A 56,437-nucleotide genomic window follows, 5' to 3' on the forward strand; every position below is an offset into this window, starting at 1 on the left:
GGCGCGGTCGGCCTCACCGCCTATTTTGGCCTGATTGATGTGGCCAAGCCCAAGCCCGGTGAAACGCTGCTGGTTTCAGGCGCCGCAGGGGCGGTTGGCTCGGCAGTCGGCCAGATCGGCAAGATTCTCGGCTGCCGGGTCATCGGCATCGCCGGCGGCGCGGAGAAGTGCCGCCGCCTGATCGAGGACTACGGCTTCGATGTCGCCATCGACTACAAGAACAAGTCGGTCGACCAGCTCGCCGCCGAGATCCGCGCTGCCGCGCCGAACGGGGCGGATGTCGTGTTCGAGAACGTCGGCGGCGACGTGTTCGATGCCGAACTGCTCAACCTCGCCAAGCATGCCCGCATCGTGCTGTGCGGCTTGATCAGCGAATACAATTCCCCCGCCAAGGTCGGCGCGCGCAACCTCTGGTCGATCCTCACCAACCAGGCCACGCTCTACGGCTACCTGATCATGGACTACGCCCCCCGCTTTGCCGAAGGCGGCGCGGTCATGGCGGAATGGATGGCGCAAGGCCGCCTGCGCATCGACGAGGACGTGCAGCACGGCCTCGAAAATGCCTACGATGCCTTCATGCGCCTGTTCAGCGGGGCCAACACCGGCAAGCTCGTGCTGAAGATTGCCGATGGCCTCTGATCGCCCCACCTCTGATCGCCTGGCGGGCCGCAAGGCCATCGTCACCGGTGCAGGCTCGGGCATCGGCGCGGCCACGGCGGCACGCCTGCGCGCCGACGGGGCGCAAGTCTTCACCGCAGATGTGCAGGGTGATATCGATTTCACGGCCGACCTCACCGCCCCCGACGCCAATGCCCGGCTTGTCGAACAGGCCGTGGCGGCGATGGGCGGGCTCGATACGCTGGTCCCCTGCGCCGGGATCAGCGCGTTCCACCCCCTCGAAGGCCATGACGACGCCTATTTCCTGCGCGTGATCGAGGTGAACCTCGTCGCCGTGTTCCGCCTCGTGCGCGATGCCGTGCCGCACCTCAAGGCCGCGGGCAATGGCCGCATCGTCACCATCGGCTCCACCACGTCGAGCCACGGCGACGAGGGCCTCAGCGCCTATTCCGCCTCCAAGCACGCCGTGCTCGGCTTTACCAAGTCGGTTGCGGCGGAACTCGGGCCGTTCGGGGTGACGGTGAACTGCGTGCAGCCCGGCGCCATCGCCACGGCAATGACCGCGCCCGCCTTTGCGCAGATGCCCGAATTCCGCACCTTCTGGGAAAACAAGGCCCCCTTGCGCCGCCTCGGCCAGCCCAAGGACATCGCCGACGTCATCGCCTTCCTGTGCAGCGACGATGCCCGCTTCATGTCCGGCCATGGCGTGTGGGTCGATGGCGGCGCCATGGTCCGGCACTAAAACCCGTTCAGGCCGTTCCTTTTCCAAAGCCGGTCAAGGGCTTGGGCCAGGGGCAGGAACGCAGTTGATGAAGGTCGCGGCATTCGATGAAGGCAGCGCGCGGGCCGATCCGCCGGCGGCCATGCGCATGGATTACTGGAAGCCCTCCCCCAGGCTCGAAGGGCTGGTGAGCGGCTACCACCTTTACGCCGTCGCGCCGCCGCAAGGGCAGGTCCACAGCGATGTGTTCCAGCCGGCTTGGTTCAACTTGCGCATTCTGCTTGATCCCCAGACCCGCTGGCATGTGCGTTACGGTGGGGGCGAAGCCGTGCGCGTGCCCGATGTCGCGCTGTTCGGCCCTTCGTCCACGGCCTGCTGGTCGCAAAGCGATGCCGGCACCGTCGTCGGCGCAGGGATCACCCCGCTGGGATGGGCGCGCCTCGGCAGCTGCTCCGCTGCCAAGATCGCCAATCGCGTCGTCCCTGCGCGCGACATGCTGGGCGAAGATGTCGAAGCTCTGGCCCGGCACCTGCGCAACGCGGCGCCCGGCGCGGTCCCTGCAATCTTCGATGCCTGGCTGATCGGCCGGATGGGCATGTCCCACCGCGACGAGGACACGATTGCCCGGATCTTTTCGGCCCTGCTCGATCCCAATCTGCGCACGGTCGGCCAGCTCTCGCACAGTCTCGGCATTGCCTCGCGCCAGCTGGAGCGCCTTTGCCTGCGGGCGTTCGGTTTTGCGCCCAAGCTGCTGCTGCGCCGCGCCCGCTTCCTGCGCTCGCTCCATGCGCTGATCCGCGGTGGGCCGGGCCGACGCGCGCTCGCCATCGACGCCGGCTACACCGATTACTCGCACTTCATCCGCGAGGCGCACGAATTTCTGGGCATGAAGCCCACGCAGTTCCTTGAAGCCTGCGGACCGATGTTCACCCGCTCGCTCCAGTTGCGCCAGGCCGTGCTCGGCGCACCGGCCCAGGCGCTCACCCGCCCGGCCGCCTAGGCCTTCATCACCGGCATCGGCGTGCTGCCGCTTTCGTCGAGGTAATAGGCGATCCACTTGTGGAAGAACTGGTTGCCCGGCTCGTTCCGGCCAAAGGTCTGGTGCGTCATCGCCCCGGATTCCAGCCCGTTCTGCACTTTCAGGCCAAGGAAGTAGTCCTCCTCCTCCACCACGTCGAAGAAAAAATCGCACATCTGGTCCAGCGCGGCGAGGCCTTCCTCCGTCTCGGGCTTCACCGGGAAGATGTAGTTCATCACCGTGGTATTCTGGTTCGCCTTCGGCCCCGGGAACAGCTGCGCCAGCTGGCCCATTTCGGGCGCAAGGAAGAAGCTCATGTTGGGGAACAGCATGCGGATGAAATCATAGCCGTTGTTCTCCTGCCGCCCCCACTCCTCGCGCGGCAGCTCGGCCAATCGGGTGATTGAATTCTGCGGAAAGCCCAGCCGGATGTGCGGCCCGAAGCCTTCGTAATTCGCCCGGTTCGAAGGGCTGCGCGTTGCCACCGTGTTGGTGTGCGCGGCCTGGAAGTGGTAGCCTTCAAGATAGCCGTCATAGGCCACCTTCCAGTTCGCGCCCTGCATCGCGCGCGCCTTGTGGAAGTACCACGTCTCCAGCTTCAATGCGGCAAAGTCCTCGTACATCCCGCCCATCCACTCGACCGCGTTGATCGGCAGGCCGCCAGAGTCCTTGGGTGTCAGGATCACGAAGATCAGCCCCGCCGCCTCGTCGCAAGGCAGCTCGGTCATGTTCAGCGTCGAGCGGTCGACATCGCCGAACGTGCTTGCCTCGGCAATGCCGATCAGCTTGCCTTCGTTGGAATAGGTCCAGCCGTGGTACTGGCAAGCAAAGGCCTTGCAATTGCCCTTGCCCTCCTGGGCCAGATGCATCGCGCGGTGCTTGCACACATTGAGGAACGCGCGCGCCTTGCCGTCACGCCCGCGCGTGATCAGCACCGGCAGGCCCATCACCTCCATCGCCTTGTAATCGTTCACGTTGGGCAGTTCGATACTCAGCGCCAGCATCAGCGGCAACCGCTTGAAGATCCGCGCGATCTCCGCCTCGAAGCGCTCCTCGCTGAGATAGTCGGCCACCGGCACGCGCATCGTCCCGCTCGCCATGTCGGTCGTCCTGGTCTCGACGAAGTGGAGCATGCGCTCCGCCGCGCGGGCGTACTTGTCGTAAAGTTCGGTCATCTGGGGCAGCCTTTCTTTATCCAATTCCGGCTCGGCTGAATGCCCACCCCGCTGCGACCAGGTTCGCTACGCTCTCCAAGTCTCGCGGCCCTCCCGCTTGCGGGAGGGCAGGAGCAGGTCTTTCATCTCCCCTCCCGCAGGCGGGAGGGGTCGGGGGTGGGCAAATCGCTCAAGCGTTCAGGTAAGTGTCGAGCGTCTGGTGGATGTGGCGGATGCGCACTTCTTGATAGTCGGCGAGTTCGACGGCCTGGTTCTTCGAAACCTTCAGCCCTTCGTGGCACAGCGCCATGTTCTCGCTGTCCTGATCGAGCACCGCGCCCAGCACGCCGAGTTCGGGCGCATCGGCCCAGATCTGGTCGTCACCCAGCATGTGCATCGGCACGCCCGCCGGCCGTTCTTGACCTTCCGGCACCCGCGCAATCACGCGCACTTCCATCAGGCACTTGTCCTGATCGGGCCACGGCCGCCAGCGATAGACGATGTTCGGCATGAACCCGCCCCACGGCGCGAAGTTGGGGAACACGTTGTAGACCAGCGCATCCAGCAGCTCGCTTTCCGAAACGCCCGAATAGTCCCCGCCGAACTGCTTTTCCGAAACCTCGCGCATCTTCGCGCCCAGCGCGGCGCGGGCGCTGCGCCCTTCCGGCACCGTGATCGCATAATTGTCCTTGTCCGCATCGTAGTTGTCGGCGCTGCGGCCGTTGTACTTGCGGAATTCATCGATGATCCGCTGCTGCGGCCAGTGCTCGGCCTGCGCCTGTGCCTCGATATGCGGGCTGACCACGCCGAACGGGGTGTAGTTCACGTTCACGTGGTCGCCCAGCACATGGTAGGCGGCATTGGCATCGCCGGTGAACGGCATCAGCTGCGGGTGCGTGACATAGGCGTGGTAGCTTTCCATGAAAGCCTCCATCGCGATCTTCCAGTTGGCGGGGATGACCTTGGCCACCCAGGCCACAGTCACGCACTCCTCGTGTTTCCAGCGCTTGAAGAACTCGGGCAGCGGGGCGAGATATTCCTCGATCGTCGGCCCTTCGGCATTGTCGCGCACGAAGATGTAGCCGCCCCACTGCGCCAGGCTCGCCTCGGGCAACTGCATCTTCGCGTCGGTCAGGTGGGCAAAGTCCCAGCGGCAGGGAATGTTGCGCAAGGACCCGTCAGGGTTCCACGAAAAGCCGTGGAACGGGCAGAGGAACTGCTCGGCACTGCCGCTATCGGTCTTGAGCTTGCGGCCGCGATGCAGGCAGACGTTGTGAAACGCCTTCACGCTGCCATCCTCCTGCCGCACGATCAGGTAGGATCGCCCGGCATTGTCGTAGGTCACATAGTCGCCGGGCTCGGGCAGGTCCTCCTCGCGCGCGGCAAACTGCCACACCGCCGGCCACATCTTCTCGCACTCGGCGCGGAAGAATTCCGGGCTGTGGTAACGCGCAGCATCGATCGGCGCAGAGCCGAGATACTGCGAACGGTCCTCGGCCATGAAGGCAGGCGGCTGCACCTCGTCCGCCGCCAAAATGTCCTCCCAGCTGGTGCCGGGGCATCGTGCGCGGTCGAAGGCGCCGGGATCGCGGTCGGCCATCGTGTTCCTCTCTCCTCTTTGGGTGAGAGAACGATGTCACGACAGCGGCCCGGCGGGTTTGACCAAGGTCAAGAAAAAGCGCCCCGAACCCCTGCGCTTTTGGCTAGTTCGCGCATGTTTCCCCGGGGAAACGAAGCTAAACATGCAGACTTGCCGGTTTTCAGTCCGGCACAATCACGCCCACGCCTTCGCGCCACACCGGGCGAATCTGCGGGTCGTCGTAGATCTCCATGATCTCGAACACGTTGCCGAAGAAATCGCGGCAATAGGTCGCGGCATAACCGCTCTTGCGCCCCTGCTCGTCCATGGTCACGCCCGCCATCGAAGGCGGCGCATGGACGCGGATGCCTGCGTCGAGCAGGCGCTGGTAGCAGGCCTGGATATCATCCACCTGCACCGCGAAGTGCGTGTAACCATGGTGGTTAACCCCGCGATTCGGGTCCTGTTGCTCCGGCGGAGGCGCTGTGTACTCGAACACCTCGATATGGGCATTGCCAAGCCGGCACATGAACTGCCGCGCCGCGCTGCCCTTCAGCCCGATCACCTCGTCGATGAAGGGATTGTCCCGCCATTCCAGTGGCGGCCCCACCTCGACCGCGCCCAGCAAGCCGAGGTAGAAATCACGCGCCTTGTCGAGATCGGGGACCGAGACCCCGATATGCTGGATCCCCTTGGCCCCGATGCTCATGGCAGGTTCCTCAGAATTGAACGCGCTTGGTAAAGCCGCCATCGACAACCAGATTGGTTCCGGTCGTATAGGACGATGCCGGGCTGGCAAGGAACACCACCGCCTTGGCCACTTCCTCCGGCCCGCCGAAACGGCCCAGCGCGAAACCGGCTTCGACCGACTTGTACAGCTCGGGCGCGGCACCTTCGATCACGTCCCAGCTGCCGCCGGTGAACTTGATCGGGCCGGGCGAGACGGTGTTGACGCGAATGCCCTTCGGCCCCAGCGCCTGGCTGAGCTGCCCCGCATAGACGATCAGCGCACCCTTCAGCGCATTGTAGCCCTGCGGCACGATGAAGGTTTCGAGCCCTGCGGTCGACGACAGGATCACCACCGAAGGCGCAGACGACTTTTCCAGGTACTGCTCCAGCACCTCGATGCCGATCACCGAACCCATGATGTCGTGGTCGAGGCCCTTCTGCCAGTCGCCGGTCTGCCCCGAACCCGAAGTCGAGATCATCGGGATGAAGATGTCGCAACCGCCCAGCTTTTCAGCGGCATCGGTCAGCCAGGCGCGATAGGCATCGTGACCCTGATCCATGTCGAAGGCCGAACCGAAGACCTTGCCGCCATGCTTGCCAAGGCTTTCCGCCGCTTCGGCGACCTGTTCGGGATTGCGCGAGCAGAACGCGATGTCCGCACCTTCGGCGGCGAGCAGTTCCGCAGTCGCCCGCCCGATGCCGCGGCTGCCGCCGGTCAGGATCACCTTCTTGCCCTTGAGTCCGAGATCCATCAGTCAGCTCCTCTATCCCGTGCAGAATCTGTTGCAGCGTTCTTGAAGGCCGTGGCAATGCCAAGCCACTCCCCTTTTGAACAGGAAATGCCGCGCGCCGTGCGGTGGTAGCCAGTCGCCAAAGCAATTGGGAGCAGTGGAAATGAAGCGTCTCGAAGGCAAGACCGCCGTGGTGCTGGGCGCCAGCAGCGAAGGCAACATGGGGCAGGTCATCGCCCGGCGCCTGCTTGACGAAGGCGCGCATGTGCTGGTTTCGGGCCGCAAGGAGGCCGTGCTGGCTGACTTCGCCGCGCAGACCGGCTGCGCATGGGCGCCGTGCGACATCACCGACGAGGCCAGCGTCAACGCCCTTGCCGATACGGCTTCGGAAAAGCTCGGCGGCATCGACATCGCGATCAATTCCACCGGCTGGGGCTTGCTCAAGCCCTTCCTTGAAGTCACCCGCGCCGAACTTGACGCGATGAGCGCGCTGCAGCTGGTTGGCCCGCACCAGTTCTTCCAGGCGATGATCCGCAAGATGGCCCGTTCCATGGGCGGGCGCGGCGGCTCGCTGATGACGATCAGCTCGGCCACGGCCACGATCATGCTCAACGATCACGCCATCTACATGGGCACCAAGGCCGGCACCGATCATATCGTGCGCTGCATCGCCCACGAATTCGGGGCGGAAGGCATCCGCGCCAACTCGATCTCGCCGGGCCTCACCGATACGCCGATGAATGCCGAGGCAAAACAGGTCCCGGGCCTGTTCGAAAGCTTCCGCAATGCCTATCCGCTCGGCCGCTGGGGCACCTCGGAAGACGTCGCCGCCGCCGCCGTGTTCCTCGCCAGCGACGAATGCTTCATGACCGGGGAAAACCTGCAGGTGAACGGCGGCCTGACCTTGCGCCGCAACCCCACGCGCGAGGAAATCAACGCCGCAGTCGCCAAGGCGATGGGCGAAGGTTGAGCGCTTTCGCCCCGTTCTTGAGATGTTTCGCTTGGCCGTTGCACGATTGAAGGAAATCGGTTAACCCATCGCCCAAACAGCTTCAAACAGGCGGGCGATGTCTGATCAGAATTCAATAGTCAGCCAGATCGGCGATCTTGCCTCAGCGGGCGAGAAGATGATCGAGCGCCTGCGCCGCAAGGCTTTCCTGCCAGACAGCCGCAAGGGACTCAACGTCCGTGTCGGCATTGCCGAGGCGGCGCAACTGCTCGGCTGCTCGACGAATCGCATCCGCATGGCCGAGGATGACGGCCGCCTCCCCCCGCCGCCTTCGGGCGAAAACGGGCGGCGGCTGGGCTATTCGATGGAAGAGCTGATGCACATGCGCGAAGTGCTGGGCGCCTCCCCTGCCCGCGCACCGCTCGACGTGCCGGCGATCATCGCGGTGCAGAACTTCAAGGGCGGTGTCGGCAAGTCGACCGTCACCACCCACCTCGCCCACTATTTCGCGGTGCAGGGTTACCGCGTGCTGGTGGTGGACTGCGACAGCCAGGCCACGACGACGACGCTGTTCGGCTTCAACCCGCACTTCAACATCACCCGCGACGAAACCCTTTATCCTTATCTTTCAATCGACCCGACCCAGACCGACCTGCTCTACGCGGTCAAGCGCACGCCCTGGCCCAATGTCGACCTGATCCCCTCGAACCTCGAACTGTTCGACGTGGAGTACGAACTTGCCGCTTCGGGGTCTGATGGCCAGTCGGTCCTCGCCGCGCGCTTCCGCAAGCTGAAGGCCGGGCTGCTGGACATGGCCCGCGATTACGACGTGGTGATCCTCGATCCGCCTCCGGCGCTGGGCACGATCTCGCTGGCGGTGATGCAGGCCGCCAATGCGCTGCTGGTGCCGCTGGCCGCGACCACGCCCGATTTCTGCTCGACCGTGCAGTTCCTCTCGATGATGGACCAGGTCATCGCCCAGCTGATCGAGGCGGGGATTGCCGTGGACTACAGCTTCGTCCGCCTGATCTGTTCCAAGTTCGATGGCGGCGATCCTTCCCACGAAATGGTCCGCACCATCATGGAGCAGACCTTCGGCCCCGCCCTGCTGCCCGTGCCGATCCTCGAAAGCGCCGAGATCAGCCACGCGGCGCTGCGCATGATGACGGTCTATGAGCTGGAAAAGCCGATCGGCACGCCGCGCACGCACAAGCGCTGCCGCGCCAATCTCGATGAAGCGATGGGCCAGATCGAACAGCTCGTCCGCGCCGGCTGGGGCCGCGTCGCTCCGGCCCGAGAGGAGGACGTGATCCATGCCTGACCGTCTTGGACCCAAGTTGGAAACACCTTTCCTACAAGCCGCCGTTCACTTTATGTTCCGCGCTTTTCGCAACGAGGTGACTTATGGCGCGTAAGCAGTCGGACTATCTCGCAAGCCTTCTGGCCGACGAGGAAGTGCTTGAAACAAAATCGGAAACTGCCGAAACTGTGCCTTCAGAGGCAGTGGCCGAATCGGCAGCCCCCTCCCCTGCCCCGGCTCGAAATGAACGTCTGCGCGGCACCACCTTGCTCGGCCGCGAAAGCGCGCTGGCGCGTGTGGCGAGCGGCGAAGTCCGCCAGGTCACGCAGCTCCTGCTCGATCCGGCGCGGGTGCGGGTGTGGAAGGGCAATGCCCGCTCCTACGAACACCTCTCGGTCGATTCCTGCCGCGAGCTGATCGATTCGATCATTGCCGAGGGTGGCCAGAAGGTCCCTGCCGTGGTCCGCCGCATCGATGGCGATCCGGACCATGACTTCGAAGTCATCGCCGGCACCCGGCGGCACTGGTCGATCTCGTGGCTGCGTTCGCACTCGTATCCCGAGATGCAGTTCGTGGCGCAAGTCGCCCAGCTTGATGACGAAGCCGCGTTTCGCCTTGCCGACCTGGAAAACCGCGCCCGCAAGGACGTTTCGGACCTTGAACGCGCCCGCAACTATGCGCAGGCGCTTTACGATCATTACGGCGCGCACCTGACGCGCATGGCCGATCGGCTCAACCTGTCAAAGGGTTGGCTGTCGAAGATGCTCAAGGTCGCCTCGCTGCCTGACGCCGTGGTCGCCGCCTTTGCCAGCCCGGCCGACGTGCAGCTGAAGCCCGCCTACCCCCTCGCCCAGCTGCTCGACAATCGCGAGCTGGCGCCGGCGATCCTGCGCGAGGCCAAGGTCCTTGCCCGCCTGCAGGAAGAGCGGCGCAAGGCTGGCGATCCGGCGATTGCCGCCAATGATGTCGTCGCCCGCCTGATGGCCGCAGGCACCGTCAAGGCCGATGGCCCACCACGCGAGATCGTGCTCGAAGGCCGGGGCGGCAGGCCCGCCATCACGGTACGTTCGATCAACCGCCAGGGCGTGACCCTGCGCTTCCACGCCGGATCGGGCATGCACCTCGACGCCCTTCTCGAACTGGCGCGCGACGCGCTCGAACAGCTCGAGGACGAGGGGCGGAGCATCCTGCTCTGATGGAAAACGGGGGGAGGACAGCGGCGACCGAAAAGTGTTTCCCCGGGGAAACACTTTTCGCACACGCGCCTTCCCTCTCGATCCGGACCAATGTTTCCCCGGGGAAACGAGGCGGAGCCGAGTTCAGCGCAGCTAAACATTTTTTGCAGAGGGTCCTTCGTCAGGCTCAGGCTGCGCGGAATTCAGGGTGGTGGCTGCAGGAACGGGCTCTTCCCACACCCGCACCGCCCCCCCTCACCGCTCATCCTGAACTGGTTGAAGGATGCCCAACGCGACCTTGCGTTCACGGTGTTTCCCCGGGGAAACATCTCAAGCACGCACCGATAGATCCCACACCACAAAAATGTTTCCCCGGGGAAACACCCGCGAAAGCCCCCTCCCCTTGAACCGCGCCAAGCCCACCCGGGCCACACCTTCGGGCGACCAGTTCGACCTGTTCCTGCCCTATGTGGCGGACATGCCGATGCGCGATCAGCGCGAGATGATGGAGCGGCCGTTCTTCAGCCTTGCCAAATCGAAGCGCGTCAAGCCGATCGACTACACCTCCCCCGATGGCAAGCTATGGGTCCACGTTTCGGCCAGCCCCGACTATGGCATGGCGACGATCTGGGACGCCGACATCCTGATCTATTGCGCCAGCGTTCTGGCCGACATGGCGCGGCGCGGCGTGAACGATGTGCCGCGCAAGCTGAACCTCATGCCCTACGACCTGCTGCGCGCCATCGGCAGGCCGACGACCGGGCGCGCTTACGAACTGCTGGGGCAAGCGCTTGACCGTCTGGTGGCGACCACGATCAAGACCAATATCCGCGCCGAAAACAGACGCGAGGCGACCTTCTCCTGGCTCGATGGCTGGACGCAGCTGGTCGATGAAAAGACCGAACGCTCGCGCGGGATGACGATCGAACTGTCCAACTGGTTCTGGGAAGGCGTGATGATGAAGGGCGGCGTGCTGTCCATCGACCGCGCCTATTTCGACATCACCGGCGGGCGCGAGCGCTGGCTCTACAAGGTGGCGCGCAAGCACGCGGGCGGGGCAGGGGAGGAGGGCTTTGCCATCTCCATGCCGACCCTGTTCGAGAAGTCCGGCGCCGAGGGCGAATACCGCCGCTTCAAGTTCGAGATCCTCAAGCTGGCCGAGAAGGACGCGCTGCCGGGCTATGGCCTCAGCGTCGAGACCGCCAAGGGCGGCGAGCCGATGCTGCGCATGCGCCGGATCGACGGGAAGGACGGCGCGGGCGAGGTGGGGCAGGGGACTGGCGGCGTGGTACGACAGCCCGAGGCAGAGCGCGCTTCGGCACCGTCCACCAGCAGCAAGTCCGCAGAACCCGCACCTGTCGGCGGTACCTCGCCCTCGGGTGTTTCCCCGGGGAAACATTCTTCTCCGACCGAAACCTTCGATGCCTCGTCCCTGATCCGCAAGGCCGTGAAGGGCCTGAGCGACAACGCCAACCGCGGGTTCATGACGGACGACACCATCGCCCACTTGCGCGAAACGTGCCCGGGCTGGGACCTTCACGCGCTCCACGCCGAGTTCGAAGGCTGGGTCAATGCCGACGCCGCGCGGCTTCCGGCCAACTGGCAGAAGGCCTTCATCGGCTTCGTCAAGCGCCACCACGAGAAGCACGGCCACACCCTGCGCCGCTGATGGCCCGCCTGTGACCACGCCGGTCACCGCGCATGCCGTTCCGAAAATGTCGTGTTCGTCAGGTGCGTCCGTTCCCGAAGTGTCGGGCATGGTAGCAGGGTGTTTCTCGCGGATTTTGCGCAAGGTCGCTTATCCACCGAATTTGAACCTCCTTGTTTGAGTTCTGTTGGAAAGTGATTCAATCCCACCACCCCACCGCACCCCTGATCCGGTCCATCGATCCATCGGGAACGCGCCTGTCCGGACTTTCGACCTATCGGGAACGCCCTTTCGATCCATCAGGAACGCAGCGCCGATCCATCGGGAACAGTTCGCCGACACTCCGGGAACGCGGGAGAGGGCGCGAATCGCGGCGAAATGGCGAGTCGGGGCAGGGCGCGGGGCGCTTAACCTGTCTAACCCAATCTAAAAGCCTCTAACCCTTGGGGAAGCTTCGCTTTGTTTGGAAGACAATGGGATGGGGTCCTGAGGCGCTGGCCTTAGTAGAGATCGGCAGCGAAGGGGGCGGCGGCGATCGGGGTGCAGGCGTAGGGCTCGAACATCCCGTTGGAGCGGGCGAGGCCGCCGCTTTCGAGCTGACGCAACAGCTTGCCCGCGCCGGCCTTGGTCATGCCGAGGGCCCGGCCGAGCTGGGCCGGGGTCAGTTCGCCCAGACTGACGAGCAATGCCCAGGCGCTGCCGAGCCGGGAGTGGGAGCGCAGCTGCGGGAACAGGCCCGCAAAACGGCGCGTGGCCTGCCAGATGCGGTCAAGATCGCGGGCGGCCTCGAGCATGGCCTTGAGCAGGCCGTCGCTGGCGGCATCGCGCCGCTTGGCTGCGGAGAGATCGGCCCGGAACAGGCGGCGGCGGGCCAGGGCGGGCAGGGGAATTGGCGGGACGCAAAGCGCGAGGGCTTCGGGACGGGTCAGGGCGAGGAGGTTGATCGCCCAGCACGGGCTGAGCGCGGTGGCGCCGAGCGCATCTTCGCCCGCGCCCAGCGAGTAGCGGTGGTGCTCGATCAACGCGAGCAGACGCTCCAGCGGGTCTGTGGGGAGGCGATCACTTGCGAGGGTGGCGATGACCGCTTCGAGCTGGGGGAGGCTCTGTGCCTCGATCGTGGCGGCCTGGCGGGCCTCTGCAGCCAATGGGGCGACGGCGATGCGCCGGACGGTGCGCACGGCCTCTGCCAGCGGCGAGGCGGGCGAGGGGAGGATGCGCGCGACGAGGCCGAGGAAAGCATCGCGCTCTGCCGCGCATTCCGCGCCGACGAGCCGGGCGCCAAGCGTGATGCCGCGATCTTCGCGATAGGCGGCCCAGGCTTGCGAGAGCTGCCGAAGCGCCAGCGATTGCTGCATTTCCGGGGTGTAAAGCCCTGCCGGGCCGAGGTGCGTGCGGACCAGCGCGTCAAGCTGTCCGCGGCGGAAGGCGAGGGTGAGGCGGGAGGGATCGTATGCCACGGCAGGGGCAAGGGTTAGCGCGGCAAATCGCAGGCGTCAACGAAAGGGATACCAAACCTGGACTTTGGTATCCTATCATGATGACCGGATTTGCCGGAAAATCAGGGGCTGACGCGCCACCCCTTGCGCTGCGCGGCCAGCTCCTCTTCGGCGCTCAACGCGGGGCCGTTCGCCATGGCCTGCGCGGCGGCAAGGACCTCGCCCGCGCTGCTGGCCTGACGGTACTGCCCGGAGGGCGCGCCGGAGCCGGCGCCGGAGTTGGTGCCGGAGTCGGTGACTGGGCTGCGGTTGCGCAATTGCCAGCCTTGTGCATCGCGGCAGGCGATGGCGGCGCCGGCGGCGCGTTCGAAGGCCCGGCAATAGGCGCCGCCTGCATCGCGGAAGCTGAGCAGGACGCGCACCGGGGCATCGGCCTGTTGCCCGGCGACGAGCTGGCTATCGAGCGCGCTGGCGAGCTGGGCGTCGGCATAGCCTGCCCGGTCTGCATCGGCAGGCGGACGCAGGGTGAGGGCAAGGACCAGCGAGGCGGCAAGCGCGGGGCCGGCGAGCCATGCCCAGCGTGGCGGGCCCTTGCGGCGGGCGCGGGCCTCGGCAAAGTTGACGACGGTGTCCTGCGGGGCCTTCAGCAGCGCGGCGAGGTGATCTGGCACCGGTTCTGCGGCAATGGGCGCGAAATGCGCGCCAAGGCGATTGGCGAGAGCGCGGTGCGCGGAAACTTGCCGTTCCAGCGCCGGGTCAGCGGCGATGGCGGCGGACACGCGGGCGTGATCGGCTCCTTCGAGTTGGCCATCGGCAAAGGCGGCGATTTCTTCGGGGGTGGGGTTCATGCCGCTTCTCCCAGCAGGGTCATCAGGGCATCGCGCCCGCGCACCAGGCGCGAATTGAGTGTGCCGACCGGGCAGCCGACGATTTCCGCCGCTTCCTTGTAGGACCAGCCTTCGACCATCACCAGCAGCACCGCCTCGCGCTGTTCATCGGGCAGGCGGGCAAGCGCGCGATCCATGTCGGCCAGTTCAACGCGGGCTTCCTGCCCGCCCGAGGCGCCGACGCCAAGGCCGGCGTCCTCGACCACGAAGGTTTCGCTGCGACGCGTGCGGGCGCGGATTTCGTCAATCCAGATATTGCGCATCATCCTGTACATCCAGCTGTCGAGCCGCGTGCCCTGCTGCCACTTGCTGCGCGAGCGCAGGGCGCGTTCGATGGTCATCTGGCAAAGATCGTCGGCCTCGCCCGTATCGCGCGACAGCCCGGCGGCAAAGCGCCGCAGACGCGGAAGCAGTGCAAGGATGCCATCGGCGAAGGGATCGGCCAGTGTCGTTACCTTTCTGATGGATAGAACGGGTGGCGTCGTTCGTTTAATCCGTGTGACAGCGATAATATGGCAATAATTCCATGAACATGAAACGCCTGACCCTTTCCCTGATCGCACTGGGTGCCGTGGCGACGCCGCTGGGCGCGCAATTGGCGCTTCCCGACATGGGGCAGGGGGCGGCGGGGCGCACGCTGGGCGGAGTTGGCGGCACGCTGGGCGATACGGTTGGCGATCTGGGGGTCCAGACAGTCGGCCAGACCGTGGGCAGCGTCACCCGGACTGTGCGGGGCTTGGCCGAGGCTCGGCTGGACCGGCTCGACAGGCTGGCGCGCGCCAACCGCAAGCTGATCGAGAAGGACGCGGCGGGCGATCTGGCCCGGCGGGGGGAACTGCTGCTGCTGGACGGCGGTGCAGATGCCATTGCCACGGCACAACGCGCAGGCTTTGTCGTGCTTTCGCGCGAGCGGCTGGACGATCTTGGGGTTGAAGTGGTGCGGCTGGCGGTGCCTTCGGGCATGGGGCTGGCACGCGCGCAGGGCGTGCTGGCGCAGGCGCTGCCGGGGGCGACGATCTCCGCCGATACGCTGCACTTTCCGGGCGGCACTGCGTCGGGCAGGGCAGGGGACGCGGCGGGGGGCGTAACAAGGGCCATGCCGCCGATTGCCACGCCCGTTGGCGTGATCGACGGGGGCGCGACCCCGGCGCTGAAACCTGCCGAAATGCGCGGCTTTGCCCGTGGTGCGCCCAAGGCCAGCGATCATGGCAGCGCGGTGACCTCGCTGCTGCAGTTCGCCGGGGTGCAGCGCGTGCTGGTGGCCGATGTCTATGGCAGTGACCCGGCGGGCGGCAACGCGCTGGCCGTGGCCAAGGGGCTGGACTGGCTGGTGGGCAAGGGCGTGAAGGTGGTATCGGTCAGCCTCGTCGGCCCGCCCAATCCGCTGCTGGCGCGGGCGGTGAAGGCGGCGCAGGGCAAGGGCGCGGTGATCGTGGCGGCGGTGGGCAACGATGGCCCGGCGGCGCCGCCTTCCTATCCCGCATCCTACCCCGGCGTGATCGCGGTGACGGCAGTGGACGGGCGCAACCGGGCGCTGATCGAGGCGGGGCGGGCGCTGCACCTCGACTATGCCGCGCCGGGGGCCGACATCGCGGCAACCAATGCAGCGGGGCGGCGGGTGAAAGTGCGCGGCACGTCGTTTGCAACGCCGCTGGTGGCATCGCGCGTGGCGCTGAAATGGGGCGCAGGCATGGGGCCGAAGCTCGATGCCGAGGCGATCGATCTGGGCGCGCGCGGCCCGGATGGCACTTATGGGCGCGGGCTGCTGTGCACGATCTGCCGGCCTGCGCGATAAAAAATCGAAAAAATGCGGGGGGCGTGAATTAAAGCGGCGAGCCCATCCGTTTTCCTCGTGAAGGGCCGTGCGAGAGGCGGCCCTGCAGAGATTGAGGAAAGGAAATCACGATGCGCAAGTTCCTGATCGCTTCGACCGCCATGCTGATCGCGCTGGCTCCTGCCGCACAGGCCCAGATCCTTGGGGGCGGGGGCATCGGCGGTGGATTGGGTGGATCGCTGGGCGGCACGCTTGGCGGCTCGATCGGTGGCAGCACCATTGGCCGGACCATGGACAGCGTCGACAGCACGACGCGCAGCACTGTCCGCAGCACCACGCGCGGCTCGGCCGATGCCACGGGACGCGCTTCGGCCAGCAAGTCGGTCGACCGCAAGAGCGGCAAGGTTGGCGCGCAGGGCAGCGCCGACGGTTCGCTGACCGGCAGCCTTGGCCAGACGCTTGGCAGCCCGGCCGGAATGACCGGCACCCGCGCTTCCGGCTCGGCAACGGGCGGGGCTTCGGGCGGGGCGAATGCGCAACTGATCGGCACCGATGCCGTGCGTTCGACCGCTGGCGACGTGGCGGGGACGGCCCGCAGCACGGCGCGCGGGGCAGTTGACGGCACCCGCAGCACAGCGGGTGCGCTGGCGACGACGGGGCGCAGCGCCGCGGGCTCTGCCGCCGGCCTGGCGAGCGGTTCGGCGAGTGGCGCGGCCAATGGCGCGCTTTCGGGCGGGGCCGGATCGCTGGCGCTGGCCGGCAGCGCGGCCTCTTCGGCGCAAGGCGCGTTCTCGCTCAGCAAGGGGATGAGCGTGCTTGGCCCCGATGGCGAAAAGATCGGCAAGATCCGCGAGGTGATCGCCGACAGCCGCGGTCAGGTCCAGTCGCTGCTGGTCAAGGTCGATGGGCAAAAGGCCCTGCTGCCCGCCGCCAACTTCAGCGGCAGCGGGAACGCCGTCGTCTCGGCCATGGGCGAGGGCCAGATCAAGCGCGTGGCGCAGCAGCAGGACGCCGCCGCGCAGGATTGATGTAAAGGCAGGCAAAACACGCTGAAGGCGCGGTCCCGGGGAAGGGCCGCGCCTTTTTTGCGTGGGGGGCGTGGCCGGATCGGTGCAAGCTGCGTTTGCTCTGGCCGGAAGGGCATGGCATCGTGGCAATCCGATGGTGGTGAGGGGGACGGCGCTTGTTGGCAATGATTTCAAGGGTTTGGCGCAAGTCAGGCGAGTGCGGCGGGCGGGTGTTCCTGCCGTTGCTGCCGTTGCTTGCGGCGGCTGGGGCGGCTCCTGCGCAGGCCAGCACTTTTACCGAGGAAGAAGTTGTCTGTCCGGTCGGCGGCGAAAAGTTCACGCGGATGGCGCTGATGTCGATCTCGACCTGGGGTGCGCTGCCGGATGGAATGCCGTTGGGTTCGGGCCGGTTTCCGGTGGAATTGCCGCAGTGCCCATCGAACGGGCTGGTGATGTATCGCGACTTCACGCCTGAGGAAGTCGCGCGGCTTGCGCCGTTCATCGCGAGCGAGGGTTACAAGGCGCTGCGCAGCGCAGGCGAGACGCCGCGCTATCTGGCCTATCGCACCGCGCAGTTTCTGGGCGACAAGGATCTGCACTGGTGGTTGCTGGAAGCAAGCTGGGAGGCGAAGAACGACGATCCGGCAGGCGAGCGGGCGCGGCGCTATAACGCGGAATTCGTCGAGGCGGCGCGGCTGGTGAAGCCGGATGCGGGGAACCTCGAAGCCATTGCTGCGCGATTCCGGCTTGCGAACGGTTTGCGCGAACTCGGCAGCTTTGATGAGGCCGAGGCGGTCCGGGCGAGCATCGTCGTTTCGCCCAAGGCTGGCGGGAAGGGCAAGGAGGCTCGGGAAAACCGGACCGCGTGGGCCGGGATGATTGCCGATCTGGCAGGACCGATCGCGCGAAAGGAGACGAGCCGCATCCCCATCGACATGCTGGGTGTGCGCGAGGCGGCGGGGTTCTGCCTGCGCAAGGAAATCGCCGCGAAGTTCGAGGAACCGTCGCCGCCACCTCTGACCGCGTTCGAGCAGGAGTATTGCGCGGGGCCGAAGCTCAGCGAGACGATCAAGGAGCGGCGCAAGTGGCTGCTTGAGGAGGAGTAGCGGGCAGGGCACGGTTTCGTATTGCCCCTCCGTCAGCGCTGCGCGCTGCCACCTCCCCGTTTGTGCTGCGCAAAAACAGGGAGGATCGAAAAGGCACTTGTCCTCCCTGTTTTCACGAAGTGCAAACGGGGAGGTGGCAGCCGTTTTAGCGGCTGACGGAGGGGTTCTTACCGCGCATCCTCGAGGATCAGTTCCGCCGCGCGTTCGGCCACGGCCATGGCGGGACCGTTGGTGTTGCCGGAGACGGGGGTGGGCATGATCGAGCAGTCGACGACGCGCAGGGAGCCGATGCCGTGGACGCGGGCGCGGGCGTCGGTGACGGAACTGGCCTCATTGGTGCCCATGGCGCATGTGCCGGTGCCGTGGAGGCCGACTTCGACCATCTTGGCCAGCTCGGCGAGGATCGCGGCCTCGTCCTGCACGTCGGGGCCGGGCATGCGCTCCTTGCCGATGTAGGGCTTGAGCGGTTCCGATGCGGCGATGGCGCGGAACAGGCGGAAGAGTTCGAGGCTCTTGGCCTTGTCTGACGGATCGGACCAGATCGCCGCATCGGCCACCGGCGCATCGCGGAAGTTGGGCGAGGTGAGGCGGATCGAGCCGCGGCTCTTGGGGCGCAGGTGGTAGCCCGAGAAGGTGAGGCCGGGATTGGGGGTGAGCGGGCTGCCGGGGCGGGCGGCCATCTCGTTCACCGTGCGCATGGCGAAGGGCGCGGCGCCGACCTGCAGATCGGGCCAGTCCTCGGGCGTGCCTTCGCTGGCGACCAGGCCGGTGATCGGCATGCCGACGCGGGCGAGGTGGCCGGTGCCGGTGAGGAAATACTGGAGGGCATTGCGATAGAGCCGCCAACCGAAGAATTCGCGGTTGGTGCCGGGGTGGTTCGCAAGGTCGAACGAGACGCCGAACTTGGTGTGATCGGACAGGTTCTGGCCGACGCGGGCCAGGTCCTTGATCACCGGGATGCCCAGGGACTGCAGCGTGGCGCCGGGGCCGACGCCCGACAGTTGGAGCAGCTGCGGCGAGCCATAGACGCCGGCGGAAAGGATCACTTCGCGCGTCGCGGTGTGGATGCGCTCTTCGCCATGGGCTTCGGTGACGACGCCGGTGGCGCGGCCGCCTTCGATGGTGATGCGCTTTACCGCCGTGTGCTGCGCAATCGTCAGGTTGTGGCGGCCGAGGATCGGCATGACGAAAGCCTTGTACGAGCTTTCGCGCACGCCCTTGCGATCGACGGTGTACTGGCTGCGGCCGACGCCCTGCTTGCCGGGCGTGGTGATATCGTCAAGCCAGGGCATGCCCTGCGTGCCGAAGCCGGCCACCAGCGCATCGAGCACCGGGGACTGGTAGGTCGACGCAGTGACCTGCAGTTCACCACCCTGGCCTCGGCCGGGATGCGCGCCGGGATCGCGATAGTCCTCAAACTTCCTGTAGCAGCGGGCGATCTCGTCCCAGCCCCAGCCCGACAGGCCGTGGTCGGTCCAGCTGTCGAAGTCCTTGGGCATGCCGGTGAGATACCAGGTGCCGTTGATGGCCGACGAGCCACCCATGCCGCGCCCGTAAGTGTGGATGCCGCCGCGCATGCCGGGGCGCGGTTCGGTCTGATAGACGCGGAAATAATCGGGGTTGCCCATCATCTTGATGAAGCCGCCGGCCATTTTGATGAAGGGGTGCTGGTTGTCGCCACCGTCCTCGATCAGCAGGACGCGGGTTTGCGGATTGGCGCTGAGGCGGTTGGCCAGAACGCAGCCTGCCGAGCCCGCGCCCACGATGATGTAATCGAATTCCGCCATGACCCTCTGGCACCTGTCCCTGAATTAGAATAGAACTGAAGTTCTCTTTTTATCTGCACAGGCCTTGACCCGCTGTCAAGCGACGATTAGAAGAACCATTCTAATTATCGGGAGAGCAATCGTGCTGCCAGTCGAACGGGTGATCGGAGAAGAAGGACTTGCCGCTACGGCAAGCGGGCTGAAGCTGGCGATGCGCCTGCCTTGGTATCGCTCGCTGCCGTTTTCGGTGGTGGAAGTGGGGCCGCTGTCGGTCGATGGCGAAGCTGTGGACCTGGCTGACGCGCTGATCGAATACAATGGCCAGCAATGGCCGCTGGCGGAGAATGGCGAGAAGGTGGACACCTTCTGGTTCATCCGCGATTCGGCGTTTCTGGTGCTGCCTTCGTTGAGCGCGGAGGTGGGTGAAACCCGCGAGGTTTCGCTGAACCTGTTCATCAGCCCGCCCTACATTCCGGGCATGCGGCGCACCAATCCGCAGACCTCCACGCTCACTGTCGAAGCTGCCTGAGAGAGGACCGGCATTATGACCACGACCGCAACCGGCCCCCAGACCGGCGTCACGCTCTATTCCTTCACCAACGAGTATCTGACCCGTCAGTTCGAACTCGATACGCTGCTGGCCGAAGTGGCCAAGCGCAACCTGGGTCCGAACATCGAGATCATCGGCTTCCAGAACTTCCGCGAGTTTCCGGATGTTTCGGACAAGTTCGCCGAAGAGTTCAAGCAGATGATTGCCGACACGGGCCTGAACCCGGTGTCCTGCGCGATCAATTCCGACCGCTTCCTCAAGCCCGGCGCGCAGCCGATCGAGGATGCCGCGCTGGTGGAATACCACAAGCGCCAGCTGCGTTCGGCCAAGAAGATGGGCTTCTCCCTTGTGCGCTATCAGTTCGCGCTGCCGGTGCACCTGCTGCCGGAAATCGCGCCCTATGCCGAAGAGCTGGACATCCGCATGGGCGTGGAAGTTCACGCGCCGATGTGGGCCGGGCACCCGGCCGTGCAGGCCTATGGCGAGATGTACGACAAGCTGGACACGCCCTACCTTGGCTGGATTCCCGACTTCGGCGGCACGGCAAGCCGCATTCCGGAATCGATGCTCGATGCCGCGCGCGCCAAGGGCGCCAAGGAAGACCTGCTCGACAAGCTGAAGGAAGTCTGGCTCGAGGACGGCATGAGCCACGAGAAGGCCGGCCGCCTGCGTGAATGGGCGCTGCCCAAGGGGCATGGCCCGCTCGAAGTTCAGGCGGCGTGCCTGGCGTTCTTCATCCTTTCGAACCACGATCCCAAGAGCTGGGCTGCGCTGGTCGACCGCACCATCCACATCCACGGCAAGTTCTATGGCGTGAGCGAGGATCTGGTCGAGGAAGCGATCGATTACGACACCATCCTGCCGCTGTTCAAGGATGGCGGGTTTACCGGCACGATGGTCTCCGAATGGGAAGGCCATGCCTATGACATGCGCGATGCCTTCGAACAGGTCCGCCGCCACCAGGCGATGGCCCGCCGCATCTGGGGGAACTGAGCCATGGCATTCGAACTCTCGGTAAACCTTGAATACGGCTTCACCGAAGCGGGTGAGAAGATCGAGGACCGCATTGCCGCAGCAGCGGCGGCGGGCTTCCGCAAGGTGGAACTGTTCCTGCTCAAGGGCCGCGATCTCGATGCGATCAAGGCGGCGCTCGATGCCCATGGCGTGCAGTTGATCAGCACGGTTGCGGACTATGTGACGCAGCTGGTCGATCCCGCCACGCACGAGGGTTTCCTCGAAGTGTTCCGCGAGGCGGCAGCGGCGGCGAAGTTCCTCGGCTGCTCGAACGTGGTGGTCACCTCCGGGCGCGGCGTGCCATGGTTGAAGCGGCCGGTGCAGCTTTCGATCTTTGCCGATGCCCTGCGCAAGATCCTGCCGATCGCCGAGGAGCTGGACGTGACGATCCTGCTCGAATCCGCCAACACCCGGCATGACCATCCCGGCGTGCTGTGTTCGACCACGCAGGACAGCGTGGTGGTGGCCGACATGGTCGACAGCCCTCGCGTCAAGGTGCTCTACGACCTCTACCATTCGGTGGTCGAGGGTGAGGACCCGGAAGCCGCGCTTTCGGCCGCGATGCATCAGGTGGTGCACGTGCAGGTGGCCGATGCGCCGGGGCGCGGCGAGCCGGGCAGCGGCAAGATCGACTGGCCGGAGGCACTCGCCCGCTTCGAGCGTCTGGGCTACAAGGGCACGATCGGGCTGGAACTGCAGCCGACCAAGCCTTCGGTCGAGGCGTTTGGCTATATCCGCGGGCTTTGCGGCTGATTTACCCCTCCGTCAGTCCTTCGGACTGCCACCTCCCCATTTGCACTTCGTGAAAATGGGGAGGATCTGGTCAGATTGGCAGCGTTCTTCCTTGATCCTCCCTGTTTTTGCGCAGCACAAACGGGGAGGTGGCATTTGCGCCAGCAAATGACGGAGGGGCGGTTTGCCGAGGCCCAGGCAGGAGCGGAACGTGGCGCTTGCTCGCACGCTGCGCTCCACGATGTCCTTGCCGGAAATCCTTCTGTGGCAAAGGCTGCAACATAGCGACGTAAAGTTTCGGCGGCAGCATCCGGTGGGCCGCTACGTGCTCGACTTCTACTGTGCCGCGGCGCGGATCTGCGTCGAGGTTGACGGGATTTCCCACGACATGGGCAACAACCCTTCACGCGATGCCGACCGCGACGCCTGGCTCAACGCGCAGGGCGTGTCGGTGCTACGGATTTGCGCCGCCGATGTGCTGCGCGATCCCGATGGTGTGGCGGATGGAATTGTGCGGGCTGTTGCGGGGGGCTGATTTACCCCTCCGTCAGCGCTTCGCGCTGCCACCTCCCCATGCGCACCTCGTGAAAATAGGGAGGATTGCCTCAGATTCTGGCCCATTTGCGCTTCGTGAAAATGGGGAGGATCAAAGGGGAAGATGCGCCCACAGATGCGGGTTGCATGCGCGAGCGATAGCGCCCAGACCTTTATCCCATGCAACCTCATGTCATCGCTGCCGTTTTGTGGGCTGTCATTCTGGGCGGGGCGGGTGGGATCCTGACCGAGATCGGGCCGTGGTATCGCAACCTCAGGAAGCCTTCGTGGCAGCCGCCCGACTGGCTGTTCGGCCCGGCGTGGACGGTGATCCTGGGGCTGGCGGCGTGGGCCGCGGTGCTGAGCTGGGATGCCGCCGCCAACGAGGCCGGGCGGATGACAGTGATCGCGCTGTTTGCGGTGAATTTCGTGTGTCACTTCCTGTGGTCGCCGCTGTTCTTTGCGCGCAAGCGGCCGGATTGGGCGCTGGTCGAGGTGGTGCCGCTGTGGCTTTCGGTGCTGGCGCTGTGCGTGATGCTGCGCGAGTTCTCGGTGCTGGCGAGCTGGCTGATCGTGCCCTACCTTGCCTGGGTGAGCTTTGCCGCCTGTCTGAACCTTGCGATCGTGCGGCTGAACCGGCCTTTCGGGGACGTGAGGGAAATCTCGTAGACTTGTGAACTGCCTCACATTTTTCTGCGACGAAGCGAGCTAATCAGCTCTTGCGACCCGAAGGGCTCTGCCAGTCAGAGTTCCTGAACTTCAAGGGGACGGCGCGAGCGATCGGGCCGTCCCCCTTTTTTTGCTGGATGCCCACCCCCAACCCCTCCCGCCTGCGGGAGGGGGGGGCAGCAAGCGTTAGTCGTAGCGGGGTGGGTTTCGCCCCCTGCACCAGTCCCGTTCTGGTCAGTACGATCCCTGCTTGCGGATCAGGGCGATCTCGGCCTCGCCAAGATCGCGGATCATCACGTTGCGCATGAACACTTCGGCGGCTTCGAATTCGAGCGCGATGCGCCCGTGGGTGAGGGGCTGGCCGTTGCGGTCTATCATGCGGAACAGGGTGTTGACGATGCGGCCGTTGACCATGTGCGCGGCCTGATCGCCGAAGACGACGAGGTCGACCGTGTTCCAGCCATCCATGCGTTCGTAAGTGCCGGCGTGGCGGTGCCACTGGCGGGCAATGCCGCCGGCCTTGACCTGTTCGGCGTATTCGGTGGGCAGGCCGGGAAAGTAGGTCGGCCATAGCGGCGTGCCGCCGAGCAGCGGGCCTTGCAGCGCGCGGGTGTTGACCATGATCGCATCGCCGATGTCGCCTTCCTCGAACTGGAATTCGACGCAATCGGGGAACAGGCGGTCAAGCTCTGGGGCCATGTGGTAAAGCAGGCCGGAATTGCGGCGCTGCCAGACGCGGGGGGCAAAGCGGCGCTCGCCGAAGCGGAAGTCCATGCGCAAGTGGTAGTTGGCGTGGAGCGAGGTGGTGGCGATGTGGCCGAAGCTGGCCTTGTCGGGTCCGGTGAAGCTGGGGCCGAGCATGTGCAGCACGCCCTTTTCGATGCGGATGGCATCGTGAGCGTCGCGGTTGCCTTCACCGTCCTGATAGATCGTCCAGCCATCGAGATTGCGGCCGTTGAACAGCGGGCGCCATGGTGATGGGGCAGGGGCGGCGCGGGCCGATGCAGGGAGGGCGCAGGTGGCGGCAGCGGCAGCGAGGCCCTGCAGCAGGGTGCGGCGGCTGGGCATGGGCGCTTCCTTCGTTTGATGAAGACCTTGCGCCCCCGCTTTCACGAGGGCGCAGGGCTTGGGATCAGGCGGCCAGCGCGAGGTCCTTGGTGTCCTTGGTGGTGGGCACGAAGGGCAGGTAGGAGACGCGGTAGCGCACGGCGAAGGTGATCTGGTGATCGCCTGCGGAAAGGCCGCCGTTCAGCACGATGATCCGGGCCTTCTCGCCGAAGTTCCAGCGATCCTCGTAGACGGTTTCCATCTCGTCGAGCGTGTAGGTGTTGCCGTGGGCCGAGAAGCGCACGGTTTCACGCGGCTGCACTGCGCCGTCGACGGTGACCTGGATGTCCTCGATCATCGAGAGGCCGAGGCCGCGGTAGTAGGGCAGGCGTCCAAGGAAGGAGAAGCCGCCGTTCTCGCTGCGGAGGCTGCCCTCGACGATCATCTTGTTGTCCATCATGGGTAGAGTCTCCTTATTCTGCGGCTTCGGCCATGGCTTCCGCATCGGCGCAAGCGGTGGGCGAGGTCTTGATCGCGGGGTCCTGCGCTTCGCCGAGAAGGCGGGCGAGCATGACCTGCTGGCGGCGGACCTGTTCGACCGAATCCGGTTCGACCGCGTCCTCGATCCAGCGGTTGCCTTCGTATTCCGAGCAGATGTAGCCGTCGTAACCGCCCTGGTTCAGCACTTCGACGATCTTGTCGTAGGGGATCGAGGGTTCCACGTAGTCCTCGGTCATCTGGTAGAACTTGCCGTGGATGTTGTGGATGCGCGGCATGAAGTCGAGCATGCGCTTGGGCTCGTAGGCGGCGTTGTGGCGCATGGTTTCGGCCATGGCGATGGCAGGGCCGGTGCCGCCCATATCCTGCACGCCAAGGATCACGTATTCCGACAGCACGCGGTCCTCGTAGGACTTGACGATGTAGTCGGCGATGTTCTGCGGCACGCCCATGCGCAGGAACTTCTCGGTCCACACCGGCGGGAAGGCGTGGAGGAACATGCCCATGTCGGGCAGGAAGCCGAGCGCATCCGAACCGGACTTCTCGAAGGCTTCGGCGTGGCGGATGATCCACGGGTGATCGAAGTGCAGCGGGGCGTGGACCTCGATCAGGATCTTGATGCCCTTTTCCTCGGCGTAAGGCGCGGCAGCAACCAGCACTTCGGGCGCGATCGAGACGAGGGCGCGGATGTACTTCGCGCCAAGGCGGGCGCCGAAGTCGATGTCCTTCTTCACGCTGGCGACCTGCTCTTCCAAGGGCATCAGGCGGCCCTTGTAGCGCTTGTAATCCAGCATGAAGTCATGACAGACGGCGGTGCAATCGTACTGCGCGATCATGCGGTGCCAATTGTCGATCTCGGCATCGGCCACGCCATATTCGGGCCAGCCCCAGAACGACTGTTCGCCGATGACCTCGATGCCCTTGGCGCCGAGTTCGGCACTGGTGCGGATGCAGTCCTCGAGGGTCATCTTACCCTGGAAGGTCTCGTTCTGGTAGGAATAGAGGCTCACGCCCCTCTTGATCTTGGACACACGTCACCTCTTGGCGGGGTTGTTGCGGATAGCGGGGCGCGCACTGACACACGCGGCCTGAGTTTGAGGCGGGAAGGGGCGCGCAAGCGTGCTGGCCTTTCGCTCTCTCCAAAGGGTCTGTCGCCCTCTATTGGAATGCACATTCTACTATTTTGTGCAGGCGGTCAAGTCTCGCTTGACGGCAGTTTTAGAATCACCATACTTATTCTGAATTCACGATGCCGCGCATGAAACGGTGCTGCGCCGAAAAGACTGCAAAGGGAGATGGAGATGAACGCAAAGACGTTGCGCCGGGCCGTGATCGGCCTTCTGGCAAGTGCCGCACTGGCAGGTCCGATGATGGCAGGTCCGGCGGCTGCAAAGGACGATCTGGCCGCGATCAAGGCCGAGATGCAGGTGCTGAAGGCGCAGGTCGAAGGCGCGCGCGACCGGGCCGCGGTGGAAAACCTGTTCTCGCGCTACATGTACCTGCACAACGCTTTCCGCGATACCGACATCATCCCGCTGTGGGCGAAGAAGGGCACGCCGGGCGTGCGCTCGCAGTACAGCAACCTTGGCGTCTACACCGATTGGGACAAGATCGTGTCCTACCACCAGGGCCGTCCCGCGCCGGTCAGCAAGCTGGTGTTCCACTATGTCACGACGCCGGTGATCGAGGTGGCTGGTGATGGCCAGACCGCCAAGGGCCTGTGGATCGTCAACGGGCTGGAATCGGGCCTGGTCGATATCGAGAAGTCGAAGAACATGCCGGCGTGGATGTTCGAGAAGGACCTTGTGCAGGGCAAGAAGGTGTGGATGCACAACGTCTACCTCAAGTACGGGGTCGACTTCATCAAGCAGGACGGCCAGTGGAAGATCTGGCACTTCCACTGCTTCGAGGTGGCCCGCGCGCCCTATGGCATGGGCTGGATTCCCTTCGCCGCCGCGGCACAGGACGATGCCTTCAACGTTGACCTGATGTACGTGGGCGAGGACGGCAAGCCGGTGTTCATGCCCAAGGTCGATGGGCCCGCCACGGTGCTTTCCAACACCTACCGCACCGATACCTCGCAGAAGCTCGAGGCACGTCCGCCCGAGCCCTATCGCACCTTCAGCGAAACCTTCGAGTACTGACCGGCATGATGCGGACCGTGGGCCTGCTTGGCGCTCTGGCCCTCGGGCTGGCCGGGCAGGGAGCCTTGGCGCAGGCACTGGTGTCCACCAGTGGCGGCGATGTGCGTGGGACGGTGAAGGGGGGAGCGGAGGCTTTCCTCGGCATCCCCTATGCCGCGCCGCCGGTGGGGCCGCTGCGCTGGCGCGAGCCGCAGGGGGCGGCTGCGTGGCAAGGCGTGCGCGAGGCATCTGCGTTCGGGCCGGTGTGCCAGCAGGGCGTACCAGCGCCGTGGGGACCGTATACCGCCGAGTTCCTTGCCGCGCCGCCGATGAGCGAGGATTGCCTGACGCTCAATGTCTGGCGTCCGCAGCATGCGGTGAAGAAGCTGCCGGTGCTGGTGTTCATCCACGGCGGCGGCTTTGGCGGCGGGGCGGGCAGCCTGCCGATCTATGACGGAGCGAAGCTGGCCGCCAGGGGCGCGGTGGTCGTGACGATCAACTACCGCGTCGGCGTGTTCGGCTTCATGGCCCACCCGCAGCTGACGGCGGAATCGCCGCTGGGCTCCTCGGGCAATTATGGCCTGCTCGACCAGATTGCCGCGCTGAAATGGGTGCGGGCCAATGCGGCGGCGTTCGGCGGAGATGCCGGCAACGTGACCGTTTCGGGCGAGAGCGCAGGCGCAGCTTCGGTGGCGGACCTGATGGTATCACCCATGGCAAAGGGCCTGTTCGACAAGGCCATTGCCTTCAGCGGGGCGAGCATGGCGGTGGAAGTGCCGCCGCTGGCCAAGGCCGAGGCAGTGGGCAGCGAAATTGCGGCAAAGCTCGGCAAGGCTGCCATTGCCGACATGCGCAGCGTCCCGGCCGAGGCGCTGGTCGAGGCGACGCGCTATGTTCCGGGCGCCACGAGCGGGCCACCGCCCTTGCGGTTCGTGCCCAATGTCGATGGCAGGGTGGTGCCGTTCGATCCGGTGCGCGCCAGCGGGCCGGTCGTCAGCCCGGTGCCGCTGATCACGGGGTACAACAGCGCCGAGATGATCGACATGGCGGTGCGCACCCCGGCGCAGTTCGAGGCAGCGGTGCGGGCGCGCTATGGCGATTTTGCCGAGCGGCTGCTGGCGCTCTACCCTCATGCGACCGAGGCCGAGGCAATGGCTTCCAACACGCTTATCGCGCGCGACCGCTACATGGCCGGCCTGCTGCTGTGGTCAAAGGAGCGCACGCGCAGCGCGCAGCAGCCGGTCTATGCCTATCTTTATGACCATGCCTATCCGGTGGTGAAAGGCGGGCAATCCTGGGGGGCCTTCCACTCCTCGCAGCTGCCCTATGTCTTCGGCAACATTGGCATCGGTGATCGCGCCTGGACGGCAGCCGACGGGCGTGTGGTCAGGCAATGGCAGGACCGCCTGCTGGCCTTCATGCGGACCGGCAGGCCGGGTGCCGGCTGGACGGCGGTAGGCCGGGCCAGTGCCACGGTCATGCGGCTGGGTAACAGTGAAGCGATGCGGCCGGCCGTGTCCTCGCCCGAAAGGTTCGAGGCGTTCAAGGCCTATGCTGAAAGTGGCGGGAAGCTGGGCTTGATTTAGAGAAAGTGCTCTAGGTAACAATACGTTAGGCGGGCGACGATAGATTAGGCTCCGGGTTGTAGGAAGAACCTGAGATTTTGGTCTTGGGTTTCTTTTCAAACCACGGAGCACGCCTTGCCTACAGGACGATCCTCGCCGGGACGCTATGCGCAGATGCTTGCGCGGTCCGCTACTGCCGCGATTTGCGCAGGGCCTGACAACCTGATCCTTTCGTGGAATTCCGCGGCCGAGCAACTGTTCGGCTTCAGCGCCGCGCAGGCCATCGGCAAGCCGCTGACGATCATCATGCCCGAACGTTATCACGCCGCGCACGAGGCCGGGCTGGCCCGCGCCGTCAAGAGCGGCAAGGCGCGGCTGGCGGGCAAGGCGGTCGAGATGCTGGTGCGCCATGCCGACGGGCACGAGATCCCGGTCGACCTGTCGCTGTCGATGTGGGAGGAGAACGGTCGGCCAATGTTCGGCGCGCTGGTCCGCGACATCACCGACCGGCAGGCGGCCAAACGCCGGCTCGAGCATCTCGCCCATTGCGACACGCTGACATCCTTGCCCAACCGCAATGCCTTGAACGTGCGGCTGGAAGAAGCGATTGCCCGCGGCCCCTGTGCGCTGATGCTGCTCGACCTCGACGGGTTCAAGGACATCAACGACACGCTGGGACACAGCGTGGGCGACCTGCTGCTGGCCGATGTGGCGCGGCGGATCGAAGGCTGCGTGGGCGATGCCGACATGGTGGCGCGGTTCGGTGGCGACGAGTTTGCCATCGTCCTGTCCGATTGCAGCAATCCGCTGCGGATCGATTCGCTGTGCCGCGCGATCTTTGACAGCCTTGCCACCCCGTTCCAGATCAACGGCAAGAGCGTGTTCGTCGGCACCAGCATCGGCATTGCCTTGGCACCCCAGGATGCCTCGACGCTGGACCAGCTGCTGTCGCGCGCCGACCTTGCGCTTTATAGCGCCAAGGCCGAGCATGGCGCGCAGCGCAAGTATTACCTGCCGGCGATGCACAACCAGTCGGAACAGCGCCAGAGGCTGGGTGCGGAACTGCGCGAGGCCTTGCCGCAAGGGCAGTTCGTGCTGCACTTCCAGCCGCAGGTCTCGCTCGAGGACAAGGCGTTGCTGGGCGTGGAGGCGCTGCTGCGGTGGAAGCACCCGCAGTTCGGATTGCTGCACCCCGATGCGTTTCTTTCGGTGCTCGATGACAGCGTTGTAGCCGAGGACGTGGGCGACTGGGTGATCGACGAGGCCTGCCGCGTGGCCAGTGCCTGGCGCAGCGCAGGGCTGGGCGAAGTGCGCATGGCGGTGAACCTGTTTGCGGCGCAGCTGCGTTCGCCCCGGCTCTATGGCGTGATCGGCGAGGCCTGCCGCAAGCACCGCATCGCGCCGACGCAGCTGGAAATCGAGATCACCGAGAACATCGTGATCAAGCACAACGACGAAATTGCGACGATGCTCAAGCGCCTGAAGACGCTGGGCGTGGACATTGCCTTCGATGATTTCGGCACCGGTTATGCTTCGCTCAGCCTGCTGCAGCGCTATCCGCTCGATCGGCTCAAGATTGACCGCTGCTTCGTTGAAGCCATCCACCGTTCCGATGCCGATGCGGCGATCGTCGACGCGGTGCTGCAGATGGCGCACACGCTGGGCCTCGAAGTGATCGCAGAAGGGGTGGAAACGCGCGAGCAGGAACGCGTGCTGCGCGAACTCGGCTGCAAGGAAGCGCAAGGGTTCCTTTATGGACGGGCGGTTGCGGCGGACGAAATCGTGCGCCTGTTCGCACCCGTTCCGCAAGCGCGGGTGGCGGCTGCAAGATAGAGGGGCGGGCGCCGTTCGCACCCGCCCGCCAAGGTACAGCACCCTGCCTTGGCGTCAGGGCCTGGTGGGATAGTCCTTTGCCTCTTCCAGCACGGGCAGGGTGACCTTGCCGGTGGCGGCCCATTCGGTGCCGCGCAGGATCAGGGTCTGCAACGGCTGGAAGTGGAGCGAGACTTCATCGTGGCCCAAGGTGATCGAGAAGACGCGGCCCTTGCCATAGTCGGCAGTCCAGACTTGCGGGTGATCGGCGTCGATGCCCTTCATGGCCTTGAGCTTTTCGGGGGTGTAGGCGGCGGCGGGGTACTTGGGGCCGGTGAGCTTCGGGTCATAGGCGGCGGCGGAATCGTGGGCGGTGGCGAGGACGTGGATCTTCGCATCCGGGTCCATGCCCATGTTGGTGTACATGTCGTCGTTGTAGGTCCAGATGAATTCGCGCATGCCCGCAGTGATCGGGTGGGTGCGGTCAACCAGATGGACCGGGAAGGCACCCGGAGGGGCACGGCGGCTGGTGCCCGGTTCCATCGCGCCGCCGATCAGCTTCTTGTATTCGGGTATGTCCCGCCCCCAGGTGAAGCTGGAGTGATAGGCGACGAGACCACCGCCTTCGCGCACGTACTGGTAGAGCGCCTTGAACGCGCCGTCCGACCAGACCTTCTGCACTGGATCGGCATAGTTCCAGCGGCTGGAATAGTTGAGCAGGACGACGTCGTACTGCTTTAGCGTTTCCAGCGTGCCGTTGTCGAAATCCTCGGTCACCCGCACGTCGAAGCGCTTGCTGTCCTGCATCATGGTGCGCAGCATGTTGTTCACGCCGGTCCAGTCATGCTCGTAGGAATTGCGGCCCGAGATGATCAGCACCTTCACGCGGTTCTCGGCCGGGTTCACCGGGATGGCGACGCGCTGCACGGTTTCGGGCGGGCGGTAATCGATGGTGACGATGACCTGCGCGGCGGCAGGCACGGTGATGCAGGCCGCGAGGGTTGCGGCAAGGAGCTTTTTCATGAGGTTCTCCCTTATTCCGCCGCTGCGGCTGGCTGACGCGCGGCGATGTCGTTGCGGATGGTTTCCTGCATGCCGTCCATCGGCCACATCAGGACCACCACGGTCTGCAATGCGAGGAGGACCACGGCGCTGCCGTAGTAGGTCCAGCGGATCGCCTCGCGCGCGGTGTCGGTCACGGCATCGGGGGCATAGCCGGCTGCGCCGAGCATGAAGGCGAAGCCTGCGGTGCCGATGGCCATGCCGACCTTGGTCGAGAGGCTGATGCCGGCCGAGAGCAGGCCCTCGCGCCGGGTGCCGAACTTCCATTCGTGGTAGTCCACCGTCTCGGCGATCATGGCGAAGGCGGCGGTGATGGTGATGGACGTGGCAAGGCAGGCGGCGATGTAGAGCGCGAGGAACAGGCCCGTGTTGCCTTGCGCCAATGGCAGCACCGCGAAGATCACCGCAGCCAGTGCAAGGACGAAGGCGCTGCCCTTGCGGATGCCGGTGCGGGCAAGGATCGGCGGGGCGACGAACGAGGAGAGCAGCAGCATGCCCGAAACGGCGGGCAGCATGACCGAGATCAGCCAGGGCTGCCGCATCACGTCGATGGCGAAATAGGCGGTCGCGCTCATCATCAGGCCGAAGCGGATGAAGTAGAGCAGGCACGAGGCGAAGACGACGAGCCAGGCCTTGTTGCGCAGCATTTCCTTGACGGCGGGGCCAATGGCGAAGTCGGGCGAGGAGCCGTCCTCGAAGCGCTCCTTGCAGTTGGCGAAGAGCGCGAGCGTTGCGGCAAAGCCGATCGCGGCAAAGAGCATCGCGACGTACTGGAAGCCCTTGTTCTGGTCATCGCCGCCGAACACGCCGACCAGCGGCATGACAGCCGCCGTGCCAAGCACCACCGAGATCGATGTGCCGACGCCGCGCATGCCGGACAGCTTGAGGCGCTGCTTGGGGTCGAGCGTCATCATCGGCATCAGCGCGGTGTAGGGGATCGCCTGGACCGACATCAGGATGCCGAGGCCCTTGAAGGTGACGAAGGCATAGACGAGCTGCGCGCCGTCGCTCCAGTCAGGCACGTGGAACAGCGCCACGGTGAGCAGGGCATAGGGCAGGGCGGTGAACAGGAAATAGCCGCGCGTGCGGCCCCAGCGGCTGCGGGTCTTGTCGACCATGATGCCGACCACCGGATCGATCACCGCATCGAGCAGGCGCGCGATCAGGAACACCGTGCCCACCCCTGCCGCCGGCATGCCGACGACATTGGTGTAGTAGAACAGCAGGAACCCGCTTGCCATGTTGTAGGCAAGGCTGGTGCCCATGTCGCCCATGCCGTAGCTGAGGCGTTCGGCGAAGCTCAACTTGTTGTCTGCCACATTCCTCTCCCGGACCGCAGCGTTATGTCTTGATCAGAGCGCCAGCGTCTTGCGGGTCAGCTCGAGCGACTGGTCCATCGGCAGGGTGGGGAAATACTCCATGCCGATGCTGCCCTTGTAGCCAAGGCTTTCGAGCGTTCCCATCACATGGCCCCAGTCAACCGTGCCGGTGCCGGGTTCGTTGCGGTCGTCCATGTCGGCCACCTGGACGTGGGCGACGAGGTGGATGCGGCCTTCGAGGACTTGCGCAATGTCCTCGCCCATCACGGCGCTGTGCCACACGTCGTAGAGCAGACGGAGGTTGGGGCTGCCGACGGCTTCGACCAGATCGAGGCCGAGCGTGGTGCTGACCAGGTACATCGCCGAGAACAGGCGGGTGTTCAAAGGTTCGAGCAGCAGGGTGACGCCGGCCTGTTCGGCAAGGGCGGCGGCTTCCTTGAGCGCGGCGACGGCGTTGGCGAAGTGGTCTTCCTCGCTCATCCCTTCGACCTTGAAGCCCGAGGCGACGATCAGCGGCGGCTTGCCGAGCGGGGCTGTGGCTTCGATCGTCTCGCGTACGGCGGCGACCATTTCGGCGCGCTCTGCCGGATCGACGATCGAGCGGCGCGGATCGACGCAGATGCCGGTGAGCGTGACGCCGGTTTCGGCAAGGGCGGCGCCGATGGCCTCGACCGGCTTGTCGCGCCAGAGGTGGAACTCGACCAGATCGAAGCCCCCGGCCTTGGCGGCGCGGATACGGTCGGCAAGGTCACCGGCTTCGGCGAACTGCCATTCGATGCAGGATGAAAGCGGGTAGTCAGAAGCAGGCACGTCGATCTCCCAATCGGCGGCCCCGCACCATGCGGTGCGTTTGCCTGGCGGCAGAAAGGGCCGCTACTTTATTGGAATGCATGTTCGCATTCTCGCGGGCCTAGGTCAAGGGGGCTCCGCCGAATGCGGCAGCAACACTAAGACATAATGCAGACCGGGGTTTGACAAATAGAATCTATATTCCAGAATAAGCCTTCGCATTCCGTCGAATCGGCGGCGAACAAGTTTTGGGAGGAAAAACCAGATGAAATCGAATGGATTCAAGTTCCTGCTGCTGTGCGGCGCAGGCTGCATCGTGCCGTTTTCGGCGGCTCTGGCGCAAAGCGAAGCCGACGAGGCTGCCGACCCCAATGTCATCATCGTGACCGCGCAGAACCGTTCGCAGAACGTGCAGGACGTGCCGATCGCGATCAACGTGGTCAGCGGCGAGGCGCTCAAGGCTTCGGGCGTGACCGATCTCGTCTCGCTCCAGCGCGTGGCGCCTGTCGTCCAGATCGTGAACGATACCGTGCTGACCCGCGTCACCGTTCGCGGCATCGGTTCGAACAGCAACGACGAGGCGCAGGACCAGGCCATCGCCATCAACATCGATGGCGAATACATCAATCGCCCGACCGTGCTGAATGCCGCGCTGTTCGACCTCGATCGCGTTGAAGTGCTGCGCGGGCCGCAGGGCACGCTCTATGGCCGCAACGCCACCGGCGGCGCGGTGAATTTCATCACGCGCAAGCCCGGCAGCGAATTCGCCGCCAACGGCAGCCTGAGCTATGGCAACTTCAACCACGTGATCGCCGAGGGCGGCGTCACCGTGCCGCTGGGCGACATCGGCGGCATCCGCGCGTCGGGCATCTATTCCGACCGCGATGGCTACAACTACCACCCGAACATCGACAAGCGCAGTGGCGACGACAACACCTGGGGTGGCCGCCTGAGCCTGCGTCTCGAGCCGGTCTCGGGCCTGAAGATCAACGCAGCGGTCGAGCGGGTAGAGCAGGACATCGTCGTTCCTGCCCAGGCCTTCCTGAACTTCAACGCTGCCGGCAACTCGCCGGGAGCGGGCTGCGCCGCCAACCCCGGCTGGGTCGAGATCGCTCCGGCTGTCCCGGGTACGCAGTGCATTCCGGCGCTGACCAACAATCTCGCCAACGTGGACCGTTCGACCTACAATGCACCGGCGAGCGGCCTTGGCAGCAACAACCTGAAGTCCACCGCCGTGCGCGGCAGCATCGCCTATGATTTCGGCGCCGCCACCGTGACCTACACCGGCGGCTTCCGCGAGACCGATGCGCTTTCGGCGCTGGGCCTTTCGCCCGCCTATCGCTTCAACACCTTTGTCGGCAACACCAAGACCCACAGCCACGAACTGCGCCTCAATGGCGAGAGCGATCTGCTGGTCTGGCAGACGGGCGCGTTCTACTTCAACGAGAAGCTCGACGTGGAGCGCGGGCTCTTTCGCTTGCCGCCGCCGCCGTTCCTGCTTGGCGCCAATGGCGGATACGTGAACTACTTCTTCCGCAACGTGGAATCGCGCAGCTGGGCAGTGTTCGGCCAGACTGACGTGAAGCTTTCGGACCAGTTCACGATCGTCGCTGGCCTGCGCTATACCGATGACAAGCGCTCCGCCCGTTATCGCGACCATGGCGGTGCGATTGCCAACCCGTCCAACCCGCTGTTCAACACCGGCAACGTCCGTCCGACTAACCCCGGCACCCCGTTGCGCAACCTGACGCTGGGTTCGGAAGCGGACAAGCTGACTTGGCTGGCCGGCGTGAACTTCAAGCCCGATGCCGATACGCTGATCTATGGCAAGGTTTCGACCGGCTTCAAGGCGGGCGGCTTCGATTCGGTCGGCCAGTATGCGCCGGAAACGAACACGGCCTATGAGGCGGGGCTGAAGAAGAACTTCGGCGCATCTTCGCAGCACACCTTCAACCTTGCGGGCTTCTATTACGACTACAAGGACCTGCAGGTCGGCGTGCTGCTCGATACCACGAAGGGCAGCCAGATCTTCAATGCCGGCAAGGCGAAGATCTGGGGCGTCGAAGCCGAAGCGGTGATCAAGCTTTCGGACAACGACACGTTCTCGGCCACGGCGAATTACGTCAACGCCGAGTACCAGCAGCTCTTGACCGCAATCCCGGTGTTCTGCGTGGGCGGATCGGGTTGCCGTCCGAGCGGCGGCAACGGTGAACTGACGGTCGGCAACCTCGAGACGACGCCGGGCGTTGTCACGCAGCCCAACCTTGCCGGCAACACTCCGCCGATGACGCCGGAATGGACGATCACTCTGGCCTACGACAAGGTGATCCCGCTGGGCGACATGGGCAGCCTGACGGCCAGCGTGTTCTCCACCTTCAAGAGCGCGTACTTCGGCGACGTGTTCAACTACCGCGATTCAAAGCAGACGGCCTTTACCCAGACCGACCTGTCGCTGACCTATGCGCCCGAAAACAAGCGCTTCAGCCTGCAGGGCTTTGTCCGCAACATCGAGAACACCCGTCCGCTGACCTATGCCGGATTCACCGTGGCCGGGCCGGACGACATCTACAACTGGCAGTTCGCCGCGCCGCGCACCTATGGCGTGCGGTTGAGCGTGGACTTCTGATCCCGGTCTGACCGGCTGACGAATGCTGCCGAAAAAGGAGGCGGGCCTGCCGGGTCCGCCTCTTTTCGTGGAGCGCGATGATATTGCCAAGCAGCGGGCAGGCGTCCACAGGGGCGGGCATGACCGAGCAGGCGGGGCGCACGATGAGCGAAGATGCGGGCACGACTTTGCGGCTGGAACGCGATGGCGCAGTGGCGCGCCTGCTGATCGACCGCGCGGACAAGCGCAACGCCTTCAACATTGCCATGTGGCAGCGCCTGCCCGAATTGCTGGCCGAGGCCGACGCCGATCCGGACGTCAGGGTGCTGGTGGTGAAATCCGCCAATGGCGGCGCGTTCTGCGCGGGCGCGGATATTGCCGAACTGCTGGCCAACAAGGACGATGCGGCGTGGCGGGCCGAGAACCAGCGGGCGATCAACCGCGCGCAATACGAACTGACCCGCTTTCGCCTGCCGACGGTGGCGATGGTCGAGGGGGATTGCGTGGGTGGCGGCTGCGGCATCGCGCTGGCCTGCGACATGCGCGTGGCCGGGCCTCAGGCGCGGTTCGGGATTACCCCGGCCAAGCTGGGGCTGGTCTATCCGCTGCATGACGTGAAGCTGCTGGTCGATCTCGTCGGGCCGGGGCAGGCGCGGCGGATGCTGTTTACCGGCATGCTGCTGGGGGCCGATGAAGCGCTGTCGATCGGGCTGGTCGAGGAACTGGCCGCGAACGAAGACGCGATGGTGGCGCAACTGCTGGCGGCCTCGCCGTTTTCCACGCAGGCGATCAAGGGCTTCGTGCGCAGCGTGCTCGATGGGCAGGTTGGCGATGACGCCGAGAGCTTGCGGGTATTTGCCGCAGCGTTCGAGGGCGCGGATTTTCGCGAAGGCACCACCGCCTTTGTCGAGAAGCGCAAGCCGACGTTCTGACGACCTCCCCGGAACCAAGTCCGGCCCACGCGGTTCTGGAAGGGTTCCAAAGAGGTAATCCATGATAGGCAAGATCATTTCCGCAGTGGTCGGCAAGAAGATTGCCGACCGTACTCCCGGCATGAGCGAAGGCACCGGCGCGCTGATCGGCGTTGCCGCGGCCACGGTCATGCGGCGCATGGGGCCACTGGGCATGCTGGCAGCCGCCGGCGGCACCTGGGCCGTATCGCGCGCGATGAAGAAGAAGCAGGCCCGCCAGGCCGCGTCGGGTTCTACCCGCACGTATTGATCCCGTTCCCCTCGGACCGTCGCGCGCCTTCCCCCCTCCCGGCGTGCGGCGGTCCACCCCCGGAAACCGACTTTCCCCAGCTTCCCCGCGTGAGGGGGCGGGCGCAGCATTCTGCGCCCTGAACCCGTGCGCGCTTTCCAAGGACCTGCGCCATGGCCAAGACCGAAACCCCGAACCATTCCCCCGCTCTGGACAATGGCCTTGACGACCATCAGCCCGGTGCGGGCCAGCCCGGCTACGCCACGCAGCAGGGCAATGCCGGCGAGACGCATCAGGATGCGGATGGCAACGGTGATGCAGCGGCTTTCCTGACCGACAACTTCGGCCATCGCCTGTCCGACAACCAGAACAGCCTGAAAGCCGGGGAGCGCGGGCCGACGCTGCTCGAAGACTTCATCTTGCGCGAGAAGATCTTCCATTTCGATCACGAGCGCATTCCCGAACGCATCGTCCATGCGCGTGGCTCCGCCGCGCACGGCGTATTCGAGGTGACCAAGGCCATCCCCGAGCTGACCAAGGCCGGCCTGTTCCAGAAGAAGGGCACGACCTGCCCGGTGTTCGTGCGCTTTTCGACCGTGGCCGGTGGTGCAGGGTCGGTCGACACCCCGCGCGACGTGCGCGGCTTTGCGGTCAAGTTCTATACCGACGAAGGCAACTGGGACCTGGTCGGCAACAACATCCCGGTGTTCTTCATCCAGGACGCGATGAAGTTTCCCGACCTTGTCCACTCGGTGAAGATGGAGGCCGATCGCGGCTATCCGCAGGCGGCGAGCGCCCACGACACGTTCTGGGACTTCGTCGGCCTGATGCCCGAGACGATGCACATGATCATGTGGGCGATGAGCGACCGCGCCATTCCGCGCACGCTGCGCATGATGGAAGGCTTCGGCGTCCACACCTTCCGCTTCGTCAACGCGGCGGGCGAGGGCAAGTTCGTCAAGTTCCACTGGAAGCCGGTGCTGGGCCTGGAATCGCTGATCTGGGACGAGGCGGTGAAGATTGCCGGGGCCGATCCCGACTTCCACCGTCGTGACCTGTTCGAGAGCATCGACGCAGGCAGTTTCCCGGCGTGGGATCTGGGCGTGCAGGTGTTCGACGAGGACTTTGCCGCAGCCCAGCCCTATGACGTGCTCGACGCGACCAAGCTGATCCCGGAAGAGGACGTGCCGGTCCAGATCATCGGGCGCATGACCTTGAACCGCAATGTCGACAACTTCTTTGCCGAGACCGAACAATCGGCATTCCTGCCGAGCAACGTGCTGCCGGGCATCGACTTTTCCAACGATCCGCTTCTGCAAGGGCGCCTGTTCTCGTACCTCGACACGCAGAAATCGCGCCTGGGCACGACCAACTTCCACCAGATCCCGGTCAACGCGCCCAAGTGCCCGTTCCACAACATGCAGCGCGACGGGCTGATGCAGACGCTGGTGCCGACGGGCCGCGCCAATTACGAACCCAACTCGCTGAACGAGGCGGGCGAGGACAGCGGCCCGCGCGCCAGCCCCGACACCGGCTTCACCTCGTTCCGCGCCAATGGCGAGCGCAACGATCCGACCGAGAAGGTGCGGGTGCGGGCCGAGCTGTTTGCCGATCACTACAGCCAGGCGGCACTGTTCTATCACTCGCAGACCGAGAACGAACAGGCGCACATCGCCTCGGCGCTGGTGTTCGAGCTTTCCAAGTGCGCGATGGAGCACGTGCGGGCGCGGGTGCTTTCGCGCTTGCGCAACATCGACGAGACGCTGGCCGCGCGCGTGGCCGAAGGTCTGGCGATGGACCTGCCGGAAAAGGCGCCTGCCGCGCGTGAGCCGGTGGAGATGAAGCCTTCGGACGCGCTTTCGATCCAGAAGCAGGCCAAGATGACGTTCGAGGGCCGCAAGGTCGGCATCCTCTTTGCCGAAGGATCGGACAAGGCGACGATCGACAAGCTGAAGGCCGATGTCGAAGCGGCAGGCGGCAGCGTGTTCCTTGTTGCGCCCAAGGTTGGCGGATTGGCGGTCAAGGGTGGGACGCTGAAGGCCGATGGCAAGCTCGATGGATCGCCGTCGGTGATGTTCGATGCGGTGGCTTCGGTGCTGATGCCGGCGGAGGCCGAGAAGCTGGCGAAGCAGGGCGCGGCGGTGCAGTGGTTCATGGACGCCTATGGCCATTGCAAGACCATTGCCCACTGCAACGGCACCAAGGTGATCCTCGAGAAGGCTGGAGTCGAGCCGGACGAGGGCGTGGTGCCCAACGAAAAGCTGATGGACGTGGGGCCGGTGCGCCACTTCGCCCGTGAGCCGAAGATCCGCGATCTCGCCTGAGGAGACGACAGATGGCGACTGCTGCCAAGATGAACCCTGCTGAAGCAAAAGCCAAGGCCGTGGCGAAAGCCAAGGCCATCGCGCCCGACGTGCCGGCCCAGATCGGCCAGACCCCGGTAACCGATCTGCGCGGGCTGCCCGACATCTTCGGGCGACTCGTCGAGGACCACGACCGGCACCGTGCGCTGCTGGCCATGCTGGAGGCAACCGGTGGCAAGGGCGAGGATGCCCCAGCCTTGTTCGAGGAACTGGTCTACGAACTGAAGGGTCACGCCGCTGCCGAGGAGCAGGCGCTGTGGTCAACCGTGCTGCGCAATCCGGAGACGACCGAGTTCGCCCGTCATGCGGTGGCCGAGCACAAGGACATCGACAAGATGCTCGACGATCTTGCCGCGCGCGACATGGGCAGCAAGAAGTGGCTGGAGCGCTTTGCCGCGCTCAAGCACGAATACCTGCACCACATCCGCGAGGAAGAGCAGGAGCAGTTCGTAGAAAGCGAGAAGATCCTCACTTCTGCCGACCGCAAGCACATGCTGGCGGTGTTCGAACGGCGGAAGAAGGCGGAAAAGGCCGCGGCGGAAGTGAAGCCCCGGTTGCGGATCAACGATATCGCCTGATCAGCGCGACAGGTTCGGAAACCCTCCCCGCTGCAACTAAGGCGCACCTGCGGTCCGCCAAGTCTCGCTCCCCTCCCTCAAGGGAGGGGCTGGGGGTGGGTTTACGACGCTTGTGTCGTCCAGGACTTGCACCGCACCGCTCAGGGGAGCAGCCCTAGGGTAATAGAACCGTAGATCCGGTGGTCTTCCTCGCTTCCAGATCGCGGTGGGCCTGTGCCACCTCTTCGAGCGGGTAGGTCTGGCCGATGGTGACGGCCAGCGCGCCGCTGGCGATCATGTCCCACACCCGCGCCGATCCTGCCGCCCGTTCGGCAGGGTCGGCGTAGTAGTGGTAGAGCGTCGGGCGGGTCACGAACAGCGAGCCCTTCTGCGACAGCGTGCCGAGCGCCACCCCGCTGACTGCGCCCGAGGCATTGCCATAGCTGACGATCAGCCCGCGACGCCCGGTGGAATCGAGGCTGGCCTCCCACGTGTCCTTGCCCACGCCGTCAAAGGCGACGCGCACGCCGGCGCCGCCGGTCAATTCGCGGACGCGCGGGCCGACGGCATCGCGCGAATAGTCGATCACGTGGTCCGCCCCGGCAGCGCGCGCGGCCTCGGCCTTTTCGGGAGTGGAGACGGTGCCGATCACCGTGGCGCCGATGTGCTTGAGCCACTGCACCAGCATCAGCCCGACCCCGCCTGCTGCGGCATGGACCAGCACCGGCCAGCCCGCCTGCACCTGTGCGCAGCGCTCGACCAGGAATTCGACGGTGAAGCCCTTGAGGATGGCGGCGGCGGCGATCTCGTCGGCGATGCCATCGGGCAGCTTGAACAGCGCGCTTTCCGGATAGATCCGCGCGGTGGCATAGGCGCCCAGCTCAGGCCCGAATGTGGCGACGCGATCGCCTGCCGCAACGGCGGTGACGCCTTCGCCCACCGCAACCACGCGCCCTGCCGCTTCCACGCCAAGACCGCCGGGAATGGGAATCGGGTAGAGCCCGCCACGGTGGTAGGTGTCGATCATGTTGAGGCCGACGGCGGTATGCTCGACCAGCACTTCGTTCCGGCCGGGCGCGGGCAGGGTGACATCGGTCCAGGCGATGACTTCCGGGCCTCCGGTGGCGGTGAGGCGGACGGCTCTGGCTTGCATCGGGGGCGCTCCTGGAAAGGCGTAGAGTTTGGCCGACCCTAGCCCGCCGATGCCGCCCTTTGCAAACCGCTGACCGATGGGCGGATAGTGGCGACGCAGGCCTGCTGCGCGGCCTCGCGCATTGCCACTGTCCCCGCTTTCGAACCTTCCGGAGAAGCGTGGATGCTGCGGATCGTCCTTGCCGGCCTTGCCCTGCTGCTTGCCCCGATGCTTGCGATGCCAGCGCTGGCGCAGGAGGGCGAACTTGCGCCGATGCCGGTGTGGCCCGCAGGCGTGCCTGCCATCAAGGACTGGCCCGGCTTGGCCAAGGTGCCGGTGCGCGAAGAGCTGCGCGAGAATGGCGAGCAGGCGTGGAACGTCACCGTGCCGACACTGCAGCCGTTCCTGCCCGATCCGGCCAAGGCCACCGGCATGGCGGTGGTGATCGCACCGGGCGGCGGCTTTCGCCTGCTGGCGATCCACCACGAAGGCACGCGCGTGGCGCGCTGGCTGGCGGCGCACGGGATCGCGGCTTTCGTGCTGAAGTACCGCCTGATCCAGTCACCTCCGGGTGAGACCAACGAGGCGATGCGGCAGCGCGTGCTGGAAACGCTGGCGCCGGGCGTCGGCGGCATTCCCGGCGTCGAGGACGGGATGGAGGCGCTGCGCATCGTCCGTGCCAATGCGGCGAAGTGGAAGATCGATCCGCATCGCGTAGGCGTGATGGGCTTTTCGGCGGGCGGGCATGTGGCGGGGATGACGATGCTTGCGCCCAACCCGGCGGAGCGCCCGGATTTCGCTGCGCTTATCTATGGCATGCCGTTCGGGCCGACGCCGCCGATTCCGCCCGCGAACCTTCCTTCCGCGCATGGCACTTCAAAGGAGCCGTGGCTGCTGCCGCCGCCGACGCCGGCGCCGGGCCGCCTGCCGCCGATGTTCATGGTCATGGCGCAGGATGACATGGCCGTGGATCAGGGCTTCCGTGCCTTCTATGACCGGGTGTTTGCCGCAGGGTATCGGCCAGAGCTGCACCTCTATCAGCGGGGGGCGCACGGTTTCGGCATGGCAACGCGCGGCACGACGGCGGATCACTGGATCGACGAGTTCGGCTATTGGCTGGATGCCGAGATCATGCGCAAATGAGCCTGCGCCTGATCCTTGCCGCGATGCTCGCCGCAATTGCCGCGCCTGCGCTCGCCGAGGTGCCGGTGCCGGATTATGCGCAGGCGCAATACTGGAGCACGGTCGATCAGCTGCCGCAGGGCGTGGCGGCGTCCCATGCGCTGCGCGGCGTTGACGTGTTCTGGATCCACCCGACGACAACGCGTTCGCAGACCGACTACAACCACGATCCGCTCGATCCTGCCGTGCTGAAATGGACCGAGGAAAGTGCGGTGCAGCGGCAGGGCAGCGCGTTTTCGGCGTGCTGCCGGGTGTTCGCGCCGCGCTATCGCGCCGCCACCACCAAGGCGCTGGCCGATCCTGCCAACCGCGAGAAGGCCTTTGCGCTCGCCTATTCGGATGTCGAGCGCGCGTTTGACTGGTACATGGCGCACGAGAACAAGGGCCGGCCCTTCATCATCGCCGGGCACAGCCAGGGCGGGGCGCATACCACATCGCTGCTGGAAAAGCGGGTCAAGGGCACGAAGCTGCAGCGCCGCATGGTGGCCGCCTATGTCATCGGCATCAACCTGATGGAGGGTGACCTGTCCCCGCGGCTGGCGGGCATTCCGTTCTGCAACACACCTGCGCAGACGGGGTGCTTCGTGCAGTGGAACGCGGTGCTGGCGGGCAGCGACAACGCCCCGATGCTCAAGTCCTACCGCGACATTTTCGTGGCGCAGAATGGTGGGAAGGACGGCGGCAAGCCGCTTTGCGTGAACCCCGTCACGTTCGACACGCGCCGTCGGCTGTCGCTTTCCGCCGAGGCGAAGGGCGCCGTTGCCGGTGATCCGGGCTTCGGGCCGATGGGGCCGGTTCAGACCGGAGCCGTGGCCGCCGAGTGCCGCGACGGGCTGCTGACCGTGTGGCCCGCGCCGTCGCTGGGCCTGAAGCCGCTGCCGGGCGGTTCGATGCATTTTCACGACGTCGGCCTGTTCTGGGCCGATATTTCCGCCAATGCCGGGCTGCGCGCCAGGGCTTGGCTCAAGGCGCACGGTTCGCGTTGATCGCGCGCTGCAAACAATGGAAAAGACTGCAATGTTGAAGTTTGTTGCCCCCCTCGCTGCCGCTCTGGTTCTGGCCGCCCCCGCACAGGCGCAGGATGCCGCTGCGGGCAAGCGCGCGTTCCTCAAGTGCGTCGCGTGCCACTCGATTGCCAAGGGTGCGCCGAACAAGATCGGGCCGAACCTGTTCGGCGTGGTCGGGCGCAAGGCGGGCACGGCACCGGGCTTCCGCTATTCGGCGGCGATGAAGGCCAAGGGCGCTGCGATCGTGTGGAACCCGGCCACGCTCGACAAGTGGCTGGCGCGTCCGTCGGCGGTGATCCCCGGCACTTCGATGGCCTTTGGCGGCGTGCCCAATGCGGCCGAGCGCGCCTCCATCATCGCCTATCTCAAGAAGCCGGTACCCTGATGGCCGGATTCCCGATCGATCGGCGCGGTCTTCTGGCCGGGGCGGGGGCGCTGGTCGCCTCCACCCGGCTCGGCGCGATGGGCATGAAGCCCGTGGCCGAACGGCAGTTCACGCTGACCGGCCCGGGCGGGCGCGAGATCCGCGTGAGCGAATGGAAGCCGCGCGGGACGCCCAAGGCGCTGGTGCTGTTCAGCCACGGCGCGGCATCGTCGCCCCGGTTCTACGAGGCGGTCTTTGGCCCGTGGCTGGCGGCGGGCTTTCACATACTCGCGCCGCTGCATGTGGATTCCATCGAGCATCCGAGGGCCAAGGACTTCCCCGGCCTTGCCAGCTGGAAGGCACGGCTGGAAGACATGCGCGTGCTGTCGGCTCATGTCGGCAAGCGGCCGTGGATCGCGGCCGGGCATTCCTATGGCGGACTGGTGGCGCTGACGATGGGCGGCGCGGCGGCCGTTCCGCCCGAAGGCTGGAGCGGGCCGTTGCACGATGCCAACGCGCGTGCGGTGGTGGCGTTCAGCCCGCCTGCGCCGATCCCGGTGCTGTGCACGGCAGAAGGCTATGGCAAGGTTGCGGTCCCGGCGCTGGTCCAGACTGGCACCGCCGACCTCCTGCCCGGCATGACCGGCGAGGGCTGGCGCGGGCACCTTGTGCCCTATGAAGCCGCAGCGCCGGGCGGGAACCGTTATGGCCTCGTGCTGGAAGGGGTGGACCACTACTTCGGCGGCGCGATCTGCCGTTATGACCTGCCGGGGCCGAAGCAGCTGGACCGGCTTGCCGATGCCACGCGGATTTCCACGCTGTTTGTCGACGCTTACGGGCGGGGAGACAAGGGCGCCGTGAGGCGGCTCGATGCGCTGGTCAGCGATGTGCTGCCGGTGCGGTTGCTGCGCAAGTAGGCTCCGCGCAGGGCTTCATCACAACGTCACCCCGGATCGAGCCCGGGGTGACGGTGAAGTGATGTCGAGGATCGGCGGCGAGTGCCGTCAATCCTGCCCGCTCAGTCCTGAAGCGCGATTTCCGCGATCGTGGCGTTGAAGCCTTCTGCCGTCTGGGCCTGCGCTGCTTCGTCGGCGTCTTTCAGCTGGAGGTAGAACAGGCGGCGCAGGAAGTCCTGGCGGCGCTCCTCGCGCTCCTCCAGCGCGGCCTGATCGAGTTCGAGCGTCTCGATCCCGGCGGCAAGATCGATACCCGATGCCTTGGCCACGCGCTCGGCACTGTCCATACGGTCACGCAGGACCGAGACTTCGTTGGCCAGCACCATGACCATCGACATGACGTGATCGAGGCCGGGGGTTTCGTAGAATTCCGGGCGCTTGCCGCGGGCGTGGCGGATGACGTGGGGGCGTTCGCTTGTGGTATCGGCGGTCATGGTATCGGTTCCGGTCATGCTGCCATCTGCTTTTCGAGCGGCTTGCGTGCGATCAGCACTTCCCAGCCGCCGCCGGGGGCAAATTCGCCTGCGGTGAATTCACGCTCGGCCACGGCCTCGCTGGCTTCCTGGCTGTAGCCTTCGGCGGCCGCGGCAAATTCCATCACGGCCATCGGCGCGGTATCGAAGCGCACGTCCGCCCGGTCGAACCCGGCCTTTTCGGCAAGGGCAATCTGGTCCATGTCGCGCATCGCGCCCCAGAACGGCTCGTTGTTGTACCAGGTCTCGTTGTCGAGGATGAACTGGGTGAACGGGTCCATCAGGTCGAACGGCGGCAGGTCGGCGTGGATCATCAGCCCGCCCGGCGCGAGCACGCGGTGCGCCTCGGCAAAGATCTTCGGCATCGCCTTGCCGCTGGTTTCGTGCAGCAGGATGTGGCTGACGACGAGATCGAAGTGTGCATCGGGGAAGGTCGTTTCCTCCGCGCTCATCTGCGCGTAGTTGACCTCAAGACCGAAGCCGGCAGCGCGGGCATGGGCATAGCGCACGCATGGCCCGCCAACGTCGATGCCCCACACTTCCGCTTCGGGGAACAGCTCCTTGTAGGGCAGGGTCGAATGGCCGACCGTGCAGCCCATGTCGAGAATGCGGCGTGGTTTGAAATCGGGCATGTGGCGCTTGATGTAGTTCACCACCGAACGGCCCATGTCGTCGTTGTTGGGGCCGGTATAGCCCATCGAATAGAGATAGACGCCGCGATCGTAGAGCGCGCCGACCGACACGTCGTCCTCGCACACTTCGCTGCAATAGCCGCCGGGCATGCAGTGAATGTCGAGCGCGGTGACATAGCGCGGCGGGGTGAAGCCCTCGGGGATGACGAGCTGGGCCTTGGTCGAAGCGGACAGCGCCCTGGCCTGTTCGATCAGTTCCGGCAGCTGGCGATCGACCGAACCGTTGACCGATTCCCACAGCAGTTCCTGCGCGATGCGGTTGGCAGCGGCATAGTGCTGGAAGTAGATGTCGCCGACCATGCCATTGCGAATGTCGCGGCGGTCCTGCGGGGCGCGGCCGTGTTCCTTCTCGAACTGGCGGGCGACGCGTGTCTGGTAGATCGGGGTGAGACCGGGCAGCAGGGTGGACTGGATGAAGCCCTTGAAGCTCTTGGTGAACTCCTGCCTTGCGGCTTCGTCGGCAGTGGCCTTGGGCAGGGCGGGATGATCGGCCTGCTGGAACGTATTGAGCATCTAAGCGACTCCGCTTCGCACTTGCGCGGCGCCTGCATGGAGCCTGCCACCCATGTTGGGCAAGAGCTGCCGCGAACCGCTGACCGCGTGGCGGATAGCATCAGCTGTTGCCGTGCATGTTTACCGCTTGCCGGTCATCCTCAACCTACAGATTCGTGCAAGTTCCAAAGAACAGGAATCCTGAGCAACGCCCTCTCAACCGTTGCTCGATCCCTGCCCCCGCGCGGGAGTGATCGCGCGGGGGCCTTCTTCGTATTGTTGCCGGCCTTCGTGCCTGCCAGAAGCACGGCAGAAATCGTCATCTGAAGCGCATGAGGGAATAGCAATGGCCACAGGATTGACGCCCGCAGCCCGGAGCGAGCTGGCCCGCGGCTGGCCGCTGGTGCTTGCTGCGGCGCTGGCCATTGGCGTCGGCACGATGGGCATCGGGTTCTATTCGCTCGGCCTGTTCGTGAAGCCGCTGCAGGAGGAATTCGGCTGGAGCCGGGCCGCTGTCTCTGGCGCGGCGACATTCCAGCAGTTCGGCATCTTCCTGTCCGCCCCGCTGGTCGGCTGGCTGGCAGACCGCTGGGGCGCGCGCCCGATTGCGCTGGCCAGCTTCATCGCCACGCCGATCGCCTTGCTGGCGCTATCGCGCACGGGCAATTCGGTGATGGCATGGGACGCGCTATGGCTGGTGGTGTCGCTGGCAGGCGCGGGGACGACGCCGGCGATCTGGGCGCGGATCGTGTCGCTCAAATTCGATGCCGCGCGGGGCCTCGCCCTGGGGTTGATGCTGATGGGCACCGGCACGGCCGCGATCCTTGCGCCGGCCCTGCTCGGCCCGGTCTTCGCGACGAGCGGCTGGCGCACGGCGGTGCTGGTCATGGCGGGGGCGACACTGCTGATCGGCCTGCCGGCAAGCCTGCTGGTCGGCACGTCGGACCGCCCTGTCGAAGGCACCAAGGCGAGGGGACGGTTCGAGGTGAACCGGCAGACTCTGATGCTTCTGCTGATTGCCTTCCTTCTCGGCCTGATCGTGGCGGGGCTGATCGTGCATCTCGTGCCGATGCTGGTCGATCGCGGGATGGCGGCGGCGGACGCGGCGCAGGTTGCGGCAGGCGTGGGCGTGGCGGTGGTGGTGGCAAGGCTGGTCGTCGGCTACCTGTTCGACCGGTTCCACGCGCCCTATGTCGCGGCCCTGTTCCTGCTCTCGCCGGTGGTTGCGGCGCTGCTGCTCTATGGCGGCGGGCCGGTGTTCGTTGCCGCGCTGATGCTGGGGCTGGCCGCCGGGGCCGAGGTTGACATGCTGGCCTATTTCACCGGCCGCTATGCCGCGCTTGCGAATTATGGCGCGACCTATGGCGGCGTGCTGGGTGTGTTCTGCCTTGGCGCGGGACTGGGGCCGATGCTGTTCGGCAAGACCTATGACGCGCTGGGGAGTTATGACGCGGCGCTGCTGGGTTCGGCCGTGGTACTGGCGCTGGTGGTGGTCCTGATCGCCACGCTGGGCCGATATCGCGAGGGCTGAGCGGGCTATCCGGCCTGCGGCCAAACGCAGCGAAGCTGCCGCCATGGCCGCGCCCTGACGCATCATCGCAGCCTTCTGCCTTCCGTGTGGATGAGGATGCCCATGATCGATCGCCGCAACGTGCTTACCGGCCTTTCCGTCACTGGATCGCTGCTGGCAGCGCCGCTTGCTGCTCGTCCCACGACCACGAAGGGTGGCGGGCTGCTCGACGTGACGAGCGCCGAGGGTCGCTTTCGCAACTTCATCATGATGCGTGGCGCGCTGGACGAGGGGCTGATCACCAGCTGGGTTTCGGCGCGGTATTATGGCGTGGTGGAAGACCGGATGGACCCGCTGTTTGCCGTGGTCTCGGCGGTATGGTCGCGCTATCGGCAGGTCGCCGACGGGTTCGAGGCGGTGAACTTCGAACTCGCGTGGTTCACCGATCCTGTGACCGGCAAGGCGCTGGAGACATGGGACAATCCCTATACCGGCAAGACCTGCAAGGTGCCGACCGGGGGCATGCCGCCATCGAAGATCCGCTTCGGCAGGGACCTTTCGTTCCATATCGCCCGCGAGATCCCGGGGCTGCAGATGGAGCACGACGTGCTGCCGTTCGACGTGCGCGGCGACGATGTGTGGGTGACCGAGCGTTCGCGCACGGCGCTTGCCTTCCCCGGCGCGGCAAAGCCCTTCCGCTATTCGGAAAGCAATACGTTCCATGCCAGGCGGCATGACCTGACCCGCCCCGGCGCGACCCGCGTGACGAGCGAGGTGAGCTTTACCAACGTCTGTTCGTGGCGGCCGTGGATGGAGATGGGCGACCGTCCCGGCCACCTGACCGCCACCGGCATCGGCCGCCAGAACGCTTCGCCGGACTCGCTGCCGCCCGCCTTCGTTGCGGCGACGCGGGAGCGGCGGCCCGAGATGCTGACGAACCCCGGCGCAATCCTGCAGCCGCTGTGGGATGCGAAGGGCTGACCGACTGGCGAGGCCTGCCATGCAGCATCGATCGTAGATCGGGCGCAGATCAAACCTTGCGGACGGCCTGATGTGATCCGGACATGAAAAGAGGCGGTGCATCGCTGCACCGCCCCTTTTTGTTCGACCGGATGGCCGGATGGATCAGAACTTGTAGCTGCCGCGGAAGCCGACGGTGCGCAGTTCCGGCAAGCCGACGTTGAGGTAACCGATCGCAGCACCGGCCAGCGCGAAGGTGGGCTCAAGCAGGTTCAGCTGGTTGACCGAGATGTAGTTCTTGTCGTTAAACAGGTTGACGGCAAAGACCTCGCCGCTGAACGCACCCTTGGTGAAGCCGATGCGGGCGTTGACCTGCGTGCGGCCCTTGATCCAGGTGAGATTGGCCGGATCGACGAACTGGCGCGACTTGTAGGACATGTCGCCACGCACGAACCAGGTGCTCTCCTCGCCCAGCTTGCCAGTGTACTGCGCGCCAAGGTTGGCCGAGTACTTCGAGGTCAGCGGCAGCTGGTTGCCCTTGAAGCCCGCGCCGGTAACGCCGGTGAGGCGCGTGATCGCAGGATCGGCAAAGACTCGGATCGAACTGTCGTTGATCGCACCCGAAGCGTTGATGGTGAACCCGTCGAACGGCTCGGCATTGATGTCGAGTTCAAAACCGCGGACCTGCGTCGTGCCGGTATTGGCCACGCCGCTGACGATCGAGGGCAGTGCGTTGGGGATGGTGGTGTCGAGGAACACCACCGAGCGGTTGTTGTGCTGCTCGCTCCAGTCGGCAAGGTAAGCTGCGGCGGTGACGTAGAGCCTGCCATCGAGGAACTTGCCCTTCAGGCCAAGTTCGTAGTTCGTCAGCTTCTCGGGCTTCACGATCACGCCAAGGCCGATCGACTGTGCTGCGGCAAATTCACCGGCCGAACCTGACAGGAAGTTGGTGTTGAACGAGTTGAGCGTGACGTTGGCGGCCTTCGACCACGAGGCATAGACCATCACGTCGGGTGTGACGTCGTAGTTGACGATCACGCGCGGCATGAAGTTGTCGAACGACTTGTTGAAGAAGGTCGAAAGCGGCGCGAAGGTGCCGGCGGGCAGGCCATAGGTGCTGGCCGCAGCAGCGCCGATCGTCAGCGAACGCCCACCGACGTAAGCGTAGATCTTGTCCCGCTGCCAGCGACCTTCGGCGCTGATCGTCAGCGCATCGGTGACATCATAGCTGACGCTGCCGAACACGCCCCAGGTTTCGGCCCGTGCCGGCGGCTGGTAGGAGCTGGCTGCACGCGGTGCGCCGAACTGTTCCTCGGCAAAGACACTGACCAGATCGGACTGCGTCTTGGTTTCAAGGTAGCTGCCGCCAAGCATCGCCTTGAGCGCGCCACCCTTGTCATAGGACACGCGCAGTTCCTGCGAGAAGTCCTGGTTCTTGCGTTCGACCAGGAAGGGGAACGACCAGTAAGAGCGCAGGCCGTTCGCGACAGTGGCCAGCGGATTGCGCAGCAGGCGGCTGTCGTAGTTGTCGAGGTCGGCCAGCTCCGAATAGGATTCGTTGTTGTAGCCGGTGAGCGACGACAGCGTGACGCCGGTATCGCCGAGCTCGTAGTCGACGTTCAGGTGCAGGTGGTAGTACTGGCGGACCAGACCGTAACCCTTGACGCCCTTGCCGGGGGTGATGAAGCGGGACGCATAGTTGCCGAGGATTCCGGCGAGCAGGGCATCTTCCTGCGTATTCTGCATGGGGCCAAACCCTGCCGGCAGTGCGGGCAACGCGCCGCAAAGGAACGGGTTCGTGCCGTTCAGGGTGCAGTTGGCGCTGCTGGGCAGGATCAGCGTGCCGTTGCTGTTTCCGCTGCGCGCCGGAATGTTGATGTTGCCATTGTTGGCGCGCAGTTCGTAGCCAGACAGAATGCCCTGCGCCGACGGGCCGTCATCGTCTTCGGAGTAGAGGCCGAGCGCGCGGATCTTCAGCGAAGAGGAAGGCGTGAACTCGAGCGCGAGGGTGCCGGTGCGGGTGCGCTGGTCGCCAAGCGATTCGTCCGGGTTGGCCCCGTTGCGGTAGGAGCCGTCCTTCGAGAACTGGCGCCCGGTGATGCGGAAGCTCAGGACGTCGGCGATGATCGGACCTTCGAGGGCAATCGAAGCATCGAAGTTGTTGCGCGTGCCAGCCATGGCGGTGATCGAACCGCCAAAGTCATTGCCGGCCTTCTTGGTCACGACGTTGATCGCGCCGGCAAAGGCGTTGCGGCCGAAGTAGGCGTTCTGCGGGCCCTTGAGCAGTTCGATGCGGGCGGGATCGGTGATCGCGTTGAGCGCGGTTGCCGAAGCCACGGGCACGCCGTCGATGAAGCTGGCGGTCAGCGTCGAAGTGGTGGTCGACGGGGTCATGCCGCGCAGGGAGATCTGCTGGAACGAGCGGTCATTGCGGCCGGAGTTGTTGTTCGAGACGTTGATGCCCGGCGTGTTGAGCACGACGTCGTTGACGTTGGTGATGCCGCGCTTCTCGATGTCCTGCGCGGTCAGGGCAGAAATGGCGATCGGCGTTTCGAGGAGGCTTTCCTCGCGCTTGCGGGCGGTGACGGTGATGATGCCGAGGCCGCCCTCGTTCTCGGAAGCCTGCGGCTGTTCATCAGCGGCAAAAGCGGTGACCGGCGCGGAAAGTGCCATGCCCGAAAGTGCTATGGCCAGAACGGAAGCGGATGTCCTATTTGCAAAATTCTTCATGGTTCCCCCCATAAGAACGTTTGAATGTAACCGGCACGTCAAGAAAGTCCGCCAAAGGCGGATTGGCACACGTCTGAAGTCTTTTTGATCAACTCGTACCCTGCGGGCTCATCCTGCTGGATGGCCTGCTTTCGGATCGTGAGGCTTGCGCGTGGGGCGGTCGTTCACAACGATTGCGCTGCACAATATCCGCCACTCGGAGAATCTCGGGGGTTGCCCCGATCCTGATCGGCGGCGACGCGTCTCCGAACTGCGGCGAGGCCTATCCGACTGGTGGTGACCACCGCTCGTGCAATCGACATGGGGCCTTCGCATGTGGCGATTGGCAACGCGAAGACGCCTGTCCTATGGGTGGCGGTCAAGGGAACGTGACGATTATGACGATGGACCGGCGCACTTTTTCGCTTGCGGGCCTGGGTGGCCTCGGCCTTGCCGCGATGGGCGCGGCGCAACCCGCGCTGGCGGCGCGCAAGGCGAAGAAGGCGGCCAGCCCTGCGGTGGCGCCGAAGAAGCCCGGGCAAAGCGACGTGATCGTGCTGGGCGCAGGGGTTTCCGGCCTGCAGGCGGCGTGGATGCTCGAGCAGGAAGGCAAGAGCGTTACCGTGATCGAAGCGCGCGAGCGCGTCGGCGGGCGGATCTGGACGCTGCTCGATCAGCCGGGCTACCCGGAAATGGGCTTCAATTCGATGGCGGCCGGTTACGGTCGCGGGTTGGATGCCGCTGCCCGTGCCGGCGTAGAGATGGTCGAGGTGGGCGCACGCTGGCGCTCCGGCCCGCCGCCGCTGCTGTGGATCAACGGCAAGCCGATGACCCGCGCCGAATGGGCCGCGTTCCCCGGCAATCCCTTGCCCGAAAAACTGAAGATGCTGATGCCCGGCGAAGTCGTGGGCAAGCTGGTTTCGGACAACAACCGCCTGGCCGACTGGTCAAGCTGGCACGATCCGGCCAATGCCGCGCTCGATATCTCGCTGTACGAATACCTCAAGGCGCAGGGCCTTTCGGACGCGGCGATCCACCTGTGCAACGACATTGCGCCCTATTACGGCGTGAATGCCTGGGACGTCTCGTCCCTGATGATGGAATACAACGACGGCTTCGTGAAAGGGCAGGCGGCCGCTGGCCCTGAATCGCTCTCGGTCAAGGGCGGCAACATTCACCTGGCAACCGGCATGGCCAAGCTGCTGAAGGGTGACGTGCTGCTGGGGCGCGAGGTGGTGGCAATCACGCAGGATGGCGCGAGCGTGACCGTGCACATCGCCGATGGCTCCACCTTCAGCGCGCCGCACGTGATCTGCTCGCTGCCGTTTTCCGCCCTGCGCAACGTCAAGGTGCTGCCAGCGCTGGAAGGGTTGCAGGCGCAGGCCGTGGGCCAGCTCGGCTATCAGCCGATCTCGATGGTGTTCGTCACCGCCACCTCTCCGTTCTGGGACGAGGACAAGCTGGCGCCGGGCATGTGGACCGATGGTCCGCTGGGCAATGTCATGCCGCAGCGCTATGGCGCCGATCTTGCCGAGATCACCGGCTTCATCGTTCAGGCGCGCGGCAATCTGGCGCTTTACTGGGACCGCATGGGGGCAGACGCCGCCAAGGCGATGGTCGTGCGCCAGATCGAGACCCTGCGCCCCGCTGCCAAGGGCAAGGTCGCCGCGCACAGCTACTTCAGCTGGGCGGACGAGCGTTTCAATGGTGGTGACGTTTCGTTCTTCGGGCCGGGCCAGGTCAAATGGCTCGACGAGATGATCAAGCCCGCCGGTCGCGTCCATTTCTGTGGCGAGCATACCGCACAGGGCGCGCGCGGGCTGGAAGGTGCGCTGGAATCGGCCGAGCGCGTGGCGCTTGAAGTTCTGACCGCCTGACGCGGTCGGGTGAAGTCTTGACCGCTTGAGGCGGGTTCTGAATTCAGGGGTAAGGTACTGATGGAATACGATTACATCCCGCTGCCGCAGCGCAAGCCGCTGGTCTGGCCGAACGGTGCCCGGGTCGCGCTGATCCTGACGTTCAACCTCGAGACGTGGGACCTGACCAAGGACACCGACAAGCCTTATTATGCAGGCGGCCCGGCGATCCTGCCCGACGTGCTGCCCGGCAACACGCCCGACTTCCCGAACTTCACCTGGCGCGAATATGGCCAGCGCGTCGGCCTGTGGCGGCTGATCGACCTGTTCGACGAACTGGGTGTGAAGGCCAGCTGCACCACCAATGCCGTCACGTTCGAGCGGCGCAAGGCGATGACCGATGCCGTGCTGGAGCGCGGCTGGGAACTGCTGACCCACAACTGGGAGCAGGGCGAACTGCTTTCGAGCTTTGCGCACGAACCGGCCAAGGAGCGCGAAATCATCCTGCGCAGCCTTGACCAGTTCGAGAAGTTCACCGGGCGCAAGAGCAAGGGCTGGCTGTCGTCCTCCTTGCGCGGCACGATGCAGACGGCCGACATCCTCGCCGAATATGGCTGCACCTTCTACTGCGACATCATGAACGACGATCAGCCCTATCTGCTGCGCACGCCGCACGGGCCGATCGTTTCAGTGCCCTATTCCAACGAAATCAATGATTTCACCTTCATCACCCGCAAGAACTACACCACCAACGAATACCGCGATGCGCTGATCGAGGAACTCGACGTGCTCTATGCCGAAGGGGCGAAGACCGGGCGGATCATGAACCTCGGCCTGCACCCGCACGTTTCGGGCCGCGCCCATCGCGTGCGCGCGCTGCGTGAATTCATCGAACACGCCAAGAGCCTGCCCGGCGTGTGGTGGGCGACGCGCGAGGAGATTGCCGAGTGGTATCTCGCCAATCACGAAAGCCACATTCCGGGCCAGCTTGAAGGCGGCGCGAAGTGAGCAAGCCGGAGACCATCCTGATCGTCGGCGGCGGCGTTGCCGGCATGACCGCCTCGGCCGCGCTGGCGCAGCAGGGTTTCAAGGTAACTCTGCTCGAATCCGCGCCACAATTCGGCGAGATCGGTGCCGGGCTGACGCTGACGCCGAACGCGATGAAGGGCCTCGATTTCATCGGCATCTGCGAGGAAGCGGCAGCGGTCGCGGTCGAGCCCACCCGCCAGCGCATCCAGCACTGGCAGGATGGGCGCACGCTGGTGGCGATGGACCGTTCGACCCAGCGCGAAAAGTATGGCGCGCCCTACATTACCGTCCACCGCGCCGACCTGCATGGCGTGATGACCCGCGCGGCCGAGCGTTCGGGCGTGGAGATGGTGGCGGGAGCGCAAGTCGTCTCCAGCGAAGGCACGACGGTGACGCTGGCCGATGGCCGGCAGTTCAGCGCGGATGTGCTGATTGGCGCCGATGGCGTGAAAAGCGTGATCCGCCAGCGCTTTGGTGATGATGCACCGCACTTCACCGGGCACGTCGCCTGGCGCTGCCTGGTGCCGGTGACCGACGAAATCCAGGACCTGTCCGACTTCCCCGGCATCATCATCGGCCCCGGCGCGATGATGAACCGCTACAACGTGCGCGGGTCCAAGGTGATGAACTTCGTGTTCTTCGCGCGGCAGGATGGCTGGAACGAGGAAGGCTGGACGACGCCTGCCGATCCTGCGGAACTGCAATCGATCTACGGCCACTGGTGCGAAGATGCGCAGCGGCTGTTGAAGGCCGCCGTGGCGCAGCCGCTGTTCAAGTGGGCGATCAATGCGCGCAAGCCGATGGATACCTGGGTGCTTGACGGCAATGTCACGCTGATCGGCGATGCGGCGCACGCGATGACACCGTTCCTCGGCCATGGCGCGGCCTGCGGGATCGAGGATGCGGTGGTGCTGGCGCGTGCGCTGGCGGCATCGGATTCTGCGGCAGAGGGCCTTGCCCGCTATGAGAAGGCGCGGCACGAACGCGCGACCTTCATCCAGCAGGAATCGAACGCCAACGCCGATCGCATGCAGGGCCAGGACACCGACCTGTTCGGCCTTGGCGAGATGAAGGACGAGGAATCGCTCGGCCTGTTCACCTATGACCCGAGGACCGTCGAAGTATGAGCGTTTCGCCAGTTCCCTTTGACGGCAACCCGATCGCGCCGGAGACGGAGCGTTTCCTGAAGGAAACGCACCGCCTGCTGATCGGCGGGCAATGGGTCGAAGGTTCAGGCGAACTGGAAACACGTGATCCGGCGACGGGCCTTGTGCTGGCAAGGTTCCAGACGGGCGGCGCGGCGGAAGTGGACCGCGCAGTCAAGGCCGCGCGCGCCGCGTTCGAAGGGCCGTGGGGCCGGATGACCGTGGCCGAGCGAACGGCGCTGCTGCACAAGTTGGCGCGGGTGATGGACGCCAATGCCACGCTGCTGACCGAGCTCGACGTGATCGACAACGGCATGCCGCGCTTCATCGCCGGGCTGACCACCGCGAACTGTGTCGAGATGATCGACTACTACGCGGGCGCAGTGATGCGGATCGAAGGCACGACCATCGCCCCGCCGCGCCACATCGCCGCCGAGACCGAAGCGCTGACCTATACCCTGCGTGAGCCGGTGGGCGTGGCGGGCCAGATCGTGCCCTGGAACGTGCCGCTTTCCACCGCGATTCTCAAGCTGGCCCCCGCACTGGCTGCGGGTTGCACGGTGGTGATGAAGCCATCGGAAGAAACGCCGCTTTCGGCACTGGCGCTGGGGGGCATGATCCTTGAAGCGGGCATCCCGGCGGGCGTGGTCAACATCGTCAACGGGCTTGGTGCCGAGGCGGGGCAGGCGCTGGCCGAGCATCCCGGCGTCGACAAGATCTCGTTCACCGGATCGACCGCGACCGGCAAGCGCATCATCCAGGCGGCGCTCGGCAATCTCAAGAAGGTCAGCCTCGAACTTGGCGGCAAGAGCCCGGTCGTGGTCATGCCCGATGCCGATCTGGCGCTGGCCGTGCCCGGCGTGGCGATGGCGACGTTCTTCCTGCAGGGGCAG

The 56,437-nt window shown here is 65.4% G+C and carries 51 protein-coding genes (2 of these 51 only partly in view); 33 read left to right on the forward strand and 18 right to left on the reverse strand.

The genetic code is table 11. The annotated features are described in order from the left end of the window. The 3 genes from HGI46_RS14305 to HGI46_RS14315 all read left to right on the forward strand — a co-directional run. On the forward strand, positions 1-639 hold the 3' portion of the coding sequence (locus tag HGI46_RS14305; protein ID WP_118075072.1) for an NADP-dependent oxidoreductase. 384 nt of this gene lie to the left of the window's left edge; the window shows 639 of its 1,023 coding nt (coding positions 385-1,023); its start codon lies beyond the left edge, outside the window; its stop codon occupies positions 637-639. Next, a complete protein-coding gene (locus tag HGI46_RS14310; protein WP_168904776.1) occupies positions 629-1,360 on the forward strand; it encodes an SDR family NAD(P)-dependent oxidoreductase in 732 nt (243 codons plus the stop codon). Before HGI46_RS14305 ends, HGI46_RS14310 begins: the two co-directional genes overlap by 11 nt. Positions 1,361-1,427: 67 nt before the next feature. Further along, the gene (locus HGI46_RS14315; protein WP_168904777.1) at positions 1,428-2,339 is read left to right on the forward strand and encodes a helix-turn-helix domain-containing protein; all 912 of its coding nucleotides are present in this window, start codon (positions 1,428-1,430) and stop codon (positions 2,337-2,339) included. Here HGI46_RS14315 and HGI46_RS14320 read toward each other — a convergent pair. The 4 genes from HGI46_RS14320 to HGI46_RS14335 form a co-directional block, all read right to left on the reverse strand. Continuing rightward, entirely contained in the window at positions 2,336-3,532 is a 1,197-nt protein-coding gene (locus tag HGI46_RS14320; RefSeq protein WP_168904778.1) for an SRPBCC family protein, read from the reverse strand. The two genes, HGI46_RS14315 and HGI46_RS14320, sit on opposite strands and share 4 nt — an antisense overlap. 169 nt (positions 3,533-3,701) lie before the next feature. Beyond that, positions 3,702-5,111: an aromatic ring-hydroxylating dioxygenase subunit alpha gene (locus tag HGI46_RS14325; RefSeq protein ID WP_168904779.1), complete on the reverse strand. Its 1,410-nt coding sequence runs from the start codon at positions 5,109-5,111 to the stop codon at positions 3,702-3,704. A gap of 160 nt (positions 5,112-5,271) precedes the next feature. Then, positions 5,272-5,799, reverse strand: a complete 528-nt coding sequence (locus tag HGI46_RS14330) for a VOC family protein (protein WP_168904780.1) — start codon at positions 5,797-5,799, stop codon at positions 5,272-5,274. 10 nt (positions 5,800-5,809) lie between these two features. Beyond that, positions 5,810-6,571: an SDR family oxidoreductase gene (locus tag HGI46_RS14335; RefSeq protein ID WP_118075077.1), complete on the reverse strand. Its 762-nt coding sequence runs from the start codon at positions 6,569-6,571 to the stop codon at positions 5,810-5,812. Between the two features lie 142 nt (positions 6,572-6,713). On the opposite strand from HGI46_RS14335, the gene HGI46_RS14340 reads away from it, so the two are divergent. The 4 genes from HGI46_RS14340 (at position 6,714) to HGI46_RS14355 (ending at position 11,643) form a co-directional block, all read left to right on the forward strand. After that, on the forward strand, positions 6,714-7,520 hold the full coding sequence (locus HGI46_RS14340) for an SDR family oxidoreductase (protein ID WP_168904781.1): 807 nt from the start codon (positions 6,714-6,716) through the stop codon (positions 7,518-7,520). A 97-nt stretch (positions 7,521-7,617) separates the two neighbouring features. Further along, positions 7,618-8,820, forward strand: coding sequence for an AAA family ATPase (locus tag HGI46_RS14345; RefSeq protein ID WP_168904782.1), 1,203 nt, complete (start codon positions 7,618-7,620; stop codon positions 8,818-8,820). Between the two features lie 83 nt (positions 8,821-8,903). Continuing rightward, the gene (locus tag HGI46_RS14350; protein ID WP_168904783.1) at positions 8,904-9,995 is read left to right on the forward strand and encodes a ParB/RepB/Spo0J family partition protein; all 1,092 of its coding nucleotides are present in this window, start codon (positions 8,904-8,906) and stop codon (positions 9,993-9,995) included. 382 nt (positions 9,996-10,377) lie between these two features. Beyond that, positions 10,378-11,643 carry a replication initiator protein A gene (locus tag HGI46_RS14355; protein ID WP_240946784.1) on the forward strand — a complete coding sequence of 422 codons (1,266 nt, stop codon included), beginning with the start codon at positions 10,378-10,380 and terminating at the stop codon, positions 11,641-11,643. Between the two features lie 479 nt (positions 11,644-12,122). Here HGI46_RS14355 and HGI46_RS14360 read toward each other — a convergent pair whose 3' ends face one another. The 3 genes from HGI46_RS14360 to HGI46_RS14370 all read right to left on the reverse strand — a co-directional run bounded on the left by HGI46_RS14360 (position 12,123) and on the right by HGI46_RS14370 (position 14,391). After that, complete coding sequence (locus HGI46_RS14360) at positions 12,123-13,079, reverse strand: hypothetical protein (RefSeq protein ID WP_168904785.1); 957 nt, start codon at positions 13,077-13,079, stop codon at positions 12,123-12,125. Between the two features lie 101 nt (positions 13,080-13,180). Beyond that, positions 13,181-13,906: an anti-sigma factor gene (locus tag HGI46_RS14365; RefSeq protein ID WP_168904786.1), complete on the reverse strand. Its 726-nt coding sequence runs from the start codon at positions 13,904-13,906 to the stop codon at positions 13,181-13,183. After that, the gene (locus HGI46_RS14370) at positions 13,903-14,391 is read right to left on the reverse strand and encodes an RNA polymerase sigma factor (RefSeq protein WP_118075872.1); all 489 of its coding nucleotides are present in this window, start codon (positions 14,389-14,391) and stop codon (positions 13,903-13,905) included. The genes HGI46_RS14365 and HGI46_RS14370 overlap by 4 nt, the downstream gene beginning before the upstream one ends. 86 nt (positions 14,392-14,477) lie before the next feature. On the opposite strand from HGI46_RS14370, the gene HGI46_RS14375 reads away from it, so the two are divergent. From HGI46_RS14375 to HGI46_RS14385, 3 genes are all read left to right on the forward strand, one after another. Then, entirely contained in the window at positions 14,478-15,740 is a 1,263-nt protein-coding gene (locus tag HGI46_RS14375; RefSeq protein ID WP_240946785.1) for a S8 family serine peptidase, read from the forward strand. Positions 15,741-15,850: 110 nt separating this feature from the next. Beyond that, the gene (locus HGI46_RS14380) at positions 15,851-16,747 is read left to right on the forward strand and encodes a PRC-barrel domain-containing protein (RefSeq protein WP_168904787.1); all 897 of its coding nucleotides are present in this window, start codon (positions 15,851-15,853) and stop codon (positions 16,745-16,747) included. Positions 16,748-16,911: 164 nt separating this feature from the next. Then, a complete protein-coding gene (locus HGI46_RS14385) occupies positions 16,912-17,832 on the forward strand; it encodes a hypothetical protein (protein WP_168904788.1) in 921 nt (306 codons plus the stop codon). Between the two features lie 167 nt (positions 17,833-17,999). Here the strand turns inward: HGI46_RS14385 and HGI46_RS14390 are convergent, their stop codons facing one another. Continuing rightward, a complete protein-coding gene (locus HGI46_RS14390) occupies positions 18,000-19,619 on the reverse strand; it encodes a GMC family oxidoreductase N-terminal domain-containing protein (protein WP_168904789.1) in 1,620 nt (539 codons plus the stop codon). 121 nt (positions 19,620-19,740) lie between these two features. On the opposite strand from HGI46_RS14390, the gene HGI46_RS14395 reads away from it, so the two are divergent. The 5 genes from HGI46_RS14395 (at position 19,741) to HGI46_RS14415 (ending at position 23,097) form a co-directional block, all read left to right on the forward strand. Next, positions 19,741-20,127, forward strand: a complete 387-nt coding sequence (locus tag HGI46_RS14395) for a DUF6379 domain-containing protein (protein ID WP_168904790.1) — start codon at positions 19,741-19,743, stop codon at positions 20,125-20,127. Positions 20,128-20,142: 15 nt separating this feature from the next. After that, the gene (locus HGI46_RS14400; protein ID WP_168904791.1) at positions 20,143-21,141 is read left to right on the forward strand and encodes a TIM barrel protein; all 999 of its coding nucleotides are present in this window, start codon (positions 20,143-20,145) and stop codon (positions 21,139-21,141) included. Between the two features lie 3 nt (positions 21,142-21,144). Further along, the gene (locus tag HGI46_RS14405) at positions 21,145-21,915 is read left to right on the forward strand and encodes a TIM barrel protein (RefSeq protein WP_168904792.1); all 771 of its coding nucleotides are present in this window, start codon (positions 21,145-21,147) and stop codon (positions 21,913-21,915) included. Between the two features lie 220 nt (positions 21,916-22,135). Further along, positions 22,136-22,429 carry an endonuclease domain-containing protein gene (locus tag HGI46_RS14410; protein WP_168904939.1) on the forward strand — a complete coding sequence of 98 codons (294 nt, stop codon included), beginning with the start codon at positions 22,136-22,138 and terminating at the stop codon, positions 22,427-22,429. A 179-nt stretch (positions 22,430-22,608) separates the two neighbouring features. After that, a complete protein-coding gene (locus HGI46_RS14415) occupies positions 22,609-23,097 on the forward strand; it encodes a TspO/MBR family protein (protein ID WP_168904793.1) in 489 nt (162 codons plus the stop codon). A 234-nt stretch (positions 23,098-23,331) separates the two neighbouring features. On the opposite strand, the gene HGI46_RS14420 is transcribed toward HGI46_RS14415, so the two are convergent. The 3 genes from HGI46_RS14420 to HGI46_RS14430 all read right to left on the reverse strand — a co-directional run bounded on the left by HGI46_RS14420 (position 23,332) and on the right by HGI46_RS14430 (position 25,610). Beyond that, positions 23,332-24,165, reverse strand: coding sequence for a DUF1080 domain-containing protein (locus HGI46_RS14420; protein WP_168904794.1), 834 nt, complete (start codon positions 24,163-24,165; stop codon positions 23,332-23,334). A 64-nt stretch (positions 24,166-24,229) separates the two neighbouring features. Then, positions 24,230-24,604, reverse strand: a complete 375-nt coding sequence (locus tag HGI46_RS14425) for a DUF6379 domain-containing protein (protein WP_168904795.1) — start codon at positions 24,602-24,604, stop codon at positions 24,230-24,232. Between the two features lie 13 nt (positions 24,605-24,617). Beyond that, positions 24,618-25,610: a TIM barrel protein gene (locus tag HGI46_RS14430; RefSeq protein WP_168904940.1), complete on the reverse strand. Its 993-nt coding sequence runs from the start codon at positions 25,608-25,610 to the stop codon at positions 24,618-24,620. Between the two features lie 333 nt (positions 25,611-25,943). On the opposite strand from HGI46_RS14430, the gene HGI46_RS14435 reads away from it, so the two are divergent. The 3 genes from HGI46_RS14435 (at position 25,944) to HGI46_RS14445 (ending at position 30,163) form a co-directional block, all read left to right on the forward strand. Beyond that, complete coding sequence (locus tag HGI46_RS14435) at positions 25,944-26,786, forward strand: nuclear transport factor 2 family protein (protein ID WP_168904796.1); 843 nt, start codon at positions 25,944-25,946, stop codon at positions 26,784-26,786. 5 nt (positions 26,787-26,791) lie between these two features. Further along, positions 26,792-28,351, forward strand: a complete 1,560-nt coding sequence (locus HGI46_RS14440) for a carboxylesterase family protein (protein WP_168904797.1) — start codon at positions 26,792-26,794, stop codon at positions 28,349-28,351. Positions 28,352-28,465: 114 nt separating this feature from the next. Beyond that, the gene (locus HGI46_RS14445; RefSeq protein ID WP_168904798.1) at positions 28,466-30,163 is read left to right on the forward strand and encodes an EAL domain-containing protein; all 1,698 of its coding nucleotides are present in this window, start codon (positions 28,466-28,468) and stop codon (positions 30,161-30,163) included. A 54-nt stretch (positions 30,164-30,217) separates the two neighbouring features. On the opposite strand, the gene HGI46_RS14450 is transcribed toward HGI46_RS14445, so the two are convergent. From HGI46_RS14450 to HGI46_RS14460, 3 genes are read right to left on the reverse strand one after another with little or no spacing between them, the layout of a single operon-like run. Then, positions 30,218-31,165 carry a ThuA domain-containing protein gene (locus tag HGI46_RS14450; protein WP_168904799.1) on the reverse strand — a complete coding sequence of 316 codons (948 nt, stop codon included), beginning with the start codon at positions 31,163-31,165 and terminating at the stop codon, positions 30,218-30,220. An 11-nt stretch (positions 31,166-31,176) separates the two neighbouring features. Next, positions 31,177-32,523, reverse strand: coding sequence for a glycoside-pentoside-hexuronide (GPH):cation symporter (locus HGI46_RS14455; RefSeq protein WP_168904800.1), 1,347 nt, complete (start codon positions 32,521-32,523; stop codon positions 31,177-31,179). Between the two features lie 33 nt (positions 32,524-32,556). Next, entirely contained in the window at positions 32,557-33,333 is a 777-nt protein-coding gene (locus HGI46_RS14460; protein WP_118075095.1) for a TIM barrel protein, read from the reverse strand. A 244-nt stretch (positions 33,334-33,577) separates the two neighbouring features. Between HGI46_RS14460 and HGI46_RS14465 the strand changes: the two genes are divergently transcribed. The 5 genes from HGI46_RS14465 to HGI46_RS14485 all read left to right on the forward strand — a co-directional run bounded on the left by HGI46_RS14465 (position 33,578) and on the right by HGI46_RS14485 (position 40,058). After that, on the forward strand, positions 33,578-35,938 hold the full coding sequence (locus HGI46_RS14465) for a TonB-dependent receptor (RefSeq protein WP_168904801.1): 2,361 nt from the start codon (positions 33,578-33,580) through the stop codon (positions 35,936-35,938). A gap of 119 nt (positions 35,939-36,057) precedes the next feature. Next, positions 36,058-36,849, forward strand: a complete 792-nt coding sequence (locus HGI46_RS14470) for an enoyl-CoA hydratase-related protein (RefSeq protein ID WP_240946786.1) — start codon at positions 36,058-36,060, stop codon at positions 36,847-36,849. A gap of 61 nt (positions 36,850-36,910) precedes the next feature. Further along, positions 36,911-37,138: a hypothetical protein gene (locus HGI46_RS14475; protein WP_118075097.1), complete on the forward strand. Its 228-nt coding sequence runs from the start codon at positions 36,911-36,913 to the stop codon at positions 37,136-37,138. 152 nt (positions 37,139-37,290) lie between these two features. Beyond that, complete coding sequence (locus HGI46_RS14480; protein WP_168904802.1) at positions 37,291-39,441, forward strand: catalase; 2,151 nt, start codon at positions 37,291-37,293, stop codon at positions 39,439-39,441. An 11-nt stretch (positions 39,442-39,452) separates the two neighbouring features. Further along, on the forward strand, positions 39,453-40,058 hold the full coding sequence (locus tag HGI46_RS14485; RefSeq protein WP_240946787.1) for a hemerythrin domain-containing protein: 606 nt from the start codon (positions 39,453-39,455) through the stop codon (positions 40,056-40,058). 154 nt (positions 40,059-40,212) lie between these two features. Here HGI46_RS14485 and HGI46_RS14490 read toward each other — a convergent pair whose 3' ends face one another. Next, entirely contained in the window at positions 40,213-41,190 is a 978-nt protein-coding gene (locus HGI46_RS14490) for a quinone oxidoreductase (protein WP_168904803.1), read from the reverse strand. An 87-nt stretch (positions 41,191-41,277) separates the two neighbouring features. Between HGI46_RS14490 and HGI46_RS14495 the strand changes: the two genes are divergently transcribed. The 4 genes from HGI46_RS14495 to HGI46_RS14510 are packed head-to-tail and all read left to right on the forward strand — an operon-like array spanning position 41,278 to position 44,639. After that, positions 41,278-42,312: an alpha/beta hydrolase gene (locus tag HGI46_RS14495; RefSeq protein ID WP_346766738.1), complete on the forward strand. Its 1,035-nt coding sequence runs from the start codon at positions 41,278-41,280 to the stop codon at positions 42,310-42,312. After that, a complete protein-coding gene (locus tag HGI46_RS14500) occupies positions 42,309-43,337 on the forward strand; it encodes a DUF3089 domain-containing protein (RefSeq protein WP_168904805.1) in 1,029 nt (342 codons plus the stop codon). Before HGI46_RS14495 ends, HGI46_RS14500 begins: the two co-directional genes overlap by 4 nt. A 31-nt stretch (positions 43,338-43,368) precedes the next feature. Continuing rightward, entirely contained in the window at positions 43,369-43,743 is a 375-nt protein-coding gene (locus HGI46_RS14505) for a cytochrome c family protein (protein ID WP_168904806.1), read from the forward strand. Then, positions 43,743-44,639 (forward strand): alpha/beta hydrolase, encoded by an 897-nt coding sequence (locus HGI46_RS14510; RefSeq protein ID WP_168904807.1) that lies wholly within the window; start codon positions 43,743-43,745, stop codon positions 44,637-44,639. Before HGI46_RS14505 ends, HGI46_RS14510 begins: the two co-directional genes overlap by 1 nt. Before the next feature lie 101 nt (positions 44,640-44,740). Here HGI46_RS14510 and HGI46_RS14515 read toward each other — a convergent pair whose 3' ends face one another. Together HGI46_RS14515 and HGI46_RS14520 are read right to left on the reverse strand one after the other, a co-directional pair. After that, a complete protein-coding gene (locus HGI46_RS14515) occupies positions 44,741-45,130 on the reverse strand; it encodes a hypothetical protein (protein WP_168904808.1) in 390 nt (129 codons plus the stop codon). Further along, positions 45,127-46,356: a class I SAM-dependent methyltransferase gene (locus tag HGI46_RS14520; protein WP_168904809.1), complete on the reverse strand. Its 1,230-nt coding sequence runs from the start codon at positions 46,354-46,356 to the stop codon at positions 45,127-45,129. The genes HGI46_RS14515 and HGI46_RS14520 overlap by 4 nt, the downstream gene beginning before the upstream one ends. A 325-nt stretch (positions 46,357-46,681) precedes the next feature. Between HGI46_RS14520 and HGI46_RS14525 the strand changes: the two genes are divergently transcribed. Both HGI46_RS14525 and HGI46_RS14530 read left to right on the forward strand, forming a co-directional pair. Continuing rightward, positions 46,682-47,866: an MFS transporter gene (locus HGI46_RS14525; RefSeq protein ID WP_168904810.1), complete on the forward strand. Its 1,185-nt coding sequence runs from the start codon at positions 46,682-46,684 to the stop codon at positions 47,864-47,866. Positions 47,867-47,968: 102 nt separating this feature from the next. Continuing rightward, positions 47,969-48,826 (forward strand): DUF1838 family protein, encoded by an 858-nt coding sequence (locus HGI46_RS14530; protein ID WP_168904811.1) that lies wholly within the window; start codon positions 47,969-47,971, stop codon positions 48,824-48,826. A 144-nt stretch (positions 48,827-48,970) separates the two neighbouring features. Here the strand turns inward: HGI46_RS14530 and HGI46_RS14535 are convergent, their stop codons facing one another. Then, a complete protein-coding gene (locus HGI46_RS14535; RefSeq protein WP_206065745.1) occupies positions 48,971-51,478 on the reverse strand; it encodes a TonB-dependent receptor in 2,508 nt (835 codons plus the stop codon). Between the two features lie 434 nt (positions 51,479-51,912). Between HGI46_RS14535 and HGI46_RS14540 the strand changes: the two genes are divergently transcribed. The 4 genes in view from HGI46_RS14540 to HGI46_RS14555 are tightly spaced (at most 60 nt apart) and all read left to right on the forward strand, a layout consistent with a single transcriptional unit that may run on beyond the window. Continuing rightward, a complete protein-coding gene (locus HGI46_RS14540) occupies positions 51,913-53,391 on the forward strand; it encodes an NAD(P)/FAD-dependent oxidoreductase (RefSeq protein ID WP_168904943.1) in 1,479 nt (492 codons plus the stop codon). A gap of 60 nt (positions 53,392-53,451) precedes the next feature. Beyond that, positions 53,452-54,378, forward strand: coding sequence for a polysaccharide deacetylase family protein (locus HGI46_RS14545; protein WP_168904813.1), 927 nt, complete (start codon positions 53,452-53,454; stop codon positions 54,376-54,378). Further along, positions 54,375-55,526: an FAD-dependent monooxygenase gene (locus tag HGI46_RS14550; protein WP_168904814.1), complete on the forward strand. Its 1,152-nt coding sequence runs from the start codon at positions 54,375-54,377 to the stop codon at positions 55,524-55,526. Before HGI46_RS14545 ends, HGI46_RS14550 begins: the two co-directional genes overlap by 4 nt. Next, positions 55,523-56,437 carry the 5' portion of an aldehyde dehydrogenase family protein gene (locus HGI46_RS14555; protein WP_168904815.1) on the forward strand. The gene runs 594 nt beyond the window's last position, so 915 of the gene's 1,509 nt are visible here — the first part of the coding sequence; its start codon is at positions 55,523-55,525; the stop codon falls past the right edge of the window. The genes HGI46_RS14550 and HGI46_RS14555 overlap by 4 nt, the downstream gene beginning before the upstream one ends.

Origin of the sequence: Novosphingobium sp. ERW19, assembly GCF_012641315.1 — a bacterium.
Classification (GTDB): Bacteria; Pseudomonadota; Alphaproteobacteria; order Sphingomonadales; family Sphingomonadaceae; genus Novosphingobium.

What these genes read in the sequence shown, in the direction of transcription:
- HGI46_RS14310 (WP_168904776.1), top strand. Translation starts at nt 629, where the DNA reads ATGGCCTCTGATCGCCCCACCTCTGATCGCCTGGCGGGCCGCAAGGCC.
- HGI46_RS14315 (WP_168904777.1), top strand. Translation starts at nt 1,428, where the DNA reads ATGAAGGTCGCGGCATTCGATGAAGGCAGCGCGCGGGCCGATCCGCCG.
- HGI46_RS14320 (WP_168904778.1), bottom strand. Translation starts at nt 3,532, where the DNA reads ATGACCGAACTTTACGACAAGTACGCCCGCGCGGCGGAGCGCATGCTC.
- HGI46_RS14325 (WP_168904779.1), bottom strand. Translation starts at nt 5,111, where the DNA reads ATGGCCGACCGCGATCCCGGCGCCTTCGACCGCGCACGATGCCCCGGC.
- HGI46_RS14330 (WP_168904780.1), bottom strand. Translation starts at nt 5,799, where the DNA reads ATGAGCATCGGGGCCAAGGGGATCCAGCATATCGGGGTCTCGGTCCCC.
- HGI46_RS14335 (WP_118075077.1), bottom strand. Translation starts at nt 6,571, where the DNA reads ATGGATCTCGGACTCAAGGGCAAGAAGGTGATCCTGACCGGCGGCAGC.
- HGI46_RS14340 (WP_168904781.1), top strand. Translation starts at nt 6,714, where the DNA reads ATGAAGCGTCTCGAAGGCAAGACCGCCGTGGTGCTGGGCGCCAGCAGC.
- HGI46_RS14345 (WP_168904782.1), top strand. Translation starts at nt 7,618, where the DNA reads ATGTCTGATCAGAATTCAATAGTCAGCCAGATCGGCGATCTTGCCTCA.
- HGI46_RS14350 (WP_168904783.1), top strand. Translation starts at nt 8,904, where the DNA reads ATGGCGCGTAAGCAGTCGGACTATCTCGCAAGCCTTCTGGCCGACGAG.
- HGI46_RS14365 (WP_168904786.1), bottom strand. Translation starts at nt 13,906, where the DNA reads ATGAACCCCACCCCCGAAGAAATCGCCGCCTTTGCCGATGGCCAACTC.
- HGI46_RS14375 (WP_240946785.1), top strand. Translation starts at nt 14,478, where the DNA reads ATGAAACGCCTGACCCTTTCCCTGATCGCACTGGGTGCCGTGGCGACG.
- HGI46_RS14380 (WP_168904787.1), top strand. Translation starts at nt 15,851, where the DNA reads ATGCGCAAGTTCCTGATCGCTTCGACCGCCATGCTGATCGCGCTGGCT.
- HGI46_RS14385 (WP_168904788.1), top strand. Translation starts at nt 16,912, where the DNA reads ATGATTTCAAGGGTTTGGCGCAAGTCAGGCGAGTGCGGCGGGCGGGTG.
- HGI46_RS14390 (WP_168904789.1), bottom strand. Translation starts at nt 19,619, where the DNA reads ATGGCGGAATTCGATTACATCATCGTGGGCGCGGGCTCGGCAGGCTGC.
- HGI46_RS14400 (WP_168904791.1), top strand. Translation starts at nt 20,143, where the DNA reads ATGACCACGACCGCAACCGGCCCCCAGACCGGCGTCACGCTCTATTCC.
- HGI46_RS14405 (WP_168904792.1), top strand. Translation starts at nt 21,145, where the DNA reads ATGGCATTCGAACTCTCGGTAAACCTTGAATACGGCTTCACCGAAGCG.
- HGI46_RS14410 (WP_168904939.1), top strand. Translation starts at nt 22,136, where the DNA reads ATGTCCTTGCCGGAAATCCTTCTGTGGCAAAGGCTGCAACATAGCGAC.
- HGI46_RS14415 (WP_168904793.1), top strand. Translation starts at nt 22,609, where the DNA reads ATGCAACCTCATGTCATCGCTGCCGTTTTGTGGGCTGTCATTCTGGGC.
- HGI46_RS14420 (WP_168904794.1), bottom strand. Translation starts at nt 24,165, where the DNA reads ATGCCCAGCCGCCGCACCCTGCTGCAGGGCCTCGCTGCCGCTGCCGCC.
- HGI46_RS14425 (WP_168904795.1), bottom strand. Translation starts at nt 24,604, where the DNA reads ATGATGGACAACAAGATGATCGTCGAGGGCAGCCTCCGCAGCGAGAAC.
- HGI46_RS14430 (WP_168904940.1), bottom strand. Translation starts at nt 25,610, where the DNA reads ATGACCCTCGAGGACTGCATCCGCACCAGTGCCGAACTCGGCGCCAAG.
- HGI46_RS14435 (WP_168904796.1), top strand. Translation starts at nt 25,944, where the DNA reads ATGAACGCAAAGACGTTGCGCCGGGCCGTGATCGGCCTTCTGGCAAGT.
- HGI46_RS14440 (WP_168904797.1), top strand. Translation starts at nt 26,792, where the DNA reads ATGATGCGGACCGTGGGCCTGCTTGGCGCTCTGGCCCTCGGGCTGGCC.
- HGI46_RS14450 (WP_168904799.1), bottom strand. Translation starts at nt 31,165, where the DNA reads ATGAAAAAGCTCCTTGCCGCAACCCTCGCGGCCTGCATCACCGTGCCT.
- HGI46_RS14465 (WP_168904801.1), top strand. Translation starts at nt 33,578, where the DNA reads ATGAAATCGAATGGATTCAAGTTCCTGCTGCTGTGCGGCGCAGGCTGC.
- HGI46_RS14470 (WP_240946786.1), top strand. Translation starts at nt 36,058, where the DNA reads ATGACCGAGCAGGCGGGGCGCACGATGAGCGAAGATGCGGGCACGACT.
- HGI46_RS14475 (WP_118075097.1), top strand. Translation starts at nt 36,911, where the DNA reads ATGATAGGCAAGATCATTTCCGCAGTGGTCGGCAAGAAGATTGCCGAC.
- HGI46_RS14480 (WP_168904802.1), top strand. Translation starts at nt 37,291, where the DNA reads ATGGCCAAGACCGAAACCCCGAACCATTCCCCCGCTCTGGACAATGGC.
- HGI46_RS14485 (WP_240946787.1), top strand. Translation starts at nt 39,453, where the DNA reads ATGGCGACTGCTGCCAAGATGAACCCTGCTGAAGCAAAAGCCAAGGCC.
- HGI46_RS14490 (WP_168904803.1), bottom strand. Translation starts at nt 41,190, where the DNA reads ATGCAAGCCAGAGCCGTCCGCCTCACCGCCACCGGAGGCCCGGAAGTC.
- HGI46_RS14500 (WP_168904805.1), top strand. Translation starts at nt 42,309, where the DNA reads ATGAGCCTGCGCCTGATCCTTGCCGCGATGCTCGCCGCAATTGCCGCG.
- HGI46_RS14505 (WP_168904806.1), top strand. Translation starts at nt 43,369, where the DNA reads ATGTTGAAGTTTGTTGCCCCCCTCGCTGCCGCTCTGGTTCTGGCCGCC.
- HGI46_RS14510 (WP_168904807.1), top strand. Translation starts at nt 43,743, where the DNA reads ATGGCCGGATTCCCGATCGATCGGCGCGGTCTTCTGGCCGGGGCGGGG.
- HGI46_RS14515 (WP_168904808.1), bottom strand. Translation starts at nt 45,130, where the DNA reads ATGACCGGAACCGATACCATGACCGCCGATACCACAAGCGAACGCCCC.
- HGI46_RS14520 (WP_168904809.1), bottom strand. Translation starts at nt 46,356, where the DNA reads ATGCTCAATACGTTCCAGCAGGCCGATCATCCCGCCCTGCCCAAGGCC.
- HGI46_RS14525 (WP_168904810.1), top strand. Translation starts at nt 46,682, where the DNA reads ATGGCCACAGGATTGACGCCCGCAGCCCGGAGCGAGCTGGCCCGCGGC.
- HGI46_RS14530 (WP_168904811.1), top strand. Translation starts at nt 47,969, where the DNA reads ATGATCGATCGCCGCAACGTGCTTACCGGCCTTTCCGTCACTGGATCG.
- HGI46_RS14535 (WP_206065745.1), bottom strand. Translation starts at nt 51,478, where the DNA reads ATGGCACTTTCCGCGCCGGTCACCGCTTTTGCCGCTGATGAACAGCCG.
- HGI46_RS14540 (WP_168904943.1), top strand. Translation starts at nt 51,913, where the DNA reads ATGACGATGGACCGGCGCACTTTTTCGCTTGCGGGCCTGGGTGGCCTC.
- HGI46_RS14545 (WP_168904813.1), top strand. Translation starts at nt 53,452, where the DNA reads ATGGAATACGATTACATCCCGCTGCCGCAGCGCAAGCCGCTGGTCTGG.